Consider the following 56,752-nt stretch of genomic DNA (forward strand, 5'->3'; position numbering starts at 1 on the left):
AGGGTACCTACATGAAGAAGGCAGCACTGTCTTCCACGATGGGTCCGGGCGTTCGCGTTGACGTTTCCAGCTTCGAGGCTTGATCGAAGCGGGGGCTTTCTATAGAAGGCCCCCAATAAGGAATGACACCATGCTTTGGTATGGTGGCGTAGGGGCGGCGCGTTAGCGGGTCGCTTCCAAACCTGTCCAAGACCGCGCGTAACATTTCGATGTTTTAAGTGCTTCTCATGAAGCGGCGAGCGTCAGGCGGGGCGCCAGTGTTTTGGTGGTTTTACCACGATGCGCTGGGTTCGCTCACTTCTGTGGACAGGCGAGCGGAGGATCTTCAGCAATGAAGGTGCTCCATGGGTAACCTGGTCTGGATTATTCCAGGCTGACGAGGAGACAGGTTATGGACCGTACGGAAAAGCGGGCCTTTGTCGAGTTCCTCGCCGATGTGTTTGGCAGCACGTCCATGGTCATCGTCACCCAGAACAAGGGTCTGACGGTTGCTGATGTGACCGAGCTGCGTCGACGCATTCGTGCGGCAGGTGCGACATACAAGGTTGCGAAGAACCGGCTGGCCAGCCGTGCTCTGGATGGGACCCAATTCGACGGCATCGCGCCGCTGCTCAAGGGGCCGACGGCTCTTGCCTGGTCTGAAGACCCGGTCGCAGTTGCAAAGGTGATTGTCGAGTTCGCCAAGACGAATGACAAGCTTGTAGTTCTCGGTGGATCTCTTGGTTCGCAGACGCTTGGCGTCGACGGAATCAAGACTCTTGCCGAACTGCCGTCTCTGGACGAGCTGCGTGCAAAGCTGGTGGGTATGATTCAGACCCCCGCTACGCGTATCGCAGGCGTTGTTCAGGCTCCGGCAGGCCAGCTTGCTCGCGTCTTTGGCGCCTATGCCAAGACCGGCGAAGCCGCTTAAGAGTAAAATCAACGCTGCGGCGTAGATTTGAACCCATTCAAACAGTGCATCACTTAGGATAAGACCATGGCCGATCTGGCAAAGATTGTTGAAGAGCTGTCCGCTCTGACCGTTCTCGAAGCTGCTGAACTTTCCAAGCTTCTCGAAGAGAAGTGGGGCGTTTCTGCTGCTGCTCCTGTTGCAGTTGCTGCTGCTGGTCCGGCTGCTGGTGCAGCTCCGGCTGAAGAGCAGACCGAATTCACCGTTGTTCTGGCCGCTGCTGGCGACAAGAAGATCAACGTGATTAAGGAAATCCGTGGCATCACGGGTCTGGGTCTGAAGGAAGCCAAGGACCTGGTCGAAGGCGCACCGAAGACCGTCAAGGAAGGCGTGTCCAAGGACGAAGCCGAGAAGATCAAGAAGACCCTGGAAGACAACGGCGCCAAGGTCGAAATCAAGTAATCAACTTGATCGGGCCGCTTTCTCTCTGAGGGGCGGTCTCTGCGAAAGCAGACGGATAGGGCGGGGATCGCATGCGGTTCCCGCCCGATTTGCCGTTGGTGGAAATAAGAGTATAATACGCGGCTCGCCACGTATTGAAATTACTGAAAGCCGGTCGTTCCGGTCGTCCGTGTCGTGTCAGGCGGTTGTCTGTCAGCGAAGTCCCGGGCGACTCGAAGGTCTGGTGCAGAGGGCAAGATAGATGAACGCGATCACCAAATCGTTCACGGGACGCAAGAGGATCCGCAAAAGCTTCGGGCGCATTCCCGAAATTGCGCCGATGCCCAATCTGATCGATGTGCAGCGCGCCTCCTATGAGGCATTCCTGCAGATGAATGTGAGTCCTGACGCACGTCAGAACTCCGGTCTGCAGGAAGTTTTCCGCTCGGTTTTCCCAATTAATGACTTTGCTGGTCGCGGTCGTCTGGACTTCGTATCTTACGAGTTCGAAGAGCCGAAGTACGACGTTGAGGAATGCATTCAGCGTGGTCTGACATACGCAGCGCCGCTGAAGGTCATTCTGCGTCTTACGACGTGGGACATTGATGAAGATACGGGTTCGCGCTCCATTCATGATCTGAAGGAACAGCCGGTTTACATGGGCGATATGCCGCTCATGACAGACAACGGTACCTTCATTATCAACGGTACCGAGCGCGTCATCGTATCTCAGATGCATCGTAGCCCAGGTGTCTTCTTCGATCACGATAAGGGCAAGACGCATTCTTCGGGTAAGTATCTCTTTGCTGCCCGTGTGATTCCATATCGTGGTTCATGGCTCGATTTCGAATTCGATGCCAAGGACCTGATCTACGTTCGTATCGATCGCAAGCGTAAGCTTCCTGTCACGACGCTTCTGTACGCACTTGAAGGTGCGAACTACATCGCGCAGCGTGACCAGAAGATTGCGGAAGGCGGAGATGTCGAAGGTCTCGACATTCGCGGTATGGATCAGGATGAAATCCTGTCCTACTTCTATGACATGGTTCCGTTCACCCGGATGGGGGATGGCTGGGCCCGTCCTTTCGAGCCAGAAGCATTCCGTGGCCAGAAGCTGCTCAGCCCGCTGGTTGATGCTGACACAGGTGAAGTGGTCGCTGAGGCAGACGCCAAGCTGACTGCCCGTATGGTCCGCAAGATTGCGGAAAAGACCCGTGTGGTTCAGGTTGGCCGTCTGGATGTTCTCGGTCGCTACCTTGCTTATGATCTTGTCAATGAGCACACAGGTGAGATCTACGGTGAAGCTGGTGAGGAGCTGACGGAAGATCGTCTTGTCGCTCTTGAAGAGCTTGGCATCACGGAACTTCCTACGCTTTCGGTCGACGGTTCGCATGGTCCGTGGATCCGCAACACGCTTTCCGTTGACAAAAATACCAGCCGCGATGAAGCACTGATCGACATCTATCGCATTATGCGTCCAGGTGAGCCGCCGACCAAGGAAACCGCCGAAGCGATGTTCCGTGGTCTCTTCTTTGATCAGGACCGCTACGATCTGTCGTCTGTTGGTCGTGTCAAAATGAACATGCGTCTCGATGTCGATGCGCCGGATACCCTTCGTGTGCTGCGCAAGGAAGATATCCTGCGTACGATCAAGATCATGTGCGACCTGAAGGATGGTCGCGGTCAGATCGACGATATTGATAACCTTGGTAACCGTCGCGTTCGTTCTGTGGGCGAACTGATGGAAAATCAGTATCGCGTCGGCCTGCTCCGTATGGAGCGTGCCATTCGTGAGCGTATGGGTTCGGTCGATATTGATACGGTCATGCCGCATGACCTGATCAATGCGAAGCCGGCTGCTGCTGCGGTTCGTGAGTTCTTCGGCTCCTCACAGCTCAGCCAGTTCATGGACCAGACCAACCCACTCTCCGAAGTGACGCATAAGCGTCGTCTTTCGGCGCTTGGCCCTGGTGGTCTGACCCGTGAGCGCGCAGGCTTCGAAGTTCGTGACGTTCATCCGACGCATTACGGTCGTATCTGCCCGATCGAGACGCCTGAAGGTCCGAACATCGGTCTGATCAACTCGCTCTCGACGTATGCCAAGGTCAATAAGTACGGCTTCATTGAAACGCCGTATCGTCTGGTTAAGGATGGCGTTCTTCAGGATGGCTGGAAATATCTTTCTGCCATGGAGGAAGAGAAGCTTGTTGTTGCACAGGCTGATGCCAAGCAGAGCGCCGATGGCCACCTGACGGACGAGCTGGTTTCCGTTCGTAAGTCTGGTGACTTCCGTGTTGTTCCGCCTGAGCAGGTTACGGCTTGCGACGTCTCCCCGAAGCAGCTTGTGTCTGTCGCGGCGGCTCTCATTCCGTTCCTAGAGAACGATGACGCGAACCGTGCACTCATGGGTGCAAACATGCAGCGTCAGGCTGTTCCGCTGGTGAAGGCCGATGCCCCGCTGGTTGGTACGGGCATGGAAGCGGCTGTTGCGCGTGACTCCGGTGCGACGATCGTCGCTAAGCGTCGTGGCATTATCGATCAGATCGATGGTGCACGTATCGTTGTCCGTGCGACTGATGATGCGGGTTCGACGCAGGGTGTCGATATCTATCGTCTGCGCAAGTACATGCGTTCGAACCAGTCTACCTGCATCAATCAGCGTCCGCTGGTGAAGGTTGGCGACACAGTTCACGCTGGTGACATTATTGCTGACGGTCCGTCCACCGAGCTTGGCGAACTGGCTCTGGGTCGTAACGTGCTTGTCGCGTTCATGCCTTGGAACGGTTACAACTTTGAGGATTCAATCCTCATTTCCGAGCGTATTGCACGCGATGACGTCTTCACTTCGATCCATATCGAAGAATTTGAAGTCATGGCTCGTGATACGAAGCTGGGTCAGGAAGAAATCACACGCGACATTCCAAATGTCGGCGAGGAAGCTCTTCGTAACCTTGACGAGGCAGGCATTGTCTATGTCGGCGCCGAGGTGAATCCGGGTGATATTCTTGTCGGCAAGGTGACGCCAAAGGGTGAAAGCCCGATGACGCCGGAAGAGAAGCTTCTTCGCGCCATTTTCGGTGAGAAGGCTTCTGACGTTCGTGATACGTCCCTGAAACTGCCGCCTGGCACGACCGGTACGATTGTTGATGTTCGCGTTTTCTCACGTCGCGGCGTCGATAAAGACGAGCGTGCGATGGCAATCGAGCGCTCCGAGATTGAACGCCTGACCAAGGACCGGGATGACGAGCGTTCAATTCAGGAGCGTAGTTTCCACAATCGTCTGCGTGAGCGTCTGGTTGGCCAGGTTGCTGGTGCTGGCTTCAAGGGAATTCGTTCCGGTACGCCGATCACGGTTGAAGTTCTGGATGAGCATCCTCGTGCGGCATGGCGCAACATCTCGGTCTCTTCTGATGAGGTGACTGCTGAACTCGAAACACTGCGTTCCGAGTTTGATGAAGCTGTCCGTCGCATAACTGCGCGCTTTGACAACAAGGTTGAAAAGCTGCAGCGCGGTGATGAACTGCCGCCTGGTGTAATGAAGATGGTTAAAGTCTTCGTTGCCGTGAAGCGTAAGCTTCAGCCAGGTGACAAGATGGCCGGTCGTCACGGTAACAAGGGTGTCGTTTCCCGCGTCGTTCCTGTCGAAGACATGCCGTTCCTTGAGAATGGTCAGGCGGTTGATATCGTTCTGAACCCGCTGGGTGTGCCGTCGCGCATGAACATCGGTCAGATCCTTGAAACCCATCTGGGTTGGGCTTGTGCCAATATCGGTGCAAGCATCGGTGAGATGGTTGACGAGTATCAGCGGACTGGTGAGCGCAAGCAGGAACTGCTTGATCGTCTGCGGGACGTGTACGGGGACGAAATCTTCGAAACCGACGTTGCTACTCTGCCGAACGAGCAGCTTATCGAGCTGGCCAACAACCTTCGCAAGGGTCTTCCGATTGCTACCCCGGTGTTCGATGGTGCTTCCATCCCGGACATCGAAGGCATGCTGGAAAAGGCCGGTGTGAACAAGTCGGGTCAGTCTCAGCTGATCGATGGTCGTACGGGCGAGACATTTGAACGCCAGACTACCGTTGGTTACATCTACATGCTGAAGCTGCATCACCTTGTCGATGACAAGATCCATGCACGTTCCATTGGTCCGTACTCTCTGGTCACACAGCAGCCGCTGGGTGGTAAGGCGCAGTTCGGTGGTCAGCGCTTTGGTGAAATGGAAGTCTGGGCGCTCGAAGCATATGGTGCGGCTTATACGCTGCAGGAAATGCTGACGGTGAAGTCGGATGACGTTTCCGGCCGTACCAAGGTCTACGAGGCTATCGTGCGCGAGCAGGACGACTTCGAAGCCGGCATTCCGGAGAGCTTCAACGTTCTGATCAAGGAACTGAAGTCTCTCGGCCTGAATGTCGAACTCGAGCAGGGCGAGATTTAATTGTCTCGCTCTCCTCTCGCTTCACGGTTCAATTTTGAAGTGCCCGCGGGACGCCGCGGTGCACATTGGGGTTTCGGCGCATGAACGAACTCATGAAAATCCTGGGTCAGGCTGGTCAATCAGTCAGCTTTGATCAGATCAAGATCCAGCTTGCTTCCAGTGAGCAGATCCGCTCCTGGTCCTACGGCGAAATCAAGAAGCCGGAGACCATCAACTACCGTACGTTCAAGCCAGAGCGTGACGGGCTTTTCTGCGCACGCATTTTTGGTCCTATCAAGGATTATGAATGCCTGTGCGGTAAGTACAAGCGCATGAAATTTCGCGGCATTGTCTGCGAAAAATGTGGCGTTGAGGTCACGCTTGCCAAGGTGCGCCGTGAGCGCATGGGGCATATCGAACTTGCTTCCCCTGTTGCGCATATCTGGTTCCTGAAGTCGCTGCCGAGCCGTATCGCCACGATGCTGGATCTGCCGCTGAAGGACGTTGAACCCGTTCTGTATTTCGAGAAGTTTCTCATTCTCGATAAGGGTGTCTGTGATTCCGATCAGATCGACTCTTACAAGAATGGCAAGAAGCGCGATCAGTATCTTCTGGATGAAATCCGCTGCGAAGATCTGCTCGACGAATATCCGGATGCGGGTATTGACGTTGGGATCGGTGCCGAGGCGATCAAGCGTGCGCTGTCCAGCTACGACTGGGGCATTCCGAACGCCGAAGAGCGTGAGTTGAGTCTGGCTGCCAAGGCCAAGGGTCTTCCAGATCCGTTTGACTATGACGCTGAAGTCATGGAAGGCGATTCCGAGAAGACGATGATGCGCAAGAAGCTGCGCAAGGCCACGTCTGAAGCGGCTCGCAAGAAGCTGGTCAAGCGTCTGAAGCTTGTTGAGGCATTCGTTGAGAGTGGCTCGCGTCCGGACTGGATGATCATGGACATCATTCCGGTGATCCCGCCGGAACTGCGTCCGCTGGTGCCGCTGGATGGTGGTCGTTTCGCAACGTCCGATCTGAACGATCTTTACCGTCGCGTCATTAACCGTAACAACCGTCTGAAGCGTCTGATCGAACTTCGTGCGCCGGATATCATTGTCCGCAACGAAAAGCGTATGCTTCAGGAAGCTGTTGATGCACTGTTCGACAACGGTCGTCGTGGGCGTGCGATTACGGGTGCCAACAAGCGTCCGCTGAAGTCCCTGTCTGACATGCTGAAGGGCAAGCAGGGCCGTTTCCGTCAGAACCTTCTTGGTAAGCGTGTCGACTATTCTGGCCGTTCGGTTATCGTGGTTGGCCCGGAACTGAAGCTGCATCAGTGCGGTCTTCCAAAAAAGATGGCGCTCGAACTCTTCAAGCCGTTCATCTACTCCAAGCTGGAAAAGTACGGTCACGCCACCACCATCAAGGCTGCAAAGCGCATGGTGGAGAAAGAGCGTCCAGAAGTCTGGGATATTCTCGAAGAGGTTATCCGCGAACATCCAGTAATGCTGAACCGTGCTCCGACGCTTCACCGTCTTGGCATTCAGGCGTTCGAGCCGACCCTGATTGAAGGTAAGGCTATCCAGCTTCACCCGCTGGTCTGCACCGCGTTCAATGCCGACTTTGACGGTGATCAGATGGCCGTGCACGTTCCGCTGTCGCTCGAAGCGCAGCTGGAAGCACGCGTGCTGATGATGTCCACGAACAACATCCTCAGCCCTGCAAACGGCAAGCCGATTATCGTGCCGTCTCAGGATATCGTTCTGGGCCTCTATTATCTAAGCCTTGAAGTCCCTGAGTATCGTGAGACACCGGATGAGGCCGTCATTGAAGGTGGCAAGGTCGTCAAGGCTGCTCCACCGGCTTATTCTGATGTGGCAGAAATCGAGAGCGCCATGCTCGCTGGTTCTCTGCAGCTTCATGACAAGATCCGTCTGCGTCTTCCGACCGTTGATGAAAACGGTAACCCGATCCGCCAGACGATTCTGACGACGCCGGGACGTGCGCTTATTGCGCAGATCCTGCCGAAGCATCCCGCGATTCCGTTCAGCCTGATCAATAAGCAGCTGACGAAGAAGAACGTGTCTGATGTCATCGATACGGTCTATCGTCACTGTGGTCAGAAGGAAGCTGTGATCTTCTGTGACCGTCTCATGGGCCTTGGTTTCAAGCATGCTGCCCGTGCAGGCATTTCCTTCGGCAAGGATGACATGATCATTCCGGCCGAGAAGGCAACGCTGGTCGGCAAGACATCGGAAGAAGTCAAGGAGTTTGAGCAGCAGTATCAGGATGGTCTGATTACGGCTGGCGAGCGCTACAACAAGGTGGTTGATGCTTGGTCGCGTTGCACGGACGAAGTGCAGGCAGCCATGCTGAAGGAAATCTCCAAACAGGTTATTGGCAAGCCGACGAACTCTGTCTGGATGATGAGCCACTCTGGTGCTCGTGGGTCGCCGGCTCAGATGAAGCAGCTTGCAGGTATGCGCGGTCTGATGGTGAAGCCTTCGGGCGAGATCATCGAGCAGCCGATCATCGCAAACTTTAAAGAAGGTCTGTCGGTTCTCGATTACTTCACGTCAAGTCACGGTGCCCGTAAGGGTCTTGCTGATACGGCTCTGAAGACCGCGAACTCTGGATACCTGACACGTCGTCTTGTTGACGTTGCACAGGATTGCATCATTGTTGAGCCTGATTGCGGTACAGAGCGCGGTCTGACGGTTCGTGCGGTGATGGACAGCGGTGAAGTCGTTGCATCTCTTTCCGAGCGTATTCTGGGTCGTACGACGTCCAAGGATGTGCTGCATCCGGTGACGCACGAAGTCCTTCTGCCTCGCAACACACTGATCGAAGAGCCCGAAGCAGAGCTCATCGAAAAGGCTGGTGTCGAAAGCATGGAAATCCGTTCGGTTCTCACATGTGATAGCCGCGTCGGAATTTGTGCACACTGCTATGGTCGTGACCTTGCTCGCGGTACACCCGTGAACATTGGTGAAGCTGTCGGTGTCATCGCCGCACAGTCCATCGGTGAACCAGGTACACAGCTCACGATGCGTACCTTCCATATTGGTGGCGCGGCTACGCGTGGTGCCGAGCAGTCCATGGTTGAGGCATCTCGCGACGGTGTTGTGACGATTAAGAATCGCAACGTGGTCGAAAACTCTCAGAAGGTTCTAGTTGTGATGTCGCGTAACTGCGAAATCCTGCTGACCGACGAGAATGGCGTTGAGCGTGCTCGTTATCGTGTGCCCTATGGTGCGCGACTGATGGTGGGTGAGGGCGAAGCGGTTGCACGTGGCCAGAAAATGGCCGAGTGGGATCCGTACACCCTGCCAATCATTACCGAGCAGGCGGGTACAGTCGAATACCTTGACCTGATCGACAGCATCACGCTCGTCGAGCGTATGGATGAGGTCACAGGCCTCAGTTCCAAGGTTGTGGTTGACTACAAGCAGGCTTCCAAGGGTGTGGATCTTCGTCCGCGCCTGCAGCTCAAAGATGCTGCAGGCAATGTGGTCAAGCTCGCCAATGGAAATGACGCCCGCTACTTCCTCTCACCAGACAGTATTCTGTCTATCGAGAATGGTGCGGAAGTTCATGCTGGTGACGTTCTTGCGCGTATTCCGCGTGAAGGTTCCAAGACGCGTGACATTACCGGTGGTCTGCCGCGTGTTGCTGAACTGTTTGAGGCACGCCGTCCAAAGGATCATGCAATTATTGCCGAAGGCGATGGTCGTATTGAGTTTGGCAAGGACTACAAGTCCAAGCGTTGCGTCATTGTGAAAAATGACGAAACTGGCGAAGAAACCCAGTACCTTATCCCGAAGGGCAAGCACGTTTCCGTTCAGGAAGGCGACTTTGTTCAGAAGGGTGACCCACTGGTCGACGGTCCGCGTGTGCCTCATGACATTCTGAAGGTCATGGGTGTCGAAGCGCTTTCGGATTACCTGGTCAATGAAATTCAGGATGTCTACCGACTGCAGGGTGTGAAGATCAATGACAAGCATATTGAGGTCATTGTTCGTCAGATGCTGCAGAAGGTTGAAATTCTGGAGCCGGGTGATTCGACCTATCTGATCGGCGAAACTGTTGATCGGATTGAATACGAGATCGAGAATCAGCGCCTGCAGGAAAATGGCGATACCCCAGCAGTGGCTATGCCGGTGCTCCAGGGTATCACCAAGGCTTCTCTGCAGACGCAGTCCTTCATCTCCGCGGCGTCCTTCCAGGAGACCACACGCGTGCTTACTGACGCCGCTACATCCGGCAAGGTCGACACGCTGAATGGCCTCAAGGAAAACGTGATTGTCGGTCGTCTGATTCCGGCAGGTACGGGTAGTGTTATGAACCGTCTTCGCGGCATTGCTGCCAGCCAGGATCGTCACCGCGTCGGTCGTTCAACGGCCGAAGTGGAAGACGCAGCAGAGTGATGAAAACCTCTCTGTTTTCTTCTGAAGGGAAGGGCAGAGAGGCTAAATGTGTCGATTCCGGGAACTCTCTTCTCAGAATCGGTTCATTTCTGGCCGAAACACTTGACTCAGCGCGGAACCCTTCGTAGGTTCCGCGCCCTCGGCTACTCCCGCCTGAAGAGGCGAAATTAAAGCCGTCGAAGACAAAGAATCGCATGTGGTGCCGCTAACCTGATTTCAGGGAATGCCAAGGCCGCAGGCTACAAAAGGAGGGGAATGGCTCTAGCTGTTTCCCTTTCCAAATGTGGGATAGGCAGGCGGTTCAGCCGCATGTCGATTTGAATAAAATGTCATGGCAGAAAGCCTGGTGCTTTCTGTCCGGAATAGGACAAGGATTGGGAAGGGCGCATGCCGACCATCAACCAGTTGATCGCGAACGGCCGTGAGCCGGCCGCAAAGCGGAACAAGGTCCCTGCACTACAGGGATGCCCCCAGAAGCGTGGCGTTTGCACGCGCGTGTACACGGTAACGCCAAAGAAGCCGAACTCCGCTCTGCGTAAGGTCGCCAAGGTGCGTCTGACCAACGGGTATGAGGTCGTGAGCTACATTCCGGGTGAAGGTCATAACCTTCAGGAGCACAGCGTTGTGCTGATCCGTGGTGGCCGCGTGAAGGATCTTCCTGGTGTGCGTTATCACATCCTGCGAGGCGTGCTCGACACGCAGGGCATCGCAAAGCGTCGTCAGCGTCGTTCGCTGTATGGCGCGAAGCGTCCGAAGTAAGAGGTATTTGGAATGAGTCGCCGTCACCGCGCCGTAAAGCGCGAGATCCTTCCCGATCCGAAGTTCGGAGACATCGTCATTACGCGTTTCATGAACGCTCTGATGTACGATGGAAAGAAATCCACCGCCGAGGGCATCGTTTACGGTGCGCTTGAGGTTCTGCGTCACCGTGGTGGTGCAACTGCTGACCCAGTGGCTATGTTTCACTCGGCTCTGGACAACGTGAAGCCGGCTGTTGAAGTCCGTTCACGTCGTGTTGGTGGTGCTACCTATCAGGTGCCTGTTGAAGTGCGCGCTGAGCGCCGTCAGGCTCTGGCGATCCGGTGGCTGATCGATGCCTCCCGCAAGCGCGGTGAGAACACGATGCAGGAGCGCCTGTCCAACGAACTGATGGACGCGGTCAATAATCGTGGCGCTGCTGTAAAGAAGCGCGAAGACACCCACCGTATGGCTGAAGCCAATAAGGCATTCAGCCACTATCGCTGGTAATCAGAACCCGCTAAAGGGCTTCCGGCAGCATTCGGGAATCTACCGGATGCTCACTGGAAAGAACTTTCAGTCTTATCTCTGCCTCGTGGGAGGCAGGGTTTTGGAGATAGACGATGGCAAAGGCTAAATTCGAGCGGACGAAGCCGCACTGCAACATCGGCACCATTGGTCACGTCGACCACGGCAAGACCTCGCTGACTGCTGCAATCACCAAGACACTTGCGAAGAGCGGCGGCGCCGAATTTAAGGCGTATGACCAGATCGACGCAGCTCCTGAAGAGCGTGCACGTGGTATCACCATTTCCACGGCTCACGTTGAGTACGAGACGAAGAACCGTCACTACGCTCACGTCGACTGCCCTGGTCACGCTGACTATGTGAAGAACATGATCACGGGTGCCGCTCAGATGGATGGCGCAATTCTGGTTGTGTCCGCTGCTGACGGCCCGATGCCGCAGACACGTGAGCACATCCTGCTTGCACGTCAGGTCGGTGTTCCGGCTCTGGTTGTCTTCCTGAACAAGGTTGATCAGGTTGACGATCCGGAGCTTCTCGAGCTCGTGGAAATGGAAGTTCGCGAACTTCTGTCTTCCTACCAGTTCCCTGGCGACGATATCCCCATCGTTAAGGGCTCTGCTCTTGTAACGCTTGAAGACGGCGATGCCACCATTGGTGAAGATCGCGTTCTTGAGCTGATGGAAGCCGTTGACACGTACATCCCGCAGCCGGAGCGTCCGGTTGACCGTCCGTTCCTGATGCCAATCGAAGACGTGTTCTCGATTTCTGGTCGTGGTACGGTTGTGACGGGTCGTGTCGAGCGTGGTGTGATCAACGTTGGTGACGAAGTTGAAATCGTTGGTCTTAAGGACACGACGAAGACGACTTGCACGGGCGTCGAAATGTTCCGCAAGCTGCTTGATCGCGGTGAAGCTGGTGACAACATCGGTGCACTGGTTCGTGGCACGAAGCGTGAAGACGTTGAGCGTGGTCAGGTTCTTGCAAAGCCGGGTTCCATCACGCCGCACAAGAAGTTCAAGGCTGAGGCATACATCCTCACGAAGGAAGAGGGCGGTCGTCATACACCGTTCTTCACGAACTATCGCCCGCAGTTCTATTTCCGCACGACCGACGTCACGGGCGTCGTGACGCTGCCGGAAGGCACGGAAATGGTCATGCCGGGTGACAACATCGCTATGGATGTCGAGCTGATTGCTCCGATCGCCATGGACGAAGGTCTGCGTTTCGCAATTCGCGAAGGTGGACGCACCGTGGGTGCAGGCGTGGTTTCTTCCATTAGCGCCTAAGTCCTGCGTTTCGCCGTTGATATGGAAGCCCCGGCCAGATTTATTTCTGGCCGGGGTTCCCTTTCAGATGCAATGGCAGTAGGACGAGACCCGAATTTTTGAGTTGGACGAATTAAGACTATGGACAACCAGAACATCCGCATTCGCCTTAAGGCGTACGATCATCGCGTGCTGGACAACAGTACCAAAGAGATCGTAAACACGGCGAAGCGTACGGGTGCGCGGGTTCGGGGTCCGATCCCGCTGCCGACGCATATCGAACGGTTCACCGTGAACCGTTCGCCACACGTGGATAAGAAAAGCCGCGAACAGTTCGAAATTCGGACTCACCGCCGGCTGCTCGACATTGTCGAGCCGACCCCGCAGACCGTGGACGCCCTCATGAAGCTCGACCTCGCCGCTGGCGTTGATGTCGAGATCAAACTCTAAGGTCCAGACGATGCGTACCGGATTGATTGCAAAAAAGCTGGGGATGACCCGGCTGTTTAAGGAAGATGGCACTCATGTGCCTGTGACAGTTCTGCATCTTGACGAAGTTCAGGTTGTAGACGCTCGCACGAATGAACGAGATGGCTATACCGCCGTTCAGCTCGGTCTTGGTAATGCCAAGGTGAAAAATGTCACCAAGGCAAATCGTGGCCACTTCGCCCGTACCAAGGTTGAGCCGAAGAAGACCCTCGTAGAGTTCCGCGTTGCGGAAGATGCTCTGCTTGAGGCCGGCACGAAGCTGTCTGCGAACCATTTCGTGGTTGGGCAGAAAGTTGACGTCACGGGTCAGAGTAAGGGTAAAGGCTTTGCGGGTGTTATGAAGCGTCATAACTTCGCTGGTCTTGAAGCCTCCCACGGCGTGTCCATCAGCCATCGTTCTCATGGTTCTACGGGCCAGCGCCAGGATCCTGGCAAGGTCTTCAAGGGCAAGAAGATGGCAGGTCACATGGGTGATGTGCGTGTTACCACGCTGAACCTTGAAGTGGCTGCCGTGGATGAAGAGCGTAATCTGATTATGGTCAGAGGCGCGATTCCTGGTGCGAAAAACAGCGTTGTGCTGATTCGCGATGCAATCAAGAAGGCACGCCATGCCGATGCGCCGTATCCGGCTGCAGTCGTGGCGGCCGCCGGTTGAGGGCGAGGGGCATGGAATACGATATCAAAACCCTCGATAATGGCAGCGCAGGCTCAGTCGCGCTTCCAGAAGAGATTTTCGCGGTTTCTCCGCGTGCTGACATCATGGCGCGTGTTGTTCACTGGCAGCTGGCAAAGCGCCGCGCTGGTACGCATCGCACCAAGGGCATGGGTGAGATCTCCGGTACAACCAAGAAGCCTTTCCGTCAGAAGGGTACGGGTTCTGCTCGTCAGGGTTCGCTGCGCGCTCCGCAGTTCCGTACGGGTGGTGTTGTACATGGTCCGGTTGTGCGCGATCATGGCTATGACCTTCCTAAGAAGGTCCGTCGTCTGGGTCTGATTTCTGCTCTTTCGCAGAAAGCCGCCGATGGCAAGCTGGTTGTGCTTGATACAGCAAACGGCGTCAGCAAGACGCGTGAAGCTGCTGCAAAGCTGAAGGCACTTGGCTGGTCGTCCGCTCTGATCGTCGATGGCGCAGTTGATGAGCAGTTTGCTCGTGCAGTTGCTAATCTGCCGAAGATCGATGTGCTGCCGACAATCGGTGCGAACGTCTATGACATCCTCAACCATGATGTGCTGGTTATTACCCGCGCAGGTCTTGAGAGTCTTAAGGAGCGCCTGGCATGACCCTGTCTATCGTCATGAACGCACGTAAGACTGCTGAGAACATGTCTCAGGAAGCTCTGTACGATGTGGTCCGTTCGCCGCTGATCACGGAAAAGGCTACGCTTCTTTCCGAGCGTAATCAGGTTGTTTTCAAGGTCGCCACGACTGCAACCAAGCCGCAGATCAAGGCCGCTGTCGAGAAGCTCTTCAATGTTAAGGTCACCGGTGTGAATACGCTGGTCCAGAAGGGTAAGACGAAGCGCGTCAAGGGTCGTCCTGGTCGCCGCTCTGACATCAAGAAGGCGTATGTGCAGCTTGCAGAAGGTCAGTCCATTGACCTTACAGCGAAGCTGGGCTGACGCGGGGTAATCAACCATGGCACTAAAGCACTTTAATCCCACGACGCCGAGCACACGCGGCACCGTGCTGATTGATCGTAGCGAGCTCTGGAAGGGCAAGCCGGTCAAGCAGCTGACGGAAGGTAAGAACAAGTCTGGCGGCCGTAATAATCACGGTCGTACGACAGTTCGTTTCCGTGGAGGCGGGCACAAGCAGTCCTATCGTTATGTCGATTTCAAGCGTCGCAAGTTTGATGTTGGTGCAACGGTCGAGCGTCTTGAGTACGATCCGAACCGTACGGCTTTCATCGCACTGATCAAGTATGATGACGGCGAGCTGGCCTACATCCTGGCTCCGCAGCGTATCAAGGCTGGTGACCGCGTTATCTCTGGTGCGCACACTGACGTGAAGCCAGGCAATGCGATGTCCCTCGGTGCGATGCCGGTCGGTACGATCGTGCACAACATTGAGCTGAAGCCTGGCGCTGGTGGCAAGCTGGCCCGTTCTGCTGGAACGTATGCACAGCTGGTCGGTAAAGATGCCGGTTACGCTCAGATCAAGCTGCAGTCCGGTGAACTGCGTCTTGTCCGTGGGGAATGCATGGCAACGGTTGGTGCTGTCTCTAATCCAGACAACATGAACCAGCACATGGGTAAGGCTGGACGTTCCCGCTGGCTCGGACGTCGTCCGCACAACCGTGGTGTTGTCATGAACCCGGTCGATCACCCGCATGGTGGTGGTGAAGGTCGTACCTCTGGTGGCCGTCATCCGGTTACGCCGTGGGGCGTTCCGACGAAGGGTTACAAGACGCGTGTTAACAAGAAGACGGATAGCCTGATCATCCGTCGCCGTAAGTCCGGCAAGTAAGAGGGGGCAAACAGAGATGGCACGTTCCGTCTGGAAGGGCCCGTTCGTTGACGGGTATCTGTTCGGCAAGGCAGAAGCAGCTCGTGCTTCTGGTCGTAATGAAGTGATCAAGATCTGGTCGCGTCGTTCCACGATCCTGCCGCAGTTCGTCGGGCTTACGTTCGGCGTTTATAATGGTCACAAGTTCCTGCCTGTGCAGGTCACGGAGAACATGGTCGGTCATAAGTTCGGTGAATTCTCACCGACACGGACCTACACCGGTCATGGCTCTGACAAGAAGTCGAAGCGGGGCTGAAAATGAGCAAGCCGAAGCACATCCGCACGCTCGCTGATACGGAAGCGCAGGCAATCACGCGCAATATCCGTGTTAGCCCGCGTAAGCTGAACCTGGTTGCGGCCATGATCCGTAACCAGCCAGCTGACAAGGCTATTGCCGCTCTGACCTTCTCGCGTCGTCGTATCGCGCAGCAGGTCAAGAAGACTCTTGAGAGCGCCGTGGCCAACGCTGAGAACAATCATCAGCTGGACGTTGACCGTTTGGTTGTGAAGACAGCCGAAGTCGGCAAGTCCATTGTCATGAAGCGTTTTCACGCCCGTGGCCGTGGTCGCTCGGCTCGTGTTGAGAAGTTCTTCAGCCACCTGAAGATTGTTGTTGCCGAAGCTGCAGAAGTCTCGGAAACGAACGAAGAGCAGAAGGCAGCTTGATCCATGGGACATAAGGTCAATCCAATCGGGCTTCGGCTCGGTGTAAACCGTACCTGGGACAGCCGCTGGTACGCAGGTGCAGATTATTCTCGTCTTCTTCATGAAGACCTGAAGCTTCGTGCATTCCTGCGTCGTAAGCTCTCGGGTGCCGGCGTTTCCCGCGTCGTTATTGAGCGTCCTGCCAAGAAGCCTCGCGTGACGATCTACGCTGCCCGTCCGGGCGTCGTGATCGGCAAAAAGGGTCAAGACATCGACGCACTGCGTAAGGAACTGAGCCGTATGGCGAAGACCGACGTAGCGCTGAACATCGTTGAGATCCGCAAGCCGGAAATTGATGCAACGCTAGTGGCTGAGAACATCGCTCAGCAGCTGGAACGTCGTGTTGCTTTCCGTCGCGCCATGAAGCGCGCAATCCAGTCTGCAATGCGTCTGGGCGCCCAAGGCATCCGTATTACTTGCAGCGGACGTCTGGGTGGGGCCGAAATCGCACGTGACGAGAAGTATCGTGAGGGACGTGTGCCGCTGCATACGCTTCGCGCTGATATCGACTATGGCACGGCGACGGCCAAGACGACTTATGGAACCTGCGGCGTGAAGGTCTGGATCTTCAAGGGTGAGATCCTGGCTCATGACCCCCTGGCACAGGACCGTCGTGCCGCGGAGCAGGCTCCGCAACGTTGAACTGTAGGCGTAAGCCTACAGCTCCATTGCTGGTGCTGATTGAGGATTTAACAACATGCTTTCCCCAAAGCGGACAAAGTTTCGTAAAGCCCATAAGGGCCGTATCCACGGCCTGGCAAAGAGCGGAACGCAGCTGAACTTCGGTGCATATGGTCTGAAGGCTCTTGAGCCAGAGCGGATCACAGCCCGTCAGATCGAAGCGTCCCGTCGTGCTATTACTCGTGCGATGAAGCGTGCCGGTCGCGTGTGGATTCGTATTTTTCCGGACCTTCCGGTCTCGACAAAGCCTGCAGAAGTGCGTATGGGCTCCGGCAAGGGTTCCCCAGAGTACTGGGCAGCTCGTGTCAAGCCAGGTCGTATCCTGTTCGAGATTGAAGGCGTTCCGCCGGAAGTCGCCCGCTTGGCACTGAGCTTGGGAGCTGCAAAGCTTCCGATCAAGACCAAGTTCGTTCAGCGTATCGGAGACGCGTAAGATGGCCGACACGTACAAGCCTGCAGATCTGCGCGCGAAGAGCGAGGACGAGCTGAATGCTCTGCTCATCGACCTGAAGCGTGAACAGATCAACCACCGTTTTGCGGCTGCCACGGGGCAGTCGGAAAACACCAGCCGCGTTAAGGTCGTGCGTCGTGCCGTCGCACGCATCAAGACGCTGGCTCACCAATCGAAGAACCGTGCGGGCGCCCAAACGTCCGCCGCAAAGTCCTGAGAGGAGACGGACGATGCCAAGGCGCGTCCTGACAGGGCGGGTAACGAGCGACAAGATGGACAAGACGGTTACCGTTCTTGTCGATCGTCGTATTATGCACCCGCTCTATAAGAAGTTTATCCGCCGCTCCAAGAAGTATGCGGCCCATGATGAAGCCAACGTCTGCCAGATTGGTGACCTGGTTCGCATTGAAGAATGCGCTCCGATCTCCAAGCGCAAGACTTGGTCTGTCGTCGCACGCAACGGAGAGGACATGGCTTCGGCTTCCTCTTCCGTCAGCGCATAAGGGGGTAGGCACATGATTCATCCCGAGACCAACCTTGACGTCGCCGACAATTCCGGTGCGCGTCGGGTGCAGTGCATCAAGGTGCTGGGCGGCTCCAAGCGGAAGACTGCCTCGGTCGGCGACATCATTGTCGTATCCGTAAAAGAAGCCATTCCCCGTGGTAAGGTGAAGAAAGGTGACGTCCATCAGGCCGTTATCGTTCGTACATCCTACCCGGTGCGTCGTGCAGACGGGTCTGCGATCCGTTTCGACAAGAATGCTGCTGTGCTTATCAACAAGCAGCAGGAGCCAATTGGCACGCGTATCTTTGGCCCGGTCGTTCGTGAACTGCGTGCTCGCAAGTTCATGAAGATCATCTCCCTGGCGCCGGAGGTCCTGTAATGGCTGCACGTATTAAAAAGGGCGATCAGGTCCTCGTTCTCTCCGGGAAGTCCCGGGGCGTTCGTGGCGAAGTTCTTGCTGTCATGCCAAAAGCCGAAAAGGCTGTTGTGCGTGGTGTGGCTGTCGCCAAGCGTCATACGAAGCCCAACCGTATGGGTGGAGAAGGTGGAATCATCGAGCGCGAAATGCCGATCCATCTTTCCAACCTGAAGCTGGTTGATCCCAAGAGTGGCAAGCCGACGCGTGTTGGTTTCCGTGTTCTTGAAGACGGTCGCAAGGTTCGTGTTGCCAAGGCAACCGGCGAAGTGATCGAAGGCTGAGGAACGCAAAAATGAGCGATAACAACACCGCTTTGCCGCGTATGCAGCAGCGTTACGAAGAGCTTCTTCGTAAGCAGCTTCAGGAACAGTTTGGCTACGCAAACCCGATGCAGGTTCCCAAGCTCGAGAAGATCGTGCTGAACATGGGTGTCGGTGAGGCTGCTGGCGATCAGAAGAAGCTGGATGCAGCTGTTGCTGAAATGGCAGCTATTTCAGGTCAGAAGCCTGTAAAGACGCTTGCTCGCAAAGCTATTGCCGGCTTCAAGATCCGTGAAGGTCTTCCGATCGGTTGTAAGGTTACTCTGCGTCGTCAGCGTATGTATGAGTTCCTTGACCGTCTCGTGACGATCGCTATGCCTCGCATTCGTGACTTCCGTGGCCTTCCGGCAAACAAAGGCTTTGATGGCCGCGGCAACTTTGCCATGGGTATCAAGGAGCAGATTGTTTTCCCGGAAATCGAATATGACAAGATCGATGCTGTTCGCGGCATGGACATCATTTTCGTGACCACTGCAAAGACCGATGCCGAAGCAAAGGCTCTGCTAAAGGCCTTCGATCTGCCATTCGCAGGTTGATCAGGTAGTTTTTCAGACCGATCGCGACTAAAATAAGGATTCGGCCTTCCATTGGGAGGCCGCTTTCCTTTATAGACACGCTGATTGGAAAACCGTCGGGATAGGCCTGACAGGTTCCGGGAGAAAATTCGAGATGGCGAAGATCTCAGCGGTTAACCGTAATAACCATCGCGCAGCTCTTGCGAAGCGCGACAAGGAAAAGCGGACCGCTCTTAAAAACATCATCAAGGATCGTTCCCTTTCGGTTGAAGACCGATTTGAAGCGACTCTTAAGCTGGCACAGATGCCACGTAACGGATCCGCAACGCGTGTTCGTCTTCGTTGCAAGCTGACCGGTCGTCCCCGTGCTAACTATCGTAAGTTCGAGCTGTGCCGTATCGCTCTGCGTGATCTTGCGTCTGCCGGCCAGATTCCTGGCATGGTCAAGTCGAGCTGGTAAGGGATAGATCGAATGTCGTTGTCTGATCCACTGGGTGATATGCTTACCCGGATCCGTAATGCTCAGCGTGCCCGTCATGCTGCATGCGTTGCGCCTGCTTCCAAGCTTCGCACGAACGTGCTTGAGGCTCTGAAGCGTGAAGGTTACATCCGTGGTTTCTCCACGGAAGAAGTCCGCAAGGGCGTATCCCAGCTCCGTATCGAGCTGAAGTACGTTGAAGGACAGCCGGTCATCAAGGAAATCCACAGGGTTTCCAAGCCTGGCCGTCGTGTCTATTCGAAGATCAAGGAACTTCCGCGCGTTTATGCCGGCCTTGGTGTGTCGATCCTGTCCACCCCGCGTGGCGTCCTTTCGGACGTCGAGGCCCGCGCTGCCAATGTTGGCGGCGAGGTTCTCTGCCGCGTCTTCTGAGGAGGGTCGCATGTCTCGCGTAGGTAAATATCCTGTAGAAGTTCCGGCAGGCGTTCAGGTTGCTGTTGTTGACGGTGTTTTCACCGCCAAAGGCAAGCTGGGTGAACTGAGCTTTCCGGTTTCCCGTCATGTGGACGTGACCATTGAAGCTAACTCTGTTGCAGTTGCTCCGGTTGGTCGTCGTTCCCGTGATAACTGGACGATGTGGGGAACAACCCGCGCTCTGATCGCTAACATGGTCAAGGGTGTGTCTGTTGGCTTCACCAAGGGGCTTGAAATTCAGGGTACGGGTTTCCGTGCTGCTGTTCAGGGCTCTAATCTGGTGATGAACCTCGGCTTCTCGCACGATGTCGTTTATCCCATCCCGGCCGGTATCAAGATCACAACGCCGCGCCCAACCGCTATTGTCGTTGAAGGTCACGACAAGCAGCGCGTTGGTCAGGTTGCTCTCGATATTCGCAGCTTCCGTAAGCCTGAGCCGTACAAGGGCAAGGGCGTTCGTTACGAGACGGAAGTTCTGCGTCGCAAGGAAGGTAAGAAGAAGTAATGGCATCGCAGCAAGGATTGCAGGAACGTCGCCGTCAGCGGCTGCGTTTCCAGCTTCGTCGCAAGAGCGGCGGCCGGCCGCGTTTGTCGGTCTTCCGTTCAAGCAAGCACATTCACGCCCAGATCATCGACGATGCACAGGGTCGTACGCTCGCCAGCGCTTCAACGCTGGAAAAAGAGCTTCGCGGCAGTGGCAACACCGGTGCCAACGTGGATGCAGCTTCAGTGATCGGCAAGCTGATCGCAGAACGTGGCTTGGCAGCTGGTGTAACAGCCGTCGTGTTCGATCGCGGCGCCTATGTCTATCATGGCCGGGTCAAGGCCCTGGCAGAGGCTGCCCGCGAGGGCGGGCTCTCGTTCTAAGGAGGATCACACATGGCACGTGAGCCAAGAGAAGGCGGCCGTGGTGGTCGTGAGCGCGAGCAGGGCGACGATCTGGTCGACAAGCTTGTAACCATCAACCGTGTTGCCAAGGTTGTTAAGGGTGGCCGTCGCTTTGCTTTTGCAGCGCTGGTTGTCGTTGGCGATCAGAAGGGACGCGTTGGTTACGGTGCAGGTAAGGCCCGTGAAGTTCCGGAAGCCATTCGTAAGGCAACCGAGCGTGCAAAGCGCACAATGATCCGCGTGCCGATGAAGGAAGGTCGTACCCTCCATCATGATACGTTCGGTCATTACGGCGCTGGTAAGGTTGTTGTCCGTGCGGCTGAAGCTGGTACGGGTATCATCGCTGGTGGTCCGATGCGTGCGGTTTTCGAGAGCCTGGGCGTTAACGACGTTGTCGCCAAGAGCCTCGGAACGCGTAACCCGCATAATATGATCAAGGCTACTTTTGCTGCCCTTGAAAAGGCAAGCAGCCCACGTAACGTCGCTTCGCGTCGTGGCAAGAAGGCTGCTGAGCTTTTTGGTAAGCGTGAGCAGGCCCAGACTGAGGAGGCTGCAAATGTCTGAAAACGGTAAGACCGTTCAGGTGACGCAGATCGCTTCTGTCATTGGTCGCAAACCGGGCCAGGCAGAGACCATTGTTGGTCTCGGTCTGCGCGGTATCGGTTCCACCCGTACGCTCGAAGATACTGCTGCCGTACGTGGAATGATCCGCAAGGTTGCCCACCTCATCAAGGTGGAGGGTTGAAATGAACCTTAACGAACTCCGCGATAACGAGGGTTCTCGTTATCGCAAGAAGCGTCTTGGACGTGGCATCGGTTCCGGCAAGGGTAAGACCTCCGGACGTGGTGTTAAGGGTCAGAAGGCTCGTGAGGGTGTTTCTCTCAATGGCTTCGAAGGTGGTCAGCTCCCGCTGTATCGCCGTATGCCCAAGCGTGGCTTCGTGAACATCTTCCGCAAGGAATATGCTCCGGTGAACCTTGGCGCTATTTCGAAGGCTATCGAGGCAGGTAAGCTGGATAAGGCTGCTCCTGTTACGGAAGCTACTCTGCGCGCTGCAGGTCTTGTCAACGGCAAGACCCATGGTGTTCGCCTTCTTGCGAAGGGTGAACTTACGCATGGTCTGACCATTGAAGTTGACGGCGCTTCCGCAGCAGCTCTTGCTGCTGTTGAGAAGGCTGGCGGCTCCGTGAAGGTGCTTGCACCGAAGAAGGAAGTTCAGGCTGAGGCCTGAGTTCTCCTCTCCCGGATTTGTCCGGGGTATGGTTAGATAGTGAACAGCGTCCCGTGCAGATGTGCGGCGACGCTGTTTTCATGAAAGGACAGGTGGATGGCTTCCGCAGCAGAGCAGCTCGCCGCCAATCTCAATATGAGTTCCTTTGCTAAGGCGACTGAACTCAAGAAGCGTATCTGGTTTACGCTTCTGGCTCTCATCGTTTACCGACTGGGAACATACATTCCTGTTCCTGGTGTTGATGCAACGGTGATGGGTCAGCTGCTGGCACAGCATCAGGGTGGCATTCTGGGCATGTTTGACATGTTCACGGGTGGCGCTCTCGGACGCATGACTGTGTTCGCCCTGAACATCATGCCTTACATCAGTGCCTCCATCATTATTCAGCTTCTCTCGACGGCTTTGCCTTCGATGGAAGCCATGAAGAAGGAAGGTGAGGCCGGTCGTAAGAAGCTTAACCAGTATACGCGTTATCTCACGGTTTTCATTGCGCTGTTCCAAGCCTATGGCATCGCCGTCGGACTGGAAAACATGACGTCTCACGGCGCTAGCGCTGTGGTTATGCCTGGGATGTTCTTTATCGCCTCCTGTGTTGTTACGCTGGTAGGCGGGACGATGTTCCTGATGTGGCTCGGTGAGCAGATCACGTCTCGTGGGGTTGGTAACGGGATTTCGTTGATCATTTTCGCAGGTATTGTTGCAAACTTGCCGCACGCTCTGGCCAGCCTTTTTGAGCTAGGCCGAACGGGTGCGCTGTCACCAATCTTTGTTATGATTTTCCTGGTGCTCGCGATTGCGACCATAGCGTTCATCGTGTTCATGGAACAGGCACAGCGTCGGGTGGTGATTCAGTATCCCAAACGTCAGATCGGTAATCGCATGTTTGGTGGAGATTCCACACACATGCCGCTGAAGGTGAACACTGCAGGCGTCATTCCTCCGATCTTTGCTTCTTCAGTACTGTTGATTCCTGTAACAATTTCAGGATTTATGAACGGCCATAACATGCCGGGCTGGCTTTCTGTTCTCGGGCAGCAGCTTGGGCAGGGACAGCCGCTTTACATGCTGTTCTACGCAGCAATGATTCTGTTTTTCTCGTATTTTTATGCCGCTGTGACGTTCAATCCTGAAGAAACGGCCGAAAATCTGCGCAAACAGGGTGGTTTCATTCCCGGTATCCGTCCTGGGGCAAGTACTGCATCCTATTTCGATCGCATTCTGTCCCGATTGACGACTATCGGCGCACTTTACCTCGTCGTTGTCTGCCTTTTGCCGCAGATTCTGATCAGCAAGTATAACGTGCCATTTTATTTCGGTGGGACAAGCTTGATCATTATCGTGTCGGTTACGATTGATACGGTGACACAGGTCCAGTCCCATCTGGTAGCACATCAGTATCAGGGATTGATCCGTAAGCAGCGCAGTCGTGGATCTAGAAGTTCTGGTCCAGGGGGAAACAAGCGTCGATGAATATCATTCTTCTAGGCCCTCCTGGTGCAGGGAAGGGAACTCAAGCGAAGCGTCTGGAGCAGCTATACGGTCTGAAGCAAATCTCTACTGGAGATATGCTTCGTGCTGAAGTTGCTGCGGAAACGCCGATTGGGCAGGAAGCAAAAGCGATTATGGCGCGGGGAGAGTTTCTTCCCGACCCGATTATGGTCAAGATGATCCAAGGTCGTATTGCACAGCCGGATTGCTCACAAGGCTTCATTCTGGATGGGTTTCCGCGCACTGAAAGCCAGGCAGAAGCACTTGATGCCATGCTTGGTACGGATGGGCTGAAAATTGACGCCGTCATTCTTTTGGATGTTGCTGAGGACCAGTTAGTAGAGCGGATCGCTTCCCGGACTGCTGAGGACGGTACGCGCCGCCCGGATGATAATCCGGACGTTGTTCGATCAAGGCTTGATATTTATCGTCGTCAGACTGCTCCGATCCTTCCATATTATGAGAAGGCTGGACGTCTAAAGCGTGTGGATGGGATGTTGGGTGTCGATGAAGTTGGTGCTGAAATCGATGCGATCCTCGGAAAAACGAAGAAAAATTGATTGAATAACCAATGATCACGCAAAAGTGATCATTCTGATTTGACTCAAGGGGGGTGCCCGGTATATTGCGCGCCCTCGACATATCTGCAGCGTGAGTGCGGCCTGGGTTCCGGAATCGGACTGGGACTGACGTCAGCTGCGATGCAATCGATCCGGTTTCGGCCGGGCATGAAACAGGCTGACGCGGCCTTGAAGGCTGCGTCGATGGGAGAATTGGCGTGGCACGTATTGCCGGCGTAAACATTCCGACCAACAAGCGGGTGGTCATCGCCCTGCGCTATGTCTACGGCATTGGCCCGTCGACGGCACAGGCAATCTGCAGCAAGCTCGGAATCCCCGATGCGAAGCGCGTAAACGAACTGTCTGACGACGAGATCGTAAAGGTCCGTGAACTGATCGATGGCGAATATCGCGTCGAAGGTGATCTGCGTCGTGAGACAGCCATGAACATCAAGCGTCTGATGGATCTGGGCTGCTACCGCGGTCTGCGTCATCGTCGCGGTCTTCCGGTCCGCGGTCAGCGTACGCACACGAATGCCCGTACCCGTAAGGGTAAGGCTGTTGCGATTGCTGGCAAGAAGAAGGTCACGCGCTAATTCGCGCCTGACAGCTTCACTCTGACGCTTTTCGCTAACTTTTAGGACGACCTCTATTATGGCCAAGGCCGCAGCACCGCGCATTCGCAAGAAAGAGCGCAAGAATATCATCTCTGGCGTTGCTCACGTGCTTTCCACGTTCAACAACACCATGATCACGATCTCCGACGCGCAGGGTAATGCAATTGCATGGTCCTCCTCGGGCGCACAGGGCTTCAAGGGCTCGCGTAAGTCCACTCCGTATGCTGCTCAGGTTGCAGCTGAAGACGCAGGCCGCAAGGCTCGCGAACACGGTATGGAAACGCTTGAGATCGAAGTGTCTGGTCCGGGTTCGGGGCGTGAAAGTGCTCTTCGTGCGCTGCAGGCTGTCGGCTTCACCATTACGTCCATCCGTGACATGACGCCTGTGCCGCACAACGGCTGCCGTCCGCGGAAGCGTCGTCGCGTCTGAGTGATGCAGTGCCACTTACCCGGTGGGTATGTGGCACTTGTAGTGATTGCATCTTCTACCGCACGATCCGTGCGGGCCAGGTGCCGCCAATTTTGTTGGCGGGCTTCGTTGTTTGAAAGGCCACGACCTTGGTTCTCCAGAAAAACTGGCAGTCCCTCATCAAGCCGGAGAAGCTTGAAGTCGAGCCCGGCCCGGTTGCCTCACGCGTCGCCACCGTCGTGGCGGAGCCGCTGGAGCGCGGTTTCGGTATGACGCTCGGCAATGCGCTGCGTCGTATTCTTCTGTCTTCCCTTCAGGGCGCAGCAGTTACCGCCATCCAGATTGATGGTGTTCTGCACGAGTTCTCTGCAGTCCCAGGTGTGCGCGAAGACGTGACGGACATCGTCCTGAACGTTAAGCAGCTCGCACTTCGTATGCATGGTGAAGGCCCGAAGCGCATGATTCTCACGGCAACTGGTCCGGGAGAAGTGACGGCTGGGCAGATTCAGGCTGGTCATGACATTGAGATCATGAATCCTGACCTTGTAATCTGCACTCTTGATGATGGTGTGAAGCTCGGAATGGAGTTCACCGTCAACATGGGCAAAGGTTATGTTGCAGCCGCTGCAAATCGTCCGGAAGACGCACCGATCGGTATGATCCCGATTGATGCCATCTACTCGCCGGTTCGTCGCGTGTCTTACAAGGTCGAGCAGACCCGTGTTGGTCAGGTCACTGACTATGACAAGCTGCTGCTGACGGTGGAAACGAATGGTGCTGTAACGCCAGAAGATAGTCTGGCTCTTGCTGCGCGTATTCTTCAGGATCAGCTTCAGCTGTTCATTAACTTTGATGAGCCGCGCCCGGTCCAGCATGAAGAGCCGCAGGATGACCTGCCGTTCAACCGTAATCTTCTTCGCAAGGTTGACGAGCTTGAGCTTTCGGTGCGTAGCGCCAACTGTCTCAAGAACGACAACATTGTTTATATCGGCGATCTGGTGCAGAAGTCCGAACAGGAAATGCTCCGTACGCCGAACTTCGGGCGTAAGTCGCTCAACGAGATCAAGGAAGTTCTCACCGGTATGGGGCTGTCGCTCGGCATGAGCGTCCCGGCCTGGCCGCCCGAGAACATCGAGGATCTGGCCAAGCGTCTCGACGAGACGTTCTGAGAACTTCTAAGGTAAGGAAAACTAGCAATGCGTCATGGTGTGAGTGGGCGTAAGCTCAATGTCACCTCTTCTCACCGCGCTGCCATGTTCCGCAACATGGCTGTCGCACTCATCAAGCACGAGCAGATCACGACGACGCTGCCGAAGGCAAAGGAACTTCGCCCGGTTGTTGAAAAGCTGATCACACTCGGCAAGCGCGGTAACCTGCACGCTCGTCGTCAGGCTTTCGCTCAGCTGCGTGATGAGGCTGTTGTCAGCAAGCTCTTCAGCACCGTTGCTGAGCGTTATAAGGCACGCGCTGGCGGTTATTCCCGCGTGCTGAAGGCTGGCGTTCGTTACGGCGACAACGCTGACATGGCTGTCATCGAACTCGTTGAACGCGATGTCGATGCCAAGGGTCAGGACAGCGGTCCGAAGCCAGTTGCAGAAGAGCAGGAAGCCGCCTGAGGCTTTGTTCTTCGGAAACAGGAAAAGGCCGGTGCAGCAATGCACCGGCCTTTTTTTTATTCTAAGGTTCACAACTCTGTGCCGAGTGTGTAGTTTTGCCACATCTCTTGCAGGACGATTCACGTCCGGTTTTTTGACCGGCTGTTTTTCTCTCGCCCTTTAGGGCGGGAAAAGTGCTTTTTCTGAGTGTCGGCAAGTCGCTGTCCTCGCTGTCCTGCATCATTTTGAGAAACGGGTCCGAGCACTCTCGTAGGGCCCGCAACGACGCATCCTATATCTGTTTCGGCAATGAGGTCGAAGCAGGTTCGTGACGCGCCTACGCCTGGAGAGCATGAACATGTCCGAAACAGCCGCACCAAAACGCGGGCTAGCGGAAATTCTTGGCATCCCACGCGCCCTTTTCTGGGCTTTTGTTGGTCAGCTTCTATTCATGGTCGGGGACGGTGTTGAAGCCGGTTATCTTGACACTTACATGCTGCATCACGGTCATTCCCAAGGCTTCGTCAACGAACTCTTCACTTTCTACGGCATCACGGTCATGATTGCGGCGTGGTTTTCAGGCCCGCTGTCTGATCTGATGGGACCGAAGAAAGTTATGTGGCTGGGTCTGATTCTGTGGGCCATTCTGGAAGTCGGTTTTCTGACGTTCGGTCTGGGTCCAAACAATGGCCCGATGATCCTTCTTTTCTATACGTTGCGTGGGTTTGCCTATCCGCTATTCGCGTATGGTTTTCTGGTTTGGATCGCGGCTGCCACGCCTGCGGCCATGCTGGGATCGGCTGCGGGTTGGTTCTGGTTTTCGTTTTCTGCAGGTCTCCCAACGTTGGGATCGCAGTTCGCTCGTTACACCATTCCTCAAATTGGTGAGCTCAAGACATTCTGGTGTTCGTTGGGGCTGGTCATTATTGGTGGCCTGGTAGCGCTCCTGTTTACACATGAGCCAACGGGGAAAAAGCGTCTGCTGCCGGATCATATTCCGACAAAAGACATTTTTTTCGGTTCTCTCAGCATCATGTGGCGTGAGCCGAAGACGACGATTGCGGGTATTGTTCGCATCATTGATACCTCGTCTGAATATGCTTTTCTTGCCATCATGCCAGCGTTCTTCGTGGATCAGCTACACTTCACGCTTGAACAATGGCTGAACCTGCTCTCGTTGATCTTCCTGAGCAACATTCTGTTTAACCTCGTGTCTGGTATGGTTGCCGACACCTTGGGACACCGGTTTGTTGTCTCGGTTTTCGGTGGCATTGGTGGCTTCGTTGCCATTCCTCTGTTCTATTATGTTCCGCTCTGGTTCCCGGGGAATTTCTGGGCTGTTGCTGCTGCAGGTATTTTCTACGGAGCAACAGTTGCTGCGTTTGTCCCGCTTTCTGGCCTCATGCCGCAGATTTGTCCTCGTGAAAAAGCCGCTGCGCTTTCCATTCTGGGTCTGGGTGCGGGCGCGTCAACATGGGTCGGTCCTGCTATCGTCTCCCTGTGTGGGGCGATCTTTGGTCCTGGCATGAGCTATGTGATCTGGACATTCGCCGTGATCTATCTTGCTTCAGCTGCTATGACCTTGGCTCTCAAGATTTCTCCTGAGGCACGACGGTATACAGAAGAAGCGACGGCGCGTGGTGAGGCTACGACTGCTGTCGGCCACTGAGGCCATCAACATCAGATTGTTGCTCGATCGTCAAAGAGTGGGGGCAGTTCGTTTTCGAACTGCCCCCGTTTTTGTATGTATTGGATACGTCGATTATGGAGTGCAACATTATGGATGCAGATCTCGCATCATATCTGGACGAAACGGTTTCTTCTTTGCAGGACGGTGCTGATCGTCTCGTAGATTGTGACAGCATGAAGAAAAAAACGTGCACATTTCTAAAAGAGAGCCGTGCTCTTATGGCAGATTTGATGGCGGATCAGCCGTTTTTCTTGCTTTCGGCCGCATTCGCCAGTGGGTTGCTCTTGGGGCGAGCCGTTTTTTCGGGAAAGAAACCTTCCTGAGGCATAGGACGTTACGACATGACCACGACCTGTTATTCAAGGATCATGTTCCATGCTGCACTATGCTATCGTTTTCTTCATCATTTCCATCATTGCCGGCGTATTCGGCTTTTCGGGAATTTCCGCAGCAACAGCAGGTATTGCGAAGCTGTTTTTCATCATCTTCCTGGTTCTGGCTGTTCTGGCCATTCTTGCAGGTGTTGCTGGCCTCCATGCTCTCTAAGGGCATGTGTCAGTGCCCTAGGCGGGTATAAAAAAGGGCGGGTACCGGAAGGTCCCGCCCTTTTTGTGTTTATCGGCCGTTCTTGTCTTTCTGGATAAAGGACGGAAGAAGCGGGTTGTCCATTTGGAGAGACGCTTTGGTTGGCAGGTCTTTTGTGCTCCAGCCGCCCCCGAGATCTGTCAGAAGAGCCACTTCGGAATTGAATTGCTGCTGCCGGATATTGAGCTGGGTCTCTTCGTATTGCAGCGCGGTCTGCTGGGCGGTGATAACGGTGGTGTAGATCTGGGTGCCAGCAAGATATTCATTCATGGACACGCGAACGGCAGCCTGAGCACTATCAACGGCCTGGTTCTGAAGTGTCAGTTGCTGGGCCAGATAATGCAGGTTGGACATATGGTCTTCCGTGTCCTGCATGGCCGCCAGAACGGTCTGGCGATAAGTGGCCACCGCATTATCGTAATCGGCTTCGGCTTCACGAACTGCGGCGGTTCGTGCGCCACCCTGGAAAATGGTCTCGGTCGCGGCAGCGCCAAGGCCCCAGGTTCGTGTGGCGGTTTGGATCAGTTGCTGGAGAGGGTTTCCGCTATAGCCGTAAGAAGCGGACAAGGTGATTTCCGGGAAGAAAGCGCCAATCGCGTAACCGATTTCTGCATTGTAAGCTTCCATGTTCCGTTCAGCCTGAGCAACGTCGGGGCGACGTTCAAGGATCATGGAGGGGAGAGCGACAGGCGCTGGAGGAAGGGTCTTTGGAAGAAGTGCCGTTGCGATGGTTACATCTGCTGGTGCCCGACCTGTTAGCATCGCAATGGCGTGTTCATATTGCGCGCGTGCGATATGGGCGTTGGCCAGACTGGCTTCTGTTGATTGCAGAAGATATTTGGCCTGTAGGACACTGGTAGGATCTGCAACGCCAGCTTCGAGCTGATTTTGCAGGATTTTCAGGTTATCCCGATAGAGACCGACATTACGCGTATAAAGATCGATCAGGCTGTCCTGATAGCGCAGGCTGAAATAATCCTGTGCCAGCGTTAGTTGGTAAGACAGGCGCATACTGGCAACAAGGGCTGCATCACCTTGTGTAGCCGCAACCTGCTCCTGGATCTGTCGGCGTACTTTGCCCCAGACGTCCACGGTCCAACTGGCAGATGGGCCAGTGGCCCATGTATTGCTCGTATAGGATTGGGAGGAACTGTAGGTGAAGCCGCCGCTGGTGCTGGTCGCGCTGCTGCCCTGAGAATTGCGATTGAAGCTGAAATTGCCGCTCAGGGTTGGGTACAGACTGGCTTTGATGGAATTGATGGTTGCCGCAGCCTTGCGATATTGTGCCTCATATTCCTTCAGACTCTGGTTAGACGTTGCGACGCGTTCTTCAAGATCGTTCAGAAGGGGATCGTTGAAGATTGTCCACCAGTCTCCTTTGGGCATAAGGGCCAGATCTGGCTGTGCTTTGTTCCAGCCCGCAGGAGGGGGGGCTTCCTTGAAATGTGCGGAGATCACTGCCGAAGGACGATGATAATTCGGTCCGACCATGCAGCCGCTCAGGAGAGGCAGGGATGCGGCTCCCAGAAGAAGGGTACGCAGGGAAGGCATGCGAAGGGCGGTCATCAGATTTCCGTTTCCCGGGGCGAGATGTGAAGCAGGGTGGCAAAATGATGCCGGACGCGACCGAGCATCTTTCCAAAACGATCGAGATAGAGAAACACGACGGGCGTGCTGTAGAGCGTGAGAAGCTGGCTGACCATCAGGCCGCCGAGAATGGCGATGCCGAGAGGCCGCCGCAGTTCGCTACCGTATCCATTGCCGAAAACAAGCGGAACAGCACCAAAGGCGGCAGCAAGAGACGTCATGAGGATAGGACGAAAACGCAGGACGCTGGCCTGATGAATGGCTTCCAGTGCCGTGGCTCCTTCACGTTGCGCCACCAAAGCAAAGTCGATCAGCATGATGGCGTTTTTCTTCACGATACCGATCAGCAGAATAACGCCGATCATGGCCATCAGTGAGAATTCCTGTCCGAAGACCTGTAGAGCCAGCAATGCGCCAACACCTGCGGAGGGAAGTGTCGACAGAATGGTCAACGGGTGAATGAGGCTTTCATAGAGGATGCCCAGAACGATGTAGACCGCAGCCAGCGCCGCGAGGATGAGCAAAGGCTCATCGCTGACGGATTTCTGGAACGCAGCCGCATTGCCTGCAAAGCCTCCATGAATGGTGGGCGGGACATGAAGTTTGACCATGGCGGCTTCGACGGCCTGAACGGCCGGTCCGAGCGAGGCGCCCGGGGCCAGATCGAAAGACACCGTTGTGGCGACGGACAGGCCGTCATGATTCACTGTCAGCGCCGTATTGGTCATGCGTTGATGTCCCAGCACACCGAGAGGCACCATCGTTTCAGAGCTGGTCGTTACGGCGGATCCGCTTGAAGCAGATTTACCGCCAGCGAGTGCGTTGGCCACGGAGTTCAGGTAAGATTGTTCGCTCTGGGAGAGGGTGCTGGATGTCGTGCTGGCTCTGACGCGGAGATTGTTGGAGGATGTTCCTCCTGTCGCCGTACCGCCAGAGGCACTGACCCACATCTGCTTCAGCGTCTCTGGGTTCTCCCAGTAATTCGGCGCAACTTCCATGACCACATGATACTGGTTCAGGGATCCATAGATGACGGATGCTGAACGCTGGCCAAAGGCATCATAGAGTGTGTTGGCAATCAGCTGTGGGGTGATGGAGTATCGGGAACTCATATCGCGGTTGATGGCGATTGCGATGGCCTGACCGCCTTCCTCCACGTTGGATGACACATTCATCAGCAGGGGAATTCTGGAGAGGGCGGCCACGATTTTGGGCGTCCACTCGTAAAGCTCTTCTGCCGAAGGCCCTTCCAGAGAATACTGATAGGACGCATCTCCAGACCGTGCACCGACCCGGACGGCTCCCGGTGCCATCAGGCGCAACTGTGCTCCCGGGACGTGGGCGAAAGCTCTGTTGAGGCGTTGAACGGTTCTGGCCAGGCTGTCCTTGCGTTCTTCTTTGGGTTTGAGGGCGATGAACATGTTGGCTGAATTCGCGGAGCGGCCGCCTGCGCCGCCCATGACACCAGCCACATCCCGGTCCGCGGCCACGACTTTCATGGCGCGGGCGGCAAGCGCTTTCAAAGACTGGAACGACACGGACTGATCCGCGACCAGTCGCCCCATGAGTTGCCCCGTGTCTTCAGACGGGAAGAAGCCCTTGGGCATTTTTACAAAGAGAATGCCGGCCAGAAGAAGTGTGGCGGGAAGGGAAAGAACAATCAGGAAAGGGTGCCGCAGACCCCAGCCCAGAGAGCGATCATATCCTTTGGCAATACCGTCGATCGCTTTTTCCAGAAGAGAGCCGATCTTTCCCCAGAGTGTCTGGCTGTTGGCGGGTGTGACATTGAGGATCATGGCGCTCAACATCGGAGTCAGCGACAGCGAAAGCACCAGTGAGATGGTCAGGGTAATGACCATCACCATCGCGAATTCATGGAACAGACGTCCGGCAACGCCCCCCATGAACATGATAGGGGCGAACACGACAACCAGGGATACTGTGATGGAGAGAACCGTGAAGGCTACTTCACTTGCCCCAAGGATGGAGGCTTCCACGCGTTCATGGCCCATCTCCATGTATCGGGTGATGTTTTCAAGCACGACGATGGCATCATCGACCACAAAACCTGTGGAGATGGTCAAGGCCATGAGAGACATGTTGTCGAGCTGGTATCCCATCAGAGCCATGGCGCCGAATGTTCCGATAATGGACACGGGGACGACGACGGCCGGGATGAGAATGGCTGAGAAGCTGCGCAGGAACAGCAGAACGACAATGACGACGAGCACAACAGCAATAATCAGGGTTTGTTTCGTATCGTTGAGAGACGCCCGGATGGTCTTTGACCGGTCGATCATGACGTTGAGATGGGTGTTGCCCGGCAATGCAGACTGAAGAATGGGCAGACGGCTGCGGATACCATCCACCGTCTTGATGACGTTCGCACCTCCCTGCGTGAAGACTGTGCAGATGATTGCGCGCTGGCCGTTGTGAAAGCCCGTCTGTCGCAGATCCTCGACACTGTCATTGACGTCCGCAACATCTGTCAGACGCACAGGCTGATTGTTGCGATAGGCAATGACCAGTCCGCGATAGTCTTCGGCTTTGCTGGCCTGGTCGTTCGTGGACAGCATCAGGCGGGTGCCGTGCGAGTCAATGAAGCCTTTAGGGGTGTGGGCATTTGCTGACGCGAGAGCTGCTCGGACGTCTTCGAACCCGATACCGTAGCGGAACAGGCGTAACGGGTTCAGCTCGACACGAACGGCGGGCAGGGAACTGCCTCGAATTTCAACTTCTCCGACGCCTTCAACCTGGCTGAGCTGCTGGGTCAGGACATTGCTTGCAAATTCGTAGAGTTCCTGTGGTGTCCGGGTATCGGACGTCAATGTCATGGCAACGACTGGAGGCCCGTTGGAATTGGCCTTGTCGTAGGTCGGGTTGGTGCGAAGAGTGGAGGGAAGGTCCTGTCTTGCGCCCTGCAATGCTGACTCTACATCCCGCGCCGCGCCATTGATGTCTCGGGAGAGATCGAACTGGAGTGTGATGCGCGTCTGGTTGACGGTGGATTCAGACGTCATTTCCGTGACGCCTGAAATCGCGCCCAGATGGCGCTCCAGCGGGGCGGCCACCGTGCTGGCGATCTCGGAAGGAGAACCGCCAGGCTGGTTCGCCATCACCATGATGACTGGAAAGTCCACGTTCGGGAGGTCAGCAACGGGAAGGCTGAAATAGCCCAGAATACCGGCGATCACGAGCGCAACGGCCAGAAGGGTTGTCCCGACTGGCCTCATGACGAAGAGGCGGATCAGGTTCACGGGTTGCTATGCGGGCTTGGGGAAGGTGTCCGGCTGGCCTGATAGCGTTGTAGCAATCCACGGGTTCTGCGGCCGATACCGTCCATGAACAGGTAGATGACCGGTGTTGTGAACAGGGTCAGCATCTGCGACAGCATCAGGCCACAAACGATGGCGACACCCAGAGGGCGGCGCAGTTCTGATCCGACGCCATGACTCAGCATCAGAGGCAGGGCACCGAACAATGCGGCGAGTGTTGTCATCAGGATGGGGCGGAAGCGCAACAATGCGGCCTGTCGGATGGCTTCCAGAGGCGTGTGTCCCTCCAGACGTTCCGCTTCAAGGGCGAAGTCGATCATCATGATGGCATTTTTCTTCACGATGCCGATCAGCAGCACGATGCCGATGATCCCCATGATGTCGAGATCCATCCCGAACAGGTACAGACCGATCAGCGCCCCGATCGCTGCGGAGGGCAGGGTGGAGAGGATCGTGATGGGGTGGATGAAGCTCTCATAGAGAATACCCAGCACGATATAGACCGCGATGACGGCCGCCATGACCAGCCAGATTTCATTGGTCAGGGACGAGCGGAATGCGGCTGCTGTTCCCTGGAATGCGGTCTGGAAGGCAGGCGGCAGGCCGATGCTCTGTTCTACACGCTCGATGGCATTCGTCGCTGCCCCCAGTGAGTATCCTTTGGCGACGTTGAACGAAATGGTTGTGGCCGGGAACTGTCCGTAATGGCTGATGAGCAGGGGAGCCAGGCTATGCGTGATGGTTGTGACCTGCTTGAGGGGCACCAGACCGGACGTTGGCTGGCGTGTAGGCCCTGATGTGCTGCCTCCGGCTTCGGACGAAATTCCCGGCAGATAGAGCTGATCCAGAGACGTCAGATCGTTCTGAAGCTCAGGCAGAGCTTCCAGAATGACACGATACTGGTTGGCCTGTGTGTAGATCGTGGAGATCTGGCGCTGGCCGTAACTGTCATAGAGAAGGTTATCGACCGTCTGTGGGGTGATGGAATAACGCGCGCCCGTGGCCCGATCGAGGGAAAGCTGGGCCACCAGACCTTCGGCCTGAAGATCGGACGTCACATCCGCGAGGGAGGGTTCTTTCTGCAGTTCAGCCACAAACTTCGGCACCCACGTTTTGAAGGTGTCATAGTCCGGGTTCTCCAGCATGAACTGGTACTGGGTTGCGGAGATCGAGGAATCCAGTGACAGATCCTGAATGGGCTGAACGAAAAGTTGCGTTCCAACCACATTCTGGCCGAGCTGACCCAGACGGTGAAGGATGGTTGTCAGGTCAGATGTACGATCGGTGCGGGGTTTCAGATTAATCAGGAAACGCCCCACATTCATCGTCATGTTCTGGCCATCGATGCCTACAAAAGACGAGATGCTGGCGACGTCAGGGTCTTTAAGGATTTCCGCCCCAAGGGCCTGCTGACGATCTTTCATGCCTTCGAAGGAAATTGCCTGCGACATGACCGAGATACCCTGCACGACGCCGGTATCCTGAGTTGGAAAGAAGCCTTTCGGGATCGTATAGGCGAGAGCACCCGTCAGAATGATTGTTCCCAGCGTAACCAGAAGCGTCAGCCCGCGGAAACGAAGCACAACATCAAGCCAACGGCCATAAAGCGCGATCATGCCGTTGATACCGCGCTCGGTTGCGTTGGACAGACGCCCCCAAAAGCCGTGGTTTGCGGAGGGAGCGTGCGTATCCGTCAGCATCCGGGCGCACATCATCGGGACCAGTGTAATGGACACGATGGCGGAGATGACGATGGTGATCGACAGCGTCATGGCGAATTCGTGGAACAGACGCCCTACGACATCCTTCATGAACAGCAGCGGGATCAGTACTGCTATCAGCGAAACGGTTAGCGAGATGATGGTAAAGCCGATTTCGCCGGCACCCTTGAGGGCGGCAGTATAACGGTCTTCGCCAGCTTCGATGTAACGCGCAATGTTTTCGATCACCACGATGGCGTCATCGACCACGAAGCCTGTCGCAATGGTCAGGGACATCAACGACAGATTGTCGAGCGAGAAGCCAAGCAGATACATCGCCGCCATCGTGCCCACGAGGGACAGTGGGACCGAGAGGCTTGGAATGATTGTAGCGGGGACGTTGCGCAGGAAGACGAAAATCACGCCAACAACGAGCACCATGGCTAGGCCAAGCTCGTATTCCACATCTTCGACAGAGGCTCGAATGGTTGTGGTCCGGTCCGTCAGGGGTGTGATTTCAATACCGGGCGGCAGGTCCTGTTTGAGTTGCGGAAGAATGCGCAGAACATTGTCCACAACTCCGATGACGTTAGCGCCGGGCTGGCGCTGCACGTTCAGGATCAGGGCAGGTGTTCCATTCGACCATGCTGCAAGCTGGCTGTTCTCGGCGCCTTCTACAACGGTGGCGACGTCTCGCACGCGGATCGGACCATTGTTCTGATAAGCAATGACCTGATTCATCAACTGCGCCACGGACTGGATCTGCCCGTCGATACGAAGTGATGTCGAGCGCTTGGGGCCGTCAAAAGTCCCTGTCGGGGAGTTGACGTTGACGGTTGTGATGATGGTGCGCAGGGTGTCGATGGCGATGCCGTAGGAGGTCAGCTTCGGGATGTTGACCTGAATGCGATACGCCTTGCGATTGCCGCCAGACAGGGTCACGAGACCAACGCCGGAAATCTGACTGATTTTCTGCTCAAGACGCGTGTTGACGTAGTCTTCCACTTCCGGAAGCGGCATCGTTTTGGACGTGATGCCGAGTGTCAGAACGGGTGTGTCTGCTGGGTTGACCTTGGCGTAGATCGGGGGAGCAGGCAGATCCGTCGGGAGTAGGGACGTTGCGTTGTTGATCGCCGCCTGAACTTCCTGCTCCGCCACATCCATGGACATATCGAGGCCAAAACGCAGGGTAATGACCGATGCGCCGCCAGACGACTGGGAGGTCATCTGGTCCAGGCCGGGCATCTGACCAAGCTGCGTTTCAAGCGGAGCGGTGACGGATGTACTCATCACGTCTGGTCCGGCGCCCGGATAGGAAGTCGAGACCGTAATCGTCGGATACTCGACTTGCGGAAGCGCTGAAACAGCCAGAAAATGGTAGCCGAGCAGACCGCTCAGCAGGATGGCGAACATCAGGAGGCTGGTGGCAACCGGACGTTCGATGAACAGGCGGGACGGATTCACGGTCTTGCTGTTCCCTGTGAACGGTCAGTGAGTGCCAGCGGCATCGGGGGCAGAAGGATCATTGCTGTGCTTGGCAGCATCAGTGCTCTGCTGGCCGTTACTGTGGCGATGATGGGTTTCGGCCGTCTTGGCTTCTGCGGCAGCGGTCTGGTTGGTGGACGTATCCGGGATCGACACCTTCTGGCCAGGGCGCAGATGGCTGACACCGTCGGTCACCACACGGTCTCCAGCCTTTACACCGGAAAGGATGACGGCATTGCTGTCGTCGGTCTCACCCACCTTCACGGGGATGTCCTTCACCGTCATGTCTGGCTGGACGACGTAGAGGAACTGGCCGTCCGGACCGGTCTGGAGCGCATTGCCTGGAACAATCAGAGCATTATGCAGCGTCTTGACAAGCAGGTGTGCGTTGACGAATTCGTTCGGGAACAGGCGCTCATCTTCATTGGTGAAGATGCCACGCATACGGACCGTACCGGTTGACGTGTCGATCTGACTGTCCAGAGCCTTCACGGTGCCATCGGCGATTTTTTGGGTATTGTCGCTGTTCCAGGCTTCGACCGGAAGTTCACTGACGTCATGCAGCCGGTCAGCGACAGGGCCGATCTGATTCTGTGGAACCGTGAAGATAACGGAGATCGGTTCCATCTGCGTCAGGATTGTCAGACCTCCAGACTGGCCTGCGGCGACATAGTTTCCTTTATCCAGCACGCGGATACCGACGCGCCCATCAACGGGCGCAATGATGTGGCAGTACATCACGTTCAGTTCGGCATTGCGGACATTGGCTTCGTCGAACTTTACGGTGCCTTCCAACTGTTGAACTGTGAACTCCTGATCCCGTGCCGTCATGGCTGACGTGGAGTTTTGGCGGATCAGCTTCTGGTAACGCGCATTGTCCACGCGTGCCTTTTCAAGCTGGGCGCGATCTGCGGCGAGAGTGCCTTTGTATTGCGCCAGTGTCGCCTCATAGGGGCGTGGATCGATCAGTTCCAGTTCGTCGCCCTTCTTAACGTGCTGACCTTCTTGGTAATACACGTCCAGAATATGGCCGCTGACACGAGGGGTAATTGTGACGTTGGTGACGGGGACGACTGTGCCGAGAAGCTGAAGAACTACTGGCATGTCGCCGGTATGAACCGTGGCGACGGCGACCGGCTGGGTATCGCCGGATTGGCCCTTGTGTCCGCCTCCCGCATTCCTTCCGTGCGGACGGAGGACCGCAAAAAGAATCAGCAGGAGAACAAGAACGACGATCCCCCAGAGGAGCCAGCGCCGACGGGGACGTCGGGCGGAGGGAAGGGGCTGGGCGTTGCTGCTCTGGTGGCGGTCGCTGGAGCCGGCCGTCTGCTCGTCCATAATCGTTCTGTCTTTCCCGTACACTTGGATCCGGATGTGCTTGAGAAGGGCACCCGTTTGTCAGTCATTCTTCTATAGTGCAGGCTGTGCAACCCTGCCATGACAAGACCTTAAATCCTGTTCAGGTTTGGAAACGGATTTGAAACCATATGCCTTAACAGGCTGCTTTTTCAGGGTATTACTCTCTTGCTCCATTTCATGATCGCACCATATTCTTGAGGCAACCCTATGGTTCGCTGGTCGTTAGGATCAGGAACGGATCATATCCGGAGACAGGAGAGACACATGGCTGATACGACGACAACCAAGGCTGAGGGCCTTCTCGACGAAGCCAAGGGCAAGGTCAAAGACGGTATTGGTGGTTTGACCGGCGACACGGCAACGCAGGCTGAAGGCAAGTTTGACCAGCTTTCTGGTATGGCGCAGCAGGAATTCGCTGACCTGTATGATGAAGGTGAGACAAAGCTTGAGGCAGCCACCGCGTTTGTGCAGGATCGCCCGCTGATTTCCGTCGTCATTGCGACTGTTGTTGGAATCATTGTCGGTGGTCTGCTGTTCGGTCGTAAGAGCAGCTAATTTCGCGCACGCATGACTTCGTGTGTTAGAAGCCTTCCGGAGTAATCCGGGAGGCTTTATTTTTATGGACTGGTTTTACGAGAGCAATGGGCAACAGTCTGGCCCTGTTTCCCGTGAAGAAATTTTACGTCTGATCATGCAGCAGCGTATCCGGCCGGAAACACTGGTCTGGAATCCGTCGTTTGGCGATAGCTGGCGACCAGCTTCAGCTGCCGGACTGGTGTCCCCGTTGACCGGCTTTCTGAGGCCGAAGGCGGAAGTGTCGGAACACTGGGCCTGGGTGCTTCTGGTTGGCCCATGGCTCATGGGACGAATGACACTTTATATCATGGACTGGCGGCATGTTCCTGAGGCCGCTCGCATGAATACTAACGGCATCGTCGGGCTTCTGGTTCTGGGGTTGTTTTTTACAGCATTTACCCTGGATCGGAATGCTATCCGGGAAGCAGGAAATACACCGCCGGGTTTCTGGTGGTGGCTGTTTCTGCCTGGCTACTTCTGGCGTCGTCGTCAGGTTGTTGGGAAGGGGATGTCGTTGCTGGTCCTCAGTTTGGTTCTCCTGGTGTTCAACATTGGAGATACGATTGCCCGTTTTCCGGAAATCCGTGAGCAGGCGAGACATGCCCACCACGCATCAGGAACTGTTCAGTCAACGACGCCGGCGGAGGGAGATGGAGACCAAGAGAACCTCTGAAGCGGCTGGAAAGAGTCTTTCGGAACACACTTGACAGCTTAATCTGAAAAATAACCCATTTTTGGGCTTCCCTTTCGAGTCGCCATGATTCAAAACCGATTCGGTAGTCAGTTTATTGACCGGATCGGTCGGGGGAGCAGTTCAGGAATGCCAGATTATGCCCTTGAAGCCGCCCACGGAGGGCTGGTCGTCGGGATCGACGAAGTAGGGCGTGGTCCTCTGGCTGGGCCTGTGGTTGCTGCTGCTGTTGCTTTTACGTCCGAGCCTGATGAAAAACTCTCGGCTCTGCTTGATGATTCCAAGAAGCTCACGGCAAAGCGGCGCATGATCGCCTATGACCTGCTGATGCAGACGCCGGATATTCTGACGGGTATCGGCGCTGCCTCCGTAACCGAAATCGAAAAAATCAATATTGCTCAGGCCTGCCATCTAGCCATGCGTCGGGCATTGGACCGGCTTGGCCAGGTGCCTGACCTTGCTCTGGTTGATGGTAAGCACGCACCGAAGCTGCCTTGTCCCATCCAGATGGTGATCGGCGGAGATGGGATCAGTCTTTCCATCGCAGCAGCATCCATTATTGCAAAAATTACACGTGACCGCCTGATGGCCCGTCTTGCTGTTCGGCACGACGCGTATGGGTGGGAGCGCAATGCCGGTTACGGCACTGCCGTTCATATGAGCGGTCTGAAAATTCGGGGTGTCACGCCCCATCACAGGCGCGGATTTGCGCCGATCCGAAACATGATTGAAGCAAAGGCGCACGCAGCATGACCGGCGAACTTCCCGTGGACCAGATCCTGCGTGGTGAATGCGTGGAAACGATGAAGACCCTGCCGGACGGCAGCGTGGACTGCATCTTTGCCGATCCGCCATATAATCTTCAGCTTCGTGGCGAGTTGCGTCGCCCGGATGAGACGGTTGTCGATGGTGTTGATGACGCCTGGGACAAGTTCGACGATTATTCCGCCTATGACAAGTTCACGCGGGAGTGGCTGTCCGAAGCGCATCGTATTCTGGACAAGGATGGCACGATCTGGGTGATCGGCTCCTATCACAACGTGTTCCGCCTCGGTGCCATCCTTCAGGATCTTGGTTTCTGGATCCTGAACGACATTATCTGGCGCAAGTCTAACCCCATGCCGAATTTCCGTGGGCGTCGGTTTACGAATGCTCATGAGACAATGATCTGGGCGGCGAAAAGCCCGCAGAGCCGTTATCGGTTCAACTATCAGGCCATGAAGGCGCTGAATGATGATCTTCAGATGCGGTCCGACTGGTATCTTCCGCTTTGCACAGGCAATGAGCGCCTGAAGAACGAGCATGGCCTGAAGCTGCATCCGACCCAGAAGCCAGAAAGTCTACTGCATCGTGTTCTCGTGGCGTCCACAAATGTGGAAGATGTCGTGCTGGATCCGTTCTGCGGAAGTGGTACGACACCCGCCGTCGCCAAACGGCTGGGACGTCATTATGTCGGTATCGAGCGGCATCCTGATTATGTGAAGGCCGCGCGGGAGCGTGTGGCGCGTGAAGAGCGCCTGACGTCTGAGCAGATTGCTGTGACGCCAGCGAAGCGCGAGATGCCGCGTATTCCGTTTGGAAGCTTCGTGGAAACGGGTGTGCTGCCTGCGGGAACCGCTCTTTATGATCGTCAGAAACGCCTTAAGGCGACGGTGACGCCGGATGGAACGCTCGTGTCTGGCAATCAGCGGGGGTCCATTCACAAACTCGGTGCAACGCTAACGAATGCGCCGTCCTGCAATGGGTGGACATTCTGGTTCTTCGAGCGTGACGGGCAGATGGTGCCGATTGATATCCTGCGTCAGGAGAGTGTAGCCCTCCGAAACGTGGGCTGATTTTCCCCAGACGCCATCTGCAGCTTCAAGAGCTGTAGAGCTGCTTGTACGGCTTCTGAAACGTGTTTGGAGGTTACCTTGCACGTGAGCCGTACCCGGCCCTGCATGGGGGACGAAAATATTAAGTATGGTTGTGTTCGTCCGATCTCTCGGAACTGATGACGCATAGGCCGATGAATAAAAAAAAGCCGAAAGGAGAAAATTCCTTTCGGCTTTTTTTGTGTCTCTGAAAATGAAGGGATTAGCGACCGGCGAAGCCCAGGAAACCGGAAGCCGGATCAGTGCTGGCGCCCTTTTCGTCGAAACGGGGAGCAGCCTTCTTGCGGCTTGTGGTGGCAGCGCTGCCGCCGATTGTCAGATGGCCACTTCCACCCTTCATCTGAACGCCACTATCCTGAACGCTTGTTTCCAGACGGCCATCAGGATTGTAAGTGCGCATGGAGAGCAGCAGGAACATGATGTCGTTGCGATTCAGATCGATGGCCATGTCGAGGGGCGTCTGATCGAGAATGTTGTGCGCGTTCATGTCCGCACCGCGATTCAGGGCTTCCTTGGCCGCGTTCAGTGAACCGCGATTGACGGCATCAAACAGGGCCGTTGTCGGGTTCGTATCCGTACGGGCATGGCCGGCATCATCGTCGGATGCTTCAGCACCCGGCAATGCTGATGGAGGCGCTGCCCGCTTGGCAGCTTTGCGGGCCTCAGCCTTTTTGGCGGATTCCTCGGCTTCCTGTTCAGCCTCTGCGTCATCGGCGTCCTGCGCATGGGCAGAGTGCCAAGGCACGAAAATTGTCGGTGTGGCTGCCAGGGCGGCAATCAGCAAAAGGCGGGGAAGGGTCAGAGGCAGTCGCATAGGGTCAATATACTGCGATCTGAAGTCCTGTGCGAGTCTCCAGAATCGTCGTCCCCAACTTGTCACACGTCGCAACATCAGCGTCCTTCCCGCCACCAGCCAAGCCCAAGACATCCAAGAGCGAGAACAAGCGCGAGCCATCCAGGGATCAGGTCCTGGGTCCGCGTTTCTCCGGCGACAGCGGCCTTGCTGACGGGAAGGCCAATCCAGCCGGATCCAGACAAATCCTGTCCGGCCTGAACCTGTCGAAGATGCGGGATTGAAAGGCTTGCCCAGTTCTGGCTGCCGCCAGAGGCTTGGGCGATTGGTCCCATGACGGTCGCCGTTGCGCGGAGATCCTGCCGTTCCAGAACATCCTGAGACACGGGGCTTGCGAAAGCGACAAGGCCGTCTTGCCGGATCGTCCAGATTCCATTCCCACTGACGGGGAGCGTGCCAGTCCACAGTCCTTTTCCGCCCGTCATGGAGAGGGGTTGGGTCCGGCCATCCGGGAGTGTCACCATGGCCTGTGGTGTGATGGTCGTCTGGCCAAGAGCATGACGCTCGACAAGAAGTTGTCCATTTTCGATGCGCGCCGTCAGGCGATTTTCTTCAAGGTCTGGCTCTTTCATCAGCCAGTGGGACAGCCGACGGAGCAGTTCGGCCTGCGGACCGCCGCCGCCTTCGTCACGAGACCAGAGCCAGAGCTGATCAGACAGAAGCATGGCCACGCGGCCCTGTTCCACATGATCGAGTAGAAGAAGCGGAGAGCCGTCAGGTCCGCTCATCAGGTTCTGTCCATGAGACTGATCGACTTTGGCAGATCGATACCAAGGCCCCCAGTCGCTGCTGTTTCCAAGACCCGCGGTGACAGGATGCGCCTTACCAAGATCTGTCAGGCCGGGGCGGAAAGGCTTGGTGACGATCCCGTCTGTTGGGACATGAGCGGGAAAAACCTGCGCCAGTGTCGTGTCCTGCAAAGACCCGTCCTGCACGAATTCCGGACCGGCCGTGACAAGCAGGCCGCCTCCCTTGCGCACATAGTCCGCAATGTTGGTGAGATACTCTTCGGGCAGGATATTGCTGTTCCGAAAGCCATCAAGAATGATGAGATCGAAACTGCGAATCTTTTCCTGAAACAGTTCCCGAATAGGGAATGGGATCAGCGCGAGATCGGAGAGCGGTGTGCCGTCATCTGTATTGGGCGAGCGCAGGATGGTGAAGTGGACCAGATCAACAGACGGGTCAGCTTTCAGAAGGCGGCGCCAGACGCGTTCGCTCTGATTGGGTACTCCCGAAACCAGCAGGACGCGGAGCCTGTCCAGAACGCCACGGATCCGGATGACATCAGAGTTGTTGAGTTGTGAGGCTTCACCAGGAAGGGCGGAAACAGACAAGCCAACCAGCGTTTCGCCGGGATGCTGAACGGGGACAGTGATGTCCTGTGGCTGGCCGGTCTGGATTTCGCGTGTCGCAGGTTGGGCATCGCCAGCGCGAACAGTCAGCATGGCTGTTGCTGGTCCTAGTGTCCCCAGATCATCAACCTGAAGGCGAATGGTCGCGTTCTGCCCGACGATGGCATAGGGCGGCGTGCTGAGAATACGCAGTCTGCGGTCTGTTTCTTCTCCCTTGGCCGTCACAAGGAGATGCATCGGCAGCGTCTGCCCATTCGGGCCGTGGAAACGCGCAGGTAGATGCGCGGGCACGTCATGGTCCATCCCGTCCGTGACAACAATTGCACCGGCAAAGCGACCCTGCGGCAGGTCAGCATGATCCATCGCGTCGAACAGGCGTGTGCCGTGCCCGTTGCCTCCGGGAACGTCGACCCGGTGTAGAGTCAGGCCGGGGAGGTGGGCGGCATCCTGCATGATCTGGCTGGCTGTCTGATCAGCAAGTGCAGTTCTCTGGCCAACCTGCATGGAGGGAGAGCGATCCACGATCAGGAGCGCATCCTGAGGAACAGGCTTGAAAACCGGATGGAGCGAGCGCGGTCCAGCCATCCAGCCCAGAAGCACCAGAAGGGCAAGGGCGCGCCAGATCATCCCGCGTGCGCCACGGATGAAACCGTACACTGCGCCTATGGTAATGACGGCCGCGATCGTGATGAGCAGCCAGAGTGGCAGCATGGGGGCGAGATCGAACGTCATGGTGCGTCCTCCTCGTCTTCATCCGTACTGCCTGTGTTCGCTTGTCCGTCTGGATTGTCCTGTCCCAGTCGGCGCAGCATTTCAGGGTAGTGAGCCTGATCGCTCTTGTAGTTTCCAGTCAGGGCGTAGAGCACCATGTTGACCCCAAAGCGATAAGCCTGTGTGCGCTGGTCATCTCCGCCGGGCAGGACTGCATAAGGATGGTTGCCGGATGCATCGACGGCCCAGGCATGTGCCCAGTCTCCATTGCCGATAATGACCGGGCTGACGTCATCATTCGCCTCGTCCCCATTTCGGGCGACATAAACGGGCTGACCGTTGATCCGGCCGGGAAAACCGCTGTGCAAAAGATAGAAGGTGTGTCCCAGAACGTGTTTGTCCGACAGTTTGGCGAGGGGAGGAATGATCAGCCCATCCGTGACGCGTTTCAGAGCTGCCCGGACTGCGCCGCCTGACCCGGCATCCATATCCGTGCCTGCGCCCTGTTGATCGATCAGCAGGATACCGCCGTGATCCATAAAAGCATTGAGAGCCTTGGTCCGAGCAGCATCAGGTTGGGCATCTGCGGTAATGGGCCAGTAAAGCATCGGGTAGAACGCGAGATCATCCTTGCCGGGTGTTACGCCATCCGGATGGCCGAGAGCCGCTGAACTCCGCGCACTGGTATAATCGGACAGGCCCTGAAGGCCTTGTTTTGAGGCTTCATCCACATCGTCATGTCCGGTCAGAACATAAGCGAGACGGGTTTCAAGGGCTGCTGGTGGAGCTGAGGCCGGGAGGGCTGGGGGAGCACTGGCTGTCTGCGCCTGTGCCTGTGGCATGGCGATCAGAACCAGTATCGCAGCTATTGGTCCGAGCAGGCCGCGTCGTCTGAGAGACAGGGCAAAGTCTACGAGTAGCACCAGAAGTCCAGCCGCCAGAAGCCATGGCCCGATCGGCCGGTCTGGATGCGCGCCATCCGGTGTAATGCGCCTACCGAGCAGTGGTTCTTCATTGAGAAGAGCAGAGTGATTGGAAACATTGAGCGCGCGGGTGCCATGTGCGGGGCCGTACAGACCCGGAGGGTGGGTCACGCTGATGCTCGTCTTTGAAAGATCGTTCCCATGAATGGAGCGTGCGGCCTCAGGTGGCATGACGAGGCTGCCCTCGCTGTCGAGCATACGCCATGGAGCAAGATCGGTTGGTCCGCTTCCGGCCACACCGGCGGAACGTTCAATCAGGCGTTCCAGCATTTGTGGGAACAGCCCGGAAATGGGCAGGTTGGACCAGTCGGGAGAGGCTGTGACGTGGAACAGGACGATCTCCCCGTTTCCTTCCGTGCGGGCGGTGACAAGAGGTGTCCCGTCTGCCAGAGCGGCCCAGACATGATCCTGAAGGCCAGTTTCAGGTTTTGCCAAAACCTGACGAGAAACTGTGACATCAGCAGGAATAGTCAGATCAGCAAAAGGCGAAGAGGCCGGAAAAGGCTCCAGGGCCTGCGGTTTTCCCCAGGACATGGGGCCGCCAAGCTGACGCATCCCATTCATTAGGGGGACGGGAAGGAGCGGATCGGCAGAAGATGTGTCCTGCTGGGAGGATGGCTCTGCGGCAAGGCCGGGGCCAGCAAAGCGGATCAGCATTCCCCCGTGGCGAACCCAGTCCATAACACGCTTGCGGGTCTGGTCGCCGGACAGCGCGCCATCCGTTGCGACCAGAACGGAAAGGGACGAACCGAGCAATGCATTCGCGTCGCCGTTATGACGCTCCGACATTGTGTCGAGGGCGTGGTTCAGGAAGAATGCCGAACCGATAAGAGGGGTGGTATCGCCCGGTGTCTGTAGCAGGCCGACCGGGCGGCGATGACCGGCATCACCCAGCAGAACGGTTGTAGCTGGTCCTGTCATACCTTCGAGCGTAAAATGATCGAGCTGGTTTCGTAGAAGAGCTGGGAGTGCGAGGGTTTTGTCCTCGCCAACCTGTGCGGGGAAGGCAGCAAGCGTGCCTCCATTGGCGGCAACCGCGCGAATCGTGACAGTGCGGGAAGGGCAGTTCAGGCCTTCAGCTTTGGCGTGAAGAGCGCCGTCGGAATTAGGGCCTGCCGACAGACGCAGGATATCGCATGCGTTCCAGCGCATATCCTGTACGGAGCGTGATTTACCTAACGCTGCCTGAAGGACGGCATCATCGGGGGATGCAAGCCCATCAGACAGAACGACGACATGCTTGTCAGACAGATCAACTCTCTGGAGCAGGTCTGCAAGTCCAGCGCGATCCACGGGCCAGGAGTGTGCGTGCAGATGCTCCAGATGTTCGGACAGGGCGTGTCTATCCTGTGTCGTGAACGGTTCAGGCATGGCGCCATCTGAAGATCGGGCGGCATGAACGATGGTGACGGGGTTGCCATTGCGAAGAGCGGTTTGCCCTAAAGACAAGGCCGTCGCCACACGTTCATTCCAGTGCGGGATGGATGCCCACCCATCGTCGAGAACGATCAGGAGGGGGCCGTTCGTTGTGTCACTCGTGTGTGGAATAAAAACTGGTCGGGAGAGGCCAAAAATAACGAGGGCAACCGCCGCAATCCGCAGGATGAGCAGCCACAATGGTGAGCGCGCTGCATCTTCACGCCGGGCTGTCAGTCGCTTGAGTAGCAGCAGGGAGGGAAAGGTTTTTTCCTGCGGGGCTGGCGGCGTGGCGCGGACGAGCCACCACAGGGCGGGGAGCGCCAGCAGGCCCAGAAGCAGAAGCGGGGACAGGAAGATCATCGGCCGCCTCCCATGGCAAGATGTAGGGCCAGAAGCGCCGGGAGCGGGTCCTGTGAGGTGTCATGCATGATGCAATCCGCGTGAAGACGGCCTGCGCTGCTTTGAAGAGCGGCGAGATGCGCGGACATGGCCTGTTCGTAAGCTGGCCCGAGGCTTTCCAAGGCAGGAAGGGTCAGAACGCCCCCTTCAAGTCCGGAAAACCGGATGCGTCCCTTCTGGTCGAGGGAGCGCTCACCGGGATCGAGAATACACAGCAGATGCGTCCGGACCGGCCGGTTGGCGCAGTGCTTGAGAACGGCATCAATCCGATCTTCTTCCCACAGAAAATCACTGATGAGGACGAGATCTGTTTGCGGCGGAATACCGTCCAGAGGGGGGAACTGTGGTTCATCTGGTGAGGAATGGAGAAGGGCTTCACCAAGGCGACCCAGCACCTGACGGCCAGCGAATGTGCGTCCCGCTTCCGGCCCCGTCAAAAGCCCGGCCTTTTCCCCCCCTCTGAGTGCGGCACCAGCAAGGGCCAGCGTGCAGAGTTGGGCGCGTTCGCGTTTGGTGGGAAGCGTGCCCGCAGAGCGCCAGTTCATGGACGGAGACGGGTCGCACCAGACCAGCAGGGACTGTGTGTTTTCCCGCTCCCGTTCCCGCACCCAGAAGGTGTTGTCAATCGGGGAGCGGGCGGATTGCCGCCAGTCGATGGCGGTTGCGGGTTCTCCGGCATTGTAGGGCCTGAACTGCCAGAAGTCTTCGCCGCTGCCAGCCCGTCTGCGTCCATGCGTGCCAACCTGAAGGCTGGCGGCAATTTTTTCGGCATGCAGAAGAAGGGTCGGCAGGGCTAGACGCTCTGCCGGGGCGGTCATGGACTCTGAGGAGCGGCTGTTCTTGCGGGAGAACAGACCGCGGAGCGCTTCGGTGGGACTTTTCACGGGGTTCAGAGGATCGTCTGGGCCTGTTTGCGGATCAGGGCTTCAACCGTCACGCCAGAAGCTCTTGCACCGAAGCCAAGCCCGATACGGTGAGACAGGACCGGCTCGGCCAATGACACGACGTCATCAAGGCTTGGTGCCAGACGACCGTTCAGAAGGGCGCGGGCGCGGGTGGCGATCATGAGGGCCTGTGCGGCACGTGGACCTGGTCCGAAGGAAACGGCATCCCGCACATCAGCGGACGCAGAAGCATCTTCAGGGCGCAGGGACCGTGTCAGGGCCAGAATGGCATCGACGATCTTGTCTCCCACGGGCAGGCGACGAACCAGCTTCTGGGCAGCCAGAAGGGTTGTTGCGTTCATCAGGGTTGGTGTGTGTGCTGTTGTGGCGCCCGTGGTTTGCAGAAGCATCTGGCGCTCTGCATCCCGGCTCGGGAAATCCAGCGGAATACGAAGCATGAAACGGTCGAGCTGGGCTTCGGGCAGCGGATAGGTGCCTTCCTGCTCAATCGGGTTCTGGGTCGCGAGAACGTGGAAAGGCGACGGCAGAACGTAATCCTTGCCACCCTGTGTCACGCGGTGTTCGGCCATGGCCTGTAGAAGCGCGGACTGGGTGCGCGGGCTGGCACGGTTGATTTCGTCGGCCAGAACAAGTTGTCCAAAGATCGGGCCGGGCAGGAATCGGAAGGCCCGCTGTCCGTTGACGTCCTGATCCAGAATCTCCGCACCTGTAATGTCGGACGGCATGAGGTCAGGCGTGAACTGGATGCGGGTCGCATCAAGGCCCAGCACGCGGGACGCTGTATTGACGAGAAGTGTCTTGCCGAGACCGGGTGCACCCATCAGAAGCGCGTGACCGCCAGAAAGGATCGTGACGAGAACCTGCTCGATCACACGGTCCTGTCCCAGCACAATTCCGCCAATAGCCTGATGGACATCGCGGAGAACGGGGGCCAGACGGTCGGCCTCGGCCACATCCGCTTCGCCCTGGAGGGTTCCGGCGGAGGCGCCGGTAGAATAATGCTGCTCGCTCATATCACCAGTCTGACAGGTGTGGGGGTTTCATCAAGGCTCGATTGCACCCAACTTGGTGTGAGAAGAGAAGTTTTCATTTTAACCGGAGGGAAAATTGAGCGCGCATGATTGTCGGGATGCCTCCCGATCAGACGTTTTCCCCGCGACAGGGGCATCCGAAACCATTTCTGACGCAGGCCAAGGCAAGGGTGTGCGCCAGTTACCCTTTCTGATCCGTCGGGATGGAACATGGCTCTATCGCGGTTCTCCGGTAACGCGGAAAGCGATGCTGTGCATATTTTCGTCCATGCTGACCCGGGATGCGGAGGGCACGTACTGGCTGAAAACACCGATGGAAAGCGGTGTTATACAGGTGGAGGACGTGCCCTACATTGCCGTGGAAATGGACTTCAAAGGAAGCTGTGGGCGGCGTCAGACGCTCTGTTTCCGAACGAATATGGATGAACTTGTCTGCGTAGGGCCGGACCATCCGATCTCCTGTGACTGGGATCGGCCCGCTGATGACTGCGGTTCTATTCCTTATGTGCATCTGAGAGACGGGGAGGGCGATTTTCCGATCCTTGCACGAATCAGTCGCTCTGTTCATTTCGAACTCGCGGCGCTGGCCGTACCGGGGCATGCGGAAGGCAAACCCTGTCTGGGCGTCTGGAGTCAGGACTGTTTTTTCCCGCTTTCACGTCAGCCATGAAAGAGGCTTCGGGACTTCTGGCCCGCGTGAAGGATCGACGCGGTCTGGATGAGGTGTGGCGTTTGTTGCCAGAGGCACGACTGGTTGGTGGGTCCGTGCGGGATCTTCTGCGTGGTATGCCGGTTCATGACCTTGATATGGCAACCCCTGACTCTCCTGAAGATGTCCTGCGTATTCTGAAATCCGCAGGGGTGAAGGTTGTTCCCACCGGATTGGCGCATGGCACAGTGACGGCTGTGATCCGAGGGGAACCTTACGAAATTACAACCCTGCGCCGTGATGAAGAGACGGATGGCCGACATGCTGTTGTTTCCTGGACGGGAGATTGGGCTGAGGATGCGGCGCGTCGGGATTTTACGATCAACGCCATGTCGCTGGACCGGCATGACGTCCTTCATGACTATTTCGGTGGTTTAAAGGATCTTGCCGATCATCGTGTTCGGTTTGTCGGAGAAGCAGGACGACGGATCGAAGAAGATGCGTTGAGGGCGCTCAGGTTTTTTCGGTTTGACGCCCGATATGGCCATGGGGAGCCTGATGCGGAGGCCTGTCAGGCGATTTCGGAACGGCTGGATCTGATTGATGCGTTGTCGGCCGAACGCATTGCTTCTGAACTTCTGAGAATTCTGACCGGGCCACGGGTTGTGGAAACGCTTTCCGTTATGAAAGACGTGGGACTTCTGGCGCATCTTGTCCCCGCTTCGGATATTCAGGCGTTGCACAGGCTTCTGGTGTGTCAGTCTCCTGAAGACGCGCTTCTACGGTTGTTTGCGCTTTGCCATGCAGACTGGAGTGATCTGGGGGAACGATTGAGACTGTCGAATGCGGATCGTGACCGCCTTCGGCAGTATGGTGAAAATACGCCTGTTCTTGATCCGGCCATGCTGGAGGATGATCTCCGTCGGGCTCGGTTTCGGCAGTATCTTCCTGTTCTTCTGGATAGAAGCTGGTTGACGCAGGCTTCTGTTCTCGGTGTGCCGGACAAAGGGTGGGATCGTCTGAGGACGCATTTGCAACAAATATCCCAGCCGGTTTTTCCATTGACTGGGCAGGATGCAAAAGATGCCGGATTACTGCCGGGACCTATCATGGGAGCCTGGCTGAAGGCCGGGCAATCCTGGTGGCTGGAACAGGGCTGTCGGCCTGACAGGAAGGCCTGTCTTATGCATCTGGCGGGAGCCTCCGAACTACGGGAAAAATCAGACTAAAGCCGTCTTGTTTCGCAGTTTTCAAGAGGCCTGCTAAACCCCCACGCATGAGCAGAAAGACAGCCCTTGATACAGATAGCCAGATTCTGATCCGCAGGATCTGGCGGGACGAAATGCGTCGTCACGTTCGTCAGATCGTGACGGTCATTGTACTGACCGTTTTGATGGCCAGTTTGACCGCGCTGTACCCGGTCGTCATCAAGCGTGCCGTGGACATGTTCGCTGCGCAGGACCCTCGGATTTTGTATCAGGTTCCAGCGCTGGTCGTGATTGTGACCACACTGAAAGCAGCTTCCCAGTATGGGCAGACGATTGCCGTTCAGGGACTTGTTCTGACGGTGATCCGCGGGTTGCAGTCCCGCATGTTTAGACATTCTCTTCAGACCGATGTGTCGCGCATTGAGCGCGAAGCACCTGCCCAGTGGGCTGCGCGCTTTACAACGGATGCCGTTTCCATCCGTGAAGCCATGGTGCGTGTTGTGAATGCGTTGGGTGATGCCGTGACGGTTGTGGGCCTGGTGGCCGCCATGATCTGGGCTGACTGGGAACTGAGCCTTATTGCGTTGGTGTTGTACCCCGTAGCAGCTGTCCCAATTCAGAAGCTGGGCAAGAAAGTGCGCCGGGCCTCTGGTGGGATGCAGGAGCAGATTGGTGAAACATCTGCACTTCTGAATGAAAGTTTTGCGCTGGCACGTCAGGTGCGGATTTATCGCATGGAAGACCGTGAGAGCAGCCGTGTCGACCAGTCGCTGGATCTGCTGCACACCGCGTTTCTGCGCATTGCAAAAGGGCGCGCGCGTGTTGATCCTGTTCTGGAAGTTCTGGGCGGAACGGCTGTGGCTGTTGTTTTGGGGTTCGCGGGCTGGCGTGCGGCCATGGGCGGGGCAACACTTGGAGACTTCACGGCGTTTATCACCGCTCTCCTGACTGCCGCCCGGCCTATCCGTGCGCTTGGGTCACTCAACACGGCAATGCAGGAAGGCCTTGCTGGACTGGCGCGTGTTTTTGCCGTCATTGATGAGCCGCCTGCGGTTACTGATCGTACGGATGCCGTATCTTTGCCGGGCGGCAAGGGGCATCTTGTTTTCGAGCAGGCATCCTATCAGTACGAGGATGGTCGGGTGGGGCTGGCTGGTCTGACGCTTGATGTACAGCCAGGCCAGACTGTGGCTCTCGTTGGGCCGAGCGGAGCAGGAAAATCAACGGCACTGTCCCTGATACCGCGTCTACATGATGTGTCGGGTGGGCGTATTCTGCTTGAGGGGATCGATATCCGGGATGTGCAGGTGGCGTCTTTGCGGGATGCGATTGCGTATGTCAGTCAGGATACCACCCTGTTTGATCTTTCGCTGATCGAAAATATCTGGATTGGTCGACCGGATGCGAGCCGTGAGGACGTAGAAGCGGCCTGCCGGATGGCGGCTGTCGATTTTGCGGACAATCTTCCGCATGGTCTGGAAACACGCGTTGGTCCAGGGGGGCGCCGTCTTTCGGGGGGGCAGAGGCAGCGTGTAGCACTTGCACGTGCTCTTCTGCGTGACCCCCGTGTTCTGCTTCTTGATGAAGCAACAAGTGCTTTGGATTCAGAAAGCGAATCCCGTGTGCAGGGGGCGCTTGCGGCTCTGCGGACCGGACGCACCACAGTGATTGTAGCGCATCGTCTTTCGACGGTTCAGTCCGCAGATGTAATTGTTGTGATGGATGATGGCCGGGCTGTAGAGGCAGGGTCTCATGCGGAGTTGCTGAAAAAAGACGGCCTTTATGCCCGGTTGGTGCGCAGCCAGTCGCTGGAAGCAGCCTGATAGAGGGTTTTGAGTTCCGGCAGGAGTTTTTCGTAAAGCTCCTGTTTGAAGCCCAGATTGCGCTGAAGCAGGTCTTCCGGTTCTATCCATTCCCAGAGATCAAACTCTGCAGGAAGATGTAGATCCAGCCGGATGTCGCTATCTGTTCCCTCAAAACCGAGAACAAACCATTTCTGTGTCTGCCCGCGGTATTTCCCTCCCAGAGCCCGGCCGATCAATTCTGCTGGTAGATCATAAGCCAGCCACTCGCGGCGTTCTGCCAGGACTGTTGCCCGTGTGCAGCCTGTTTCTTCTGCGAGTTCACGCAAGGCGGCAGTCCGAGGGTCTTCTCCTTCGTCTATGCCACCTTGTGGGCATTGCCAGATCTCTCCCGGCAGATCTGCACGTCGGGCGACAAACAGCTTTCCGTCCCGGTTAAAAAGGGCAACCCCAACATTGGGACGGTAAGGAAGATTGGAAAAATCGGTCATAGGGGAGCCGTCTGAATATCTTTGGGCTGTGCCGAGGCCTGTTCGCCCGTTGCACCATTGTCTGCCAGTGCGGAAGGAGGAACGAGAACAAAGCGGTTTGCAACGGGGCCACTGAGCCAGCTTGCAAGACGATCGATCGCTACGGGCGTCAACGGACCAACCATCAACAGGATATGTGTGGGTTTTGTACCGTCTGGAAGCAGGGCGGCAAGCTGTGCATCAAGCGTTGCGGCATCGGTGTCACCGTTGATCCATGCCGTCGCAGTCATGCCCCGGATATGACGGTCTTCCTGAGGTGATCCGCTAAGGTAAAGCAGATCATGGCTGGCGATGATGTCTTCAATCGGATGGAAACCAGGCGTGGTGGCAAATCCTCCACCCGGTTGGCTGTCTCCGGCTTCCGAAGTATCCGTCAGGCCCGTTGCGCCTTCTGCGCGGGACAGGCACCAGTCCAGCTCACGGCGATCATCGGCTTCGGAATTGCCATTGCCCAGTGCGTGCGGGCCTTCATCAACGTTTTCTGGATGAGCGCTCTGCATCGGCAGCGTGACAAAGATTTCCCGATGGGCTGCGTGGGCACGCGCCAGAACATCCGGCAGATTGCCAATATAAGGCGATACGCCAACGGCAACCGGGGCGGGAATGCGTGAAAACACATCGTAGGTCATGGCATCTGAATAGCCAAAGCCCTGAAGCACGATGGCAAGGGCCGTCTTCCCGGATGCTGTGATTGAATCCAGATCGAAAGTAGGTGTTTGGGCAATCGGCGGCGGCATCTGCGGAGATTTGATCGCTGGCGCCGATGGAACCGGAGCTGTGACAGGAACAGGTTTAGGTGCGGATGTATTCTGCGCCTTCTCGACTGGTATCACGGGCGGCCGCACTGAATGATTATCGGCCACCGCATCCGGTTGATGAGCACCGGGGGCGGCTGGTTGGTTCTTTGCCGTGCGTACTGGTGCGGAGGGCTGGCTCTGATGCCAAAGCATCAGAGCTGCTGTTGTGCCACCTACAAGAACAAGACCCCAGAACGCGACCAGAAGGCGTCCGATAACGGGAAGACGGCTCCAGAGCCCGGGGGAGCGGGGTGAAGCGGGACGGTTCTGCACGATCTGGACTGTCCTTCTGGTTTTATGAGTTTAGTGCGCCGGAGGGGTAGCCGGTGCGGACTTCTTGTCAGTTGGAGGCGCCTTGACTTCGGTGGCCTGTTCAATGGCAGGAGCCGGGTTCGAAATGCCTGCCATGGCATTCACGACCTTGATTGCCTGCTGAAGCTGGAAGTCCGTTGCGGGTTTCGTCAGGTCAAACTTTGGCCAATCCGCAGGGGGCGCCTTCGGAATGGATTTGGAAATTTCCGGAAGGTCTGTGCGGGGCGTCTCGGTCGTGCGGTTACCGCCCACATTCGTCAGGATATGGGACAGATCAGCCTCACGATAACCGTAGCCATCGTCATCCTTGGTTTCTGCGACAGTAATATCAGGCGTAATGCCCAGTCCCTGAATGGAACGGCCGGATGGCGTATAGTAACGGGCTGTTGTCAGGCGGACAGCGCCTTGATCGCCGATCGGGATCAGCGTCTGGACGGACCCCTTGCCGAACGTCTTTTCGCCAAGAATGACCGCACGGCGATGATCCTTCAGGGCACCGGCAACGATTTCGCTGGCTGAGGCAGAACCGCCATTTGTCAGGACAACGATCGGCAATCCGTTGGTGATGTCCGTTCCCTTGGCATCCCAGCGCTGGTTGTTCTCCGGGTGACGTCCACGGATGGAGACAATCTCGCCTTCCTTGATGAAATCATCGGAGACGGCGATGGCCTGATCGAGCTTGCCACCAGGGTTCGACCGCAGATCCAGAATAACGCCCGTCAGCTTGTGGGCAGGGCTTTTGGCGGCTTCTGCTTTCAGCTTATCGAAAGCCGTATGCATTGCGCCTTCAAGGTCGTCATCGAATTCGGTCAGGCGGATATAGGCCGTGCTGCCGTACAGGGCGGACCGGACGATCTGAACGTGAACGATTTCGCGCTTCATATCGAAAGTCAGGGTCTTACCTGTCTTTGGGCGCACGACGGTCAGGCTGATGGAGGTTCCCGGATCACCACGCATTTTGCGGACGGCCTGATCGAGCGTCAGGCCGTCAATGCTCTTGTGGTCGACCATGGTGATGAAATCACCGGTCTGGATGCCAGCGCGCGCAGCGGGGGTGCCGTCGATCGGCGAAACCACGCGGACATGCCCGGATTCTGCTTGAACCTGAAGACCAAGGCCGCCGAATTTGCCGGAAATCTCGGTCTGCATGTCCTTGAACTGGGCAGCCGTCATGTAGGACGAATGCGGGTCCAGTTCTCCGACCATGCCATCAAGCGCGTTGTTGATGAGGTCTTTGTCCGAAACCGGATGAACGTATTCGGCCTTCACGACGTCCATGACCGTCCCCAGGAGGGTCAGGAGACGAACGGTTTCAGCGCTGTTGTCATGAGAGACGTCGCGGGCGAGGGCGGCGGTAGGGAAAGTGCCAGCGGACCCGACGAGACGCAGTGCGCCCGGTCCGACAGCCAGTCCGGCCAGAAAGGCGGTGCCCAGCAACAGGCCAGTACGGAACTTCATGTGATCTCCATCCTCGGGAACGGGCGTGCTTCCGGCGTCTCTTGCTGTGTAGGACTAGCGCGAAACGGGTTGCCGAAATGTTAAGACGTGATCTTACAGTGTCCTGTCCTGTCAGAAAACAGGGTCAGAGAAACGGAGCGGGGCTGACGATCTGTGCGCCATGGCGCAACTGGACGAAGAGCAGGCCGTCAGAGGCGGGCATTTGCCCAAGTGTGGCGGCTTTTCTAACGCTTTGGCCGCTCGAAACTCCCAGAGAGCCGAGGCCGGAGAGAACAAAGCGATAATTCTGCCCGCAATCCAGGATCAGCATCTGCCCGAAGGACCGGAAAGGACCGGAAAAGACGATTCGTCCGCTGCAGGGGGCCTGTACGGCGGCGGATGACGCTGCTGCGTAAGTGATGCCAGTAGCGGGACCAGCCTCTGTGTCCTGTCCCCAACGGACGGCGACATGTCCCGAAACCGGGGCATGTCCGCTGCCGGAAGAGACGCCATTGCCAGCTGACAGGGCTTTCGCCTGCGCGCGTGCCTTGCGGG

General features: G+C 56.5%; 58 protein-coding genes (2 of these 58 cut by a window edge). 45 read left to right on the forward strand and 13 right to left on the reverse strand.

Features of this window, described 5'->3' with window-relative positions:
* From rplA to J4P41_RS05590, 38 genes are all read left to right on the forward strand, one after another.
* A protein-coding gene (gene rplA / locus J4P41_RS05405; protein WP_010502167.1) for a 50S ribosomal protein L1 crosses the window boundary here: on the forward strand, window positions 1–83 show its end. It extends 610 nt beyond the left edge of the window; only the last 83 of its 693 coding nucleotides appear in the window; its start codon lies off the left edge, out of view; it ends in the stop codon at window positions 81–83.
* 308 nt (window positions 84–391) lie between these two features.
* Entirely contained in the window at window positions 392–910 is a 519-nt protein-coding gene (gene rplJ, locus J4P41_RS05410; RefSeq protein ID WP_010502165.1) for a 50S ribosomal protein L10, read from the forward strand.
* 66 nt (window positions 911–976) lie between these two features.
* A complete protein-coding gene (rplL, locus tag J4P41_RS05415; protein WP_007282711.1) occupies window positions 977–1,351 on the forward strand; it encodes a 50S ribosomal protein L7/L12 in 375 nt (124 codons plus the stop codon).
* 241 nt (window positions 1,352–1,592) lie between these two features.
* Window positions 1,593–5,765, forward strand: a complete 4,173-nt coding sequence (rpoB, locus tag J4P41_RS05420) for a DNA-directed RNA polymerase subunit beta (RefSeq protein WP_010502162.1) — start codon at window positions 1,593–1,595, stop codon at window positions 5,763–5,765.
* 80 nt (window positions 5,766–5,845) lie between these two features.
* Window positions 5,846–10,162 (forward strand): DNA-directed RNA polymerase subunit beta', encoded by a 4,317-nt coding sequence (gene rpoC / locus J4P41_RS05425; RefSeq protein WP_061932389.1) that lies wholly within the window; start codon window positions 5,846–5,848, stop codon window positions 10,160–10,162.
* 387 nt (window positions 10,163–10,549) lie between these two features.
* Window positions 10,550–10,921, forward strand: coding sequence for a 30S ribosomal protein S12 (gene rpsL / locus J4P41_RS05430; protein WP_010502158.1), 372 nt, complete (start codon window positions 10,550–10,552; stop codon window positions 10,919–10,921).
* Between the two features lie 12 nt (window positions 10,922–10,933).
* Complete coding sequence (gene rpsG, locus J4P41_RS05435) at window positions 10,934–11,410, forward strand: 30S ribosomal protein S7 (protein ID WP_010502156.1); 477 nt, start codon at window positions 10,934–10,936, stop codon at window positions 11,408–11,410.
* Between the two features lie 113 nt (window positions 11,411–11,523).
* Window positions 11,524–12,714: an elongation factor Tu gene (gene tuf, locus J4P41_RS05440; protein ID WP_023943132.1), complete on the forward strand. Its 1,191-nt coding sequence runs from the start codon at window positions 11,524–11,526 to the stop codon at window positions 12,712–12,714.
* Window positions 12,715–12,834: 120 nt separating this feature from the next.
* Window positions 12,835–13,143 (forward strand): 30S ribosomal protein S10, encoded by a 309-nt coding sequence (gene rpsJ, locus J4P41_RS05445; protein ID WP_007282720.1) that lies wholly within the window; start codon window positions 12,835–12,837, stop codon window positions 13,141–13,143.
* 10 nt (window positions 13,144–13,153) lie between these two features.
* Window positions 13,154–13,837, forward strand: a complete 684-nt coding sequence (rplC, locus tag J4P41_RS05450) for a 50S ribosomal protein L3 (RefSeq protein ID WP_023943130.1) — start codon at window positions 13,154–13,156, stop codon at window positions 13,835–13,837.
* 11 nt (window positions 13,838–13,848) lie between these two features.
* Complete coding sequence (rplD, locus tag J4P41_RS05455; RefSeq protein WP_426066361.1) at window positions 13,849–14,463, forward strand: 50S ribosomal protein L4; 615 nt, start codon at window positions 13,849–13,851, stop codon at window positions 14,461–14,463.
* 41 nt (window positions 14,464–14,504) lie between these two features.
* On the forward strand, window positions 14,505–14,801 hold the full coding sequence (locus J4P41_RS05460) for a 50S ribosomal protein L23 (RefSeq protein ID WP_010502122.1): 297 nt from the start codon (window positions 14,505–14,507) through the stop codon (window positions 14,799–14,801).
* 16 nt (window positions 14,802–14,817) lie between these two features.
* A complete protein-coding gene (gene rplB / locus J4P41_RS05465; protein WP_010502120.1) occupies window positions 14,818–15,648 on the forward strand; it encodes a 50S ribosomal protein L2 in 831 nt (276 codons plus the stop codon).
* Between the two features lie 16 nt (window positions 15,649–15,664).
* A complete protein-coding gene (gene rpsS / locus J4P41_RS05470) occupies window positions 15,665–15,943 on the forward strand; it encodes a 30S ribosomal protein S19 (protein WP_007282725.1) in 279 nt (92 codons plus the stop codon).
* Window positions 15,944–15,945: 2 nt separating this feature from the next.
* A complete protein-coding gene (rplV, locus tag J4P41_RS05475) occupies window positions 15,946–16,353 on the forward strand; it encodes a 50S ribosomal protein L22 (RefSeq protein ID WP_010502117.1) in 408 nt (135 codons plus the stop codon).
* Window positions 16,354–16,356: 3 nt separating this feature from the next.
* Window positions 16,357–17,034, forward strand: coding sequence for a 30S ribosomal protein S3 (rpsC, locus tag J4P41_RS05480; RefSeq protein WP_007282727.1), 678 nt, complete (start codon window positions 16,357–16,359; stop codon window positions 17,032–17,034).
* A gap of 55 nt (window positions 17,035–17,089) precedes the next feature.
* On the forward strand, window positions 17,090–17,506 hold the full coding sequence (gene rplP / locus J4P41_RS05485) for a 50S ribosomal protein L16 (protein ID WP_007282728.1): 417 nt from the start codon (window positions 17,090–17,092) through the stop codon (window positions 17,504–17,506).
* Window position 17,507: 1 nt separating this feature from the next.
* Entirely contained in the window at window positions 17,508–17,741 is a 234-nt protein-coding gene (gene rpmC, locus J4P41_RS05490; RefSeq protein ID WP_010502114.1) for a 50S ribosomal protein L29, read from the forward strand.
* A gap of 13 nt (window positions 17,742–17,754) precedes the next feature.
* A complete protein-coding gene (gene rpsQ, locus J4P41_RS05495; RefSeq protein WP_010502113.1) occupies window positions 17,755–18,027 on the forward strand; it encodes a 30S ribosomal protein S17 in 273 nt (90 codons plus the stop codon).
* A 12-nt stretch (window positions 18,028–18,039) separates the two neighbouring features.
* Complete coding sequence (rplN, locus tag J4P41_RS05500) at window positions 18,040–18,408, forward strand: 50S ribosomal protein L14 (protein ID WP_007282731.1); 369 nt, start codon at window positions 18,040–18,042, stop codon at window positions 18,406–18,408.
* Entirely contained in the window at window positions 18,408–18,728 is a 321-nt protein-coding gene (gene rplX, locus J4P41_RS05505; protein WP_007282732.1) for a 50S ribosomal protein L24, read from the forward strand. Before rplN ends, rplX begins: the two co-directional genes overlap by 1 nt.
* An 11-nt stretch (window positions 18,729–18,739) precedes the next feature.
* Entirely contained in the window at window positions 18,740–19,303 is a 564-nt protein-coding gene (rplE, locus tag J4P41_RS05510; RefSeq protein ID WP_023943122.1) for a 50S ribosomal protein L5, read from the forward strand.
* A gap of 133 nt (window positions 19,304–19,436) precedes the next feature.
* The gene (rpsN, locus tag J4P41_RS05515) at window positions 19,437–19,742 is read left to right on the forward strand and encodes a 30S ribosomal protein S14 (protein WP_007282734.1); all 306 of its coding nucleotides are present in this window, start codon (window positions 19,437–19,439) and stop codon (window positions 19,740–19,742) included.
* A 12-nt stretch (window positions 19,743–19,754) separates the two neighbouring features.
* Window positions 19,755–20,153: a 30S ribosomal protein S8 gene (rpsH, locus tag J4P41_RS05520; protein ID WP_010502111.1), complete on the forward strand. Its 399-nt coding sequence runs from the start codon at window positions 19,755–19,757 to the stop codon at window positions 20,151–20,153.
* Between the two features lie 10 nt (window positions 20,154–20,163).
* Entirely contained in the window at window positions 20,164–20,700 is a 537-nt protein-coding gene (rplF, locus tag J4P41_RS05525) for a 50S ribosomal protein L6 (protein WP_010502110.1), read from the forward strand.
* Complete coding sequence (gene rplR, locus J4P41_RS05530; protein ID WP_010502109.1) at window positions 20,700–21,062, forward strand: 50S ribosomal protein L18; 363 nt, start codon at window positions 20,700–20,702, stop codon at window positions 21,060–21,062. The genes rplF and rplR overlap by 1 nt, the downstream gene beginning before the upstream one ends.
* Window positions 21,063–21,074: 12 nt before the next feature.
* Window positions 21,075–21,647, forward strand: coding sequence for a 30S ribosomal protein S5 (gene rpsE, locus J4P41_RS05535; RefSeq protein ID WP_007282738.1), 573 nt, complete (start codon window positions 21,075–21,077; stop codon window positions 21,645–21,647).
* Window positions 21,640–21,828, forward strand: coding sequence for a 50S ribosomal protein L30 (rpmD, locus tag J4P41_RS05540; RefSeq protein ID WP_007282739.1), 189 nt, complete (start codon window positions 21,640–21,642; stop codon window positions 21,826–21,828). The genes rpsE and rpmD overlap by 8 nt, the downstream gene beginning before the upstream one ends.
* A 1-nt stretch (window position 21,829) precedes the next feature.
* On the forward strand, window positions 21,830–22,315 hold the full coding sequence (gene rplO, locus J4P41_RS05545) for a 50S ribosomal protein L15 (protein ID WP_211568487.1): 486 nt from the start codon (window positions 21,830–21,832) through the stop codon (window positions 22,313–22,315).
* A gap of 96 nt (window positions 22,316–22,411) precedes the next feature.
* Window positions 22,412–23,785 (forward strand): preprotein translocase subunit SecY, encoded by a 1,374-nt coding sequence (gene secY, locus J4P41_RS05550; protein WP_023943117.1) that lies wholly within the window; start codon window positions 22,412–22,414, stop codon window positions 23,783–23,785.
* Window positions 23,782–24,363 (forward strand): adenylate kinase, encoded by a 582-nt coding sequence (locus tag J4P41_RS05555; RefSeq protein ID WP_426066362.1) that lies wholly within the window; start codon window positions 23,782–23,784, stop codon window positions 24,361–24,363. Before secY ends, J4P41_RS05555 begins: the two co-directional genes overlap by 4 nt.
* A 218-nt stretch (window positions 24,364–24,581) precedes the next feature.
* A complete protein-coding gene (gene rpsM / locus J4P41_RS05560) occupies window positions 24,582–24,959 on the forward strand; it encodes a 30S ribosomal protein S13 (protein ID WP_010502104.1) in 378 nt (125 codons plus the stop codon).
* Window positions 24,960–25,017: 58 nt separating this feature from the next.
* Complete coding sequence (gene rpsK, locus J4P41_RS05565; protein ID WP_007282744.1) at window positions 25,018–25,410, forward strand: 30S ribosomal protein S11; 393 nt, start codon at window positions 25,018–25,020, stop codon at window positions 25,408–25,410.
* A gap of 128 nt (window positions 25,411–25,538) precedes the next feature.
* Window positions 25,539–26,558 (forward strand): DNA-directed RNA polymerase subunit alpha, encoded by a 1,020-nt coding sequence (locus J4P41_RS05570; protein ID WP_023943111.1) that lies wholly within the window; start codon window positions 25,539–25,541, stop codon window positions 26,556–26,558.
* 27 nt (window positions 26,559–26,585) lie between these two features.
* Complete coding sequence (rplQ, locus tag J4P41_RS05575) at window positions 26,586–27,005, forward strand: 50S ribosomal protein L17 (protein ID WP_010502096.1); 420 nt, start codon at window positions 26,586–26,588, stop codon at window positions 27,003–27,005.
* A gap of 331 nt (window positions 27,006–27,336) precedes the next feature.
* Window positions 27,337–28,653: an RbtT/DalT/CsbX family MFS transporter gene (locus tag J4P41_RS05580; protein WP_034880492.1), complete on the forward strand. Its 1,317-nt coding sequence runs from the start codon at window positions 27,337–27,339 to the stop codon at window positions 28,651–28,653.
* Between the two features lie 110 nt (window positions 28,654–28,763).
* Window positions 28,764–28,997: a hypothetical protein gene (locus J4P41_RS05585; RefSeq protein ID WP_034880489.1), complete on the forward strand. Its 234-nt coding sequence runs from the start codon at window positions 28,764–28,766 to the stop codon at window positions 28,995–28,997.
* 52 nt (window positions 28,998–29,049) lie between these two features.
* On the forward strand, window positions 29,050–29,220 hold the full coding sequence (locus J4P41_RS05590) for a DUF1328 domain-containing protein (RefSeq protein ID WP_007282750.1): 171 nt from the start codon (window positions 29,050–29,052) through the stop codon (window positions 29,218–29,220).
* A 69-nt stretch (window positions 29,221–29,289) separates the two neighbouring features.
* Here the strand turns inward: J4P41_RS05590 and J4P41_RS05595 are convergent, their stop codons facing one another.
* Genes J4P41_RS05595 through J4P41_RS05610 form a run of 4 tightly spaced genes read right to left on the reverse strand, consistent with a single transcriptional unit; the run spans window position 29,290 to window position 38,644 of the window.
* Window positions 29,290–30,825: an efflux transporter outer membrane subunit gene (locus J4P41_RS05595; protein WP_426066363.1), complete on the reverse strand. Its 1,536-nt coding sequence runs from the start codon at window positions 30,823–30,825 to the stop codon at window positions 29,290–29,292.
* Window positions 30,825–34,103: an efflux RND transporter permease subunit gene (locus J4P41_RS05600; protein ID WP_426066364.1), complete on the reverse strand. Its 3,279-nt coding sequence runs from the start codon at window positions 34,101–34,103 to the stop codon at window positions 30,825–30,827. The genes J4P41_RS05595 and J4P41_RS05600 overlap by 1 nt, the downstream gene beginning before the upstream one ends.
* Window positions 34,100–37,285, reverse strand: coding sequence for an efflux RND transporter permease subunit (locus J4P41_RS05605; protein WP_061932395.1), 3,186 nt, complete (start codon window positions 37,283–37,285; stop codon window positions 34,100–34,102). The genes J4P41_RS05600 and J4P41_RS05605 overlap by 4 nt, the downstream gene beginning before the upstream one ends.
* A gap of 24 nt (window positions 37,286–37,309) precedes the next feature.
* Window positions 37,310–38,644 carry an efflux RND transporter periplasmic adaptor subunit gene (locus J4P41_RS05610; protein ID WP_426066365.1) on the reverse strand — a complete coding sequence of 445 codons (1,335 nt, stop codon included), beginning with the start codon at window positions 38,642–38,644 and terminating at the stop codon, window positions 37,310–37,312.
* A gap of 285 nt (window positions 38,645–38,929) precedes the next feature.
* Here J4P41_RS05610 and J4P41_RS05615 point away from each other — a divergent pair, with 285 nt between their 5' ends.
* The 4 genes from J4P41_RS05615 to J4P41_RS05630 all read left to right on the forward strand — a co-directional run bounded on the left by J4P41_RS05615 (window position 38,930) and on the right by J4P41_RS05630 (window position 41,767).
* Window positions 38,930–39,220 carry a CsbD family protein gene (locus J4P41_RS05615; protein WP_007282756.1) on the forward strand — a complete coding sequence of 97 codons (291 nt, stop codon included), beginning with the start codon at window positions 38,930–38,932 and terminating at the stop codon, window positions 39,218–39,220.
* 64 nt (window positions 39,221–39,284) lie between these two features.
* Window positions 39,285–39,914 carry a DUF4339 domain-containing protein gene (locus J4P41_RS05620; RefSeq protein ID WP_426066366.1) on the forward strand — a complete coding sequence of 210 codons (630 nt, stop codon included), beginning with the start codon at window positions 39,285–39,287 and terminating at the stop codon, window positions 39,912–39,914.
* Window positions 39,915–40,061: 147 nt separating this feature from the next.
* The gene (locus tag J4P41_RS05625) at window positions 40,062–40,685 is read left to right on the forward strand and encodes a ribonuclease HII (RefSeq protein WP_426066367.1); all 624 of its coding nucleotides are present in this window, start codon (window positions 40,062–40,064) and stop codon (window positions 40,683–40,685) included.
* The gene (locus tag J4P41_RS05630; protein ID WP_061932401.1) at window positions 40,682–41,767 is read left to right on the forward strand and encodes a site-specific DNA-methyltransferase; all 1,086 of its coding nucleotides are present in this window, start codon (window positions 40,682–40,684) and stop codon (window positions 41,765–41,767) included. The genes J4P41_RS05625 and J4P41_RS05630 overlap by 4 nt, the downstream gene beginning before the upstream one ends.
* 241 nt (window positions 41,768–42,008) lie before the next feature.
* Here the strand turns inward: J4P41_RS05630 and J4P41_RS05635 are convergent, their stop codons facing one another.
* The 5 genes from J4P41_RS05635 to J4P41_RS05655 all read right to left on the reverse strand — a co-directional run bounded on the left by J4P41_RS05635 (window position 42,009) and on the right by J4P41_RS05655 (window position 49,444).
* On the reverse strand, window positions 42,009–42,620 hold the full coding sequence (locus tag J4P41_RS05635) for an ankyrin repeat domain-containing protein (protein ID WP_010502071.1): 612 nt from the start codon (window positions 42,618–42,620) through the stop codon (window positions 42,009–42,011).
* A 77-nt stretch (window positions 42,621–42,697) separates the two neighbouring features.
* Complete coding sequence (locus J4P41_RS05640) at window positions 42,698–44,746, reverse strand: glutamine amidotransferase (protein WP_426066368.1); 2,049 nt, start codon at window positions 44,744–44,746, stop codon at window positions 42,698–42,700.
* Entirely contained in the window at window positions 44,743–47,487 is a 2,745-nt protein-coding gene (locus tag J4P41_RS05645) for a DUF4159 domain-containing protein (RefSeq protein WP_426066369.1), read from the reverse strand. Before J4P41_RS05645 ends, J4P41_RS05640 begins: the two co-directional genes overlap by 4 nt.
* Complete coding sequence (locus tag J4P41_RS05650; protein ID WP_426066370.1) at window positions 47,484–48,410, reverse strand: DUF58 domain-containing protein; 927 nt, start codon at window positions 48,408–48,410, stop codon at window positions 47,484–47,486. The genes J4P41_RS05645 and J4P41_RS05650 overlap by 4 nt, the downstream gene beginning before the upstream one ends.
* A 5-nt stretch (window positions 48,411–48,415) precedes the next feature.
* Window positions 48,416–49,444, reverse strand: a complete 1,029-nt coding sequence (locus tag J4P41_RS05655) for an AAA family ATPase (protein ID WP_426066371.1) — start codon at window positions 49,442–49,444, stop codon at window positions 48,416–48,418.
* A gap of 94 nt (window positions 49,445–49,538) precedes the next feature.
* Here J4P41_RS05655 and J4P41_RS05660 point away from each other — a divergent pair, with 94 nt between their 5' ends.
* Genes J4P41_RS05660 through J4P41_RS05670 form a run of 3 tightly spaced genes read left to right on the forward strand, consistent with a single transcriptional unit; the run spans window position 49,539 to window position 53,142 of the window.
* The gene (locus J4P41_RS05660) at window positions 49,539–50,132 is read left to right on the forward strand and encodes a DUF1285 domain-containing protein (RefSeq protein WP_426066372.1); all 594 of its coding nucleotides are present in this window, start codon (window positions 49,539–49,541) and stop codon (window positions 50,130–50,132) included.
* Window positions 50,129–51,340, forward strand: a complete 1,212-nt coding sequence (locus J4P41_RS05665) for a CCA tRNA nucleotidyltransferase (RefSeq protein WP_426066373.1) — start codon at window positions 50,129–50,131, stop codon at window positions 51,338–51,340. Before J4P41_RS05660 ends, J4P41_RS05665 begins: the two co-directional genes overlap by 4 nt.
* Window positions 51,341–51,387: 47 nt before the next feature.
* The gene (locus J4P41_RS05670; protein WP_426066374.1) at window positions 51,388–53,142 is read left to right on the forward strand and encodes an ABC transporter ATP-binding protein; all 1,755 of its coding nucleotides are present in this window, start codon (window positions 51,388–51,390) and stop codon (window positions 53,140–53,142) included.
* Here J4P41_RS05670 and J4P41_RS05675 read toward each other — a convergent pair.
* The 4 genes from J4P41_RS05675 to J4P41_RS05690 form a co-directional block, all read right to left on the reverse strand.
* The gene (locus tag J4P41_RS05675; RefSeq protein ID WP_426066375.1) at window positions 53,100–53,612 is read right to left on the reverse strand and encodes an RNA pyrophosphohydrolase; all 513 of its coding nucleotides are present in this window, start codon (window positions 53,610–53,612) and stop codon (window positions 53,100–53,102) included. The genes J4P41_RS05670 and J4P41_RS05675 overlap by 43 nt on opposite strands.
* Window positions 53,609–54,721 carry a divergent polysaccharide deacetylase family protein gene (locus tag J4P41_RS05680; protein ID WP_426066376.1) on the reverse strand — a complete coding sequence of 371 codons (1,113 nt, stop codon included), beginning with the start codon at window positions 54,719–54,721 and terminating at the stop codon, window positions 53,609–53,611. Before J4P41_RS05680 ends, J4P41_RS05675 begins: the two co-directional genes overlap by 4 nt.
* A gap of 30 nt (window positions 54,722–54,751) precedes the next feature.
* Entirely contained in the window at window positions 54,752–56,218 is a 1,467-nt protein-coding gene (locus tag J4P41_RS05685; RefSeq protein ID WP_426066377.1) for a S41 family peptidase, read from the reverse strand.
* 124 nt (window positions 56,219–56,342) lie between these two features.
* On the reverse strand, window positions 56,343–56,752 hold the 3' portion of the coding sequence (locus tag J4P41_RS05690) for a murein hydrolase activator EnvC family protein (RefSeq protein ID WP_426066378.1). 880 nt of this gene lie beyond the right edge of the window; the window shows 410 of its 1,290 coding nt (coding positions 881–1,290); the start codon falls outside the window, past its right edge; it ends in the stop codon at window positions 56,343–56,345.

It is taken from the genome of Gluconobacter sp. NFX36, assembly GCF_049887835.1.
GTDB classification, from domain to species: Bacteria; Pseudomonadota; Alphaproteobacteria; order Acetobacterales; family Acetobacteraceae; genus Gluconobacter; species Gluconobacter japonicus_A.

Coding starts and splice junctions, on each gene's coding strand:
- rplJ (WP_010502165.1), top strand. CDS start 392: ATGGACCGTACGGAAAAGCGGGCCTTTGTCGAGTTCCTCGCCGATGTG.
- rplL (WP_007282711.1), top strand. CDS start 977: ATGGCCGATCTGGCAAAGATTGTTGAAGAGCTGTCCGCTCTGACCGTT.
- rpoB (WP_010502162.1), top strand. CDS start 1,593: ATGAACGCGATCACCAAATCGTTCACGGGACGCAAGAGGATCCGCAAA.
- rpoC (WP_061932389.1), top strand. CDS start 5,846: ATGAACGAACTCATGAAAATCCTGGGTCAGGCTGGTCAATCAGTCAGC.
- rpsL (WP_010502158.1), top strand. CDS start 10,550: ATGCCGACCATCAACCAGTTGATCGCGAACGGCCGTGAGCCGGCCGCA.
- rpsG (WP_010502156.1), top strand. CDS start 10,934: ATGAGTCGCCGTCACCGCGCCGTAAAGCGCGAGATCCTTCCCGATCCG.
- tuf (WP_023943132.1), top strand. CDS start 11,524: ATGGCAAAGGCTAAATTCGAGCGGACGAAGCCGCACTGCAACATCGGC.
- rpsJ (WP_007282720.1), top strand. CDS start 12,835: ATGGACAACCAGAACATCCGCATTCGCCTTAAGGCGTACGATCATCGC.
- rplC (WP_023943130.1), top strand. CDS start 13,154: ATGCGTACCGGATTGATTGCAAAAAAGCTGGGGATGACCCGGCTGTTT.
- rplD (WP_426066361.1), top strand. CDS start 13,849: ATGGAATACGATATCAAAACCCTCGATAATGGCAGCGCAGGCTCAGTC.
- J4P41_RS05460 (WP_010502122.1), top strand. CDS start 14,505: ATGTCTCAGGAAGCTCTGTACGATGTGGTCCGTTCGCCGCTGATCACG.
- rplB (WP_010502120.1), top strand. CDS start 14,818: ATGGCACTAAAGCACTTTAATCCCACGACGCCGAGCACACGCGGCACC.
- rpsS (WP_007282725.1), top strand. CDS start 15,665: ATGGCACGTTCCGTCTGGAAGGGCCCGTTCGTTGACGGGTATCTGTTC.
- rplV (WP_010502117.1), top strand. CDS start 15,946: ATGAGCAAGCCGAAGCACATCCGCACGCTCGCTGATACGGAAGCGCAG.
- rpsC (WP_007282727.1), top strand. CDS start 16,357: ATGGGACATAAGGTCAATCCAATCGGGCTTCGGCTCGGTGTAAACCGT.
- rplP (WP_007282728.1), top strand. CDS start 17,090: ATGCTTTCCCCAAAGCGGACAAAGTTTCGTAAAGCCCATAAGGGCCGT.
- rpmC (WP_010502114.1), top strand. CDS start 17,508: ATGGCCGACACGTACAAGCCTGCAGATCTGCGCGCGAAGAGCGAGGAC.
- rpsQ (WP_010502113.1), top strand. CDS start 17,755: ATGCCAAGGCGCGTCCTGACAGGGCGGGTAACGAGCGACAAGATGGAC.
- rplN (WP_007282731.1), top strand. CDS start 18,040: ATGATTCATCCCGAGACCAACCTTGACGTCGCCGACAATTCCGGTGCG.
- rplX (WP_007282732.1), top strand. CDS start 18,408: ATGGCTGCACGTATTAAAAAGGGCGATCAGGTCCTCGTTCTCTCCGGG.
- rplE (WP_023943122.1), top strand. CDS start 18,740: ATGAGCGATAACAACACCGCTTTGCCGCGTATGCAGCAGCGTTACGAA.
- rpsN (WP_007282734.1), top strand. CDS start 19,437: ATGGCGAAGATCTCAGCGGTTAACCGTAATAACCATCGCGCAGCTCTT.
- rpsH (WP_010502111.1), top strand. CDS start 19,755: ATGTCGTTGTCTGATCCACTGGGTGATATGCTTACCCGGATCCGTAAT.
- rplF (WP_010502110.1), top strand. CDS start 20,164: ATGTCTCGCGTAGGTAAATATCCTGTAGAAGTTCCGGCAGGCGTTCAG.
- rplR (WP_010502109.1), top strand. CDS start 20,700: ATGGCATCGCAGCAAGGATTGCAGGAACGTCGCCGTCAGCGGCTGCGT.
- rpsE (WP_007282738.1), top strand. CDS start 21,075: ATGGCACGTGAGCCAAGAGAAGGCGGCCGTGGTGGTCGTGAGCGCGAG.
- rpmD (WP_007282739.1), top strand. CDS start 21,640: ATGTCTGAAAACGGTAAGACCGTTCAGGTGACGCAGATCGCTTCTGTC.
- rplO (WP_211568487.1), top strand. CDS start 21,830: ATGAACCTTAACGAACTCCGCGATAACGAGGGTTCTCGTTATCGCAAG.
- secY (WP_023943117.1), top strand. CDS start 22,412: ATGGCTTCCGCAGCAGAGCAGCTCGCCGCCAATCTCAATATGAGTTCC.
- J4P41_RS05555 (WP_426066362.1), top strand. CDS start 23,782: ATGAATATCATTCTTCTAGGCCCTCCTGGTGCAGGGAAGGGAACTCAA.
- rpsK (WP_007282744.1), top strand. CDS start 25,018: ATGGCCAAGGCCGCAGCACCGCGCATTCGCAAGAAAGAGCGCAAGAAT.
- rplQ (WP_010502096.1), top strand. CDS start 26,586: ATGCGTCATGGTGTGAGTGGGCGTAAGCTCAATGTCACCTCTTCTCAC.
- J4P41_RS05580 (WP_034880492.1), top strand. CDS start 27,337: ATGAACATGTCCGAAACAGCCGCACCAAAACGCGGGCTAGCGGAAATT.
- J4P41_RS05585 (WP_034880489.1), top strand. CDS start 28,764: ATGGATGCAGATCTCGCATCATATCTGGACGAAACGGTTTCTTCTTTG.
- J4P41_RS05590 (WP_007282750.1), top strand. CDS start 29,050: ATGCTGCACTATGCTATCGTTTTCTTCATCATTTCCATCATTGCCGGC.
- J4P41_RS05595 (WP_426066363.1), bottom strand. CDS start 30,825: ATGACCGCCCTTCGCATGCCTTCCCTGCGTACCCTTCTTCTGGGAGCC.
- J4P41_RS05610 (WP_426066365.1), bottom strand. CDS start 38,644: ATGGACGAGCAGACGGCCGGCTCCAGCGACCGCCACCAGAGCAGCAAC.
- J4P41_RS05615 (WP_007282756.1), top strand. CDS start 38,930: ATGGCTGATACGACGACAACCAAGGCTGAGGGCCTTCTCGACGAAGCC.
- J4P41_RS05620 (WP_426066366.1), top strand. CDS start 39,285: ATGGACTGGTTTTACGAGAGCAATGGGCAACAGTCTGGCCCTGTTTCC.
- J4P41_RS05625 (WP_426066367.1), top strand. CDS start 40,062: ATGCCAGATTATGCCCTTGAAGCCGCCCACGGAGGGCTGGTCGTCGGG.
- J4P41_RS05630 (WP_061932401.1), top strand. CDS start 40,682: ATGACCGGCGAACTTCCCGTGGACCAGATCCTGCGTGGTGAATGCGTG.
- J4P41_RS05635 (WP_010502071.1), bottom strand. CDS start 42,620: ATGCGACTGCCTCTGACCCTTCCCCGCCTTTTGCTGATTGCCGCCCTG.
- J4P41_RS05640 (WP_426066368.1), bottom strand. CDS start 44,746: ATGACGTTCGATCTCGCCCCCATGCTGCCACTCTGGCTGCTCATCACG.
- J4P41_RS05645 (WP_426066369.1), bottom strand. CDS start 47,487: ATGATCTTCCTGTCCCCGCTTCTGCTTCTGGGCCTGCTGGCGCTCCCC.
- J4P41_RS05655 (WP_426066371.1), bottom strand. CDS start 49,444: ATGAGCGAGCAGCATTATTCTACCGGCGCCTCCGCCGGAACCCTCCAG.
- J4P41_RS05665 (WP_426066373.1), top strand. CDS start 50,129: ATGAAAGAGGCTTCGGGACTTCTGGCCCGCGTGAAGGATCGACGCGGT.
- J4P41_RS05670 (WP_426066374.1), top strand. CDS start 51,388: ATGAGCAGAAAGACAGCCCTTGATACAGATAGCCAGATTCTGATCCGC.
- J4P41_RS05675 (WP_426066375.1), bottom strand. CDS start 53,612: ATGACCGATTTTTCCAATCTTCCTTACCGTCCCAATGTTGGGGTTGCC.
- J4P41_RS05685 (WP_426066377.1), bottom strand. CDS start 56,218: ATGAAGTTCCGTACTGGCCTGTTGCTGGGCACCGCCTTTCTGGCCGGA.